This window comes from Brevundimonas sp. FV1ye4L (assembly GCF_058681255.1).
In genome coordinates, this window is sequence record NZ_CM178734.1 from 1,408,185 (window position 1) to 1,463,197 (window position 55,013).

Consider the following 55,013-nt stretch of genomic DNA (forward strand, 5'->3'; position numbering starts at 1 on the left):
CGAAAGCGCCGTCGCCACGGCCCGGGTCGCCCTGCGCGACAGCCGCGACCCGGAAATCCGCCGCATGGCCCAGATGGTCATCGACACTCGAACGCGTGAGATCGCCGAAATGAAGACCTGGGCGCCGACCGCCCCTAAGGCGAACTGAACTTGGCTAAGGGATCCTATCCCGGCGGCGGAAAACGGGCGCGTCCTCCCGGTTCCAAAACTGCGCCGACGGGACGTCTTGCCGAGCGGAAGCCGGGGCGGCCTGCCGCACGGACGCCGTCCAAGCCTTCACAGATCACGAGAGACGAACTGAAGCACTTCAGTTTTCGCGGTCGATCCAAAGAGGCGTTTCTGGATGAGCTCGATCCGTGGCTCCGCGCCTGTTTCAAGAACGGCTTCACCCGGCCCAACGAGATCGCCGGCCTTCTGAACAAATTGGGGAAGATGACCGCCTGCGGCCAACCGTGGACGCCTCACCTTGTCTGGGGTCTTCAACGCTTCCTGTTCGAGCGACGCGAGAAGCGCAGAGCCGCTCAATCGGGTGAAGCGGCGCCGGCGGCCCCGGTTTTGAAGCCCGCAGCCTCAGGCCAGGGCTCGAAAGATTTGAGCGCGGACGACATGGCGCGACTGCTCGGCGCGATCGGCAGGGCGTCGCCTTCTCGTTGACGTCGTACTGGTCCACTATGCTTCATGAACGCATGCACCAGATCGCGCGTTTTAGGGACGACGCGCCCGGCTGACGGGCGATTTGCACAGGGAGCGTCTTATGGACGCGACGACCGCCGACACCATCTTCCGCCCCGCCGTCCCGCCCCGTCGCACCGGCGGCCCCCTGCCCCTGCTGCCCTTCCTGTGGATCAGCTGGCGCGACCCGATCCGCATGTGGTCAGAGCGGCATTTCACCGAGCCGCAGCTGCACGGGAACAGCGCTTTCGGCGAGATTCTGGTGGTCAGCCACCCCGAGGGCGTCCGCCACGTCCTGACCGAGAACGCCGCCAACTACGTCAAGGGCGACCTGCAACGCCGCGTCCTGGGCCCCATGCTCGCCGAAGGCCTGCTGCTGACCGAGGGCGACATATGGCGTCGCGCCCGCCGCATCCTGGCCCCGCTCTTCACCCCCGCCAAGATGGCCACCCTAAACGCCCGCATGGCCGAGGTCTGCCAGGCCCGCGTCGCCGGCTGGTCCCTGTCCGCGCGCGGCCGGGTGCTGGATATCGACAGCGAGATGTCCGGCCTGACCTTCGACATCCTGTCCGCCACCATGTTCTCGGACGAGTTGGGCGGCGAGGCGCGCGGGTTCGAGCGCGCCCTGAACCAGTTCCTGGCCAATGGCGCTCGCATCGATCCGCTGGACGTGCTGGGCGCGCCGGACTGGGCCCCGCGCCTGGGCCGTCTCGCCAGCTTCCGCTCGGCCCGCTTCTTCGAACAGCGCGTCACCACACTGGTCGAAGCCCGCCGCGCCCGCATCGAGTCCGGCGACACCCCGCCCGACGACCTGCTCAGCGCCCTGCTGCTGGCCCGCGACGAGAATGGAGGGCCCGGCCTGTCGGACGAAGAGGTCGCCGCCAACATCCTGACCTTCATCCTGGCGGGGCACGAGACCACCGCCCGCGCCCTCGGCTGGACCCTGCACCTGCTGTCGCGCCAGCCCGAATACCTCGCCCGCCTGCAAGCCGAGGCCGACGCCTTCGACGTCTCCGATCCCAAATGGGCCGACGCCCTGCCCTGGACCCGCGCGGTGCTGGACGAGACCATGCGCCTGTTCCCGCCCGCCCCGACCATGGCGCGCAAGGCCCTGGCCGACGACGAGATCGGCGGCCAGCCGATCAAGGCCGGCGCCACGGTCATCATCTCGCCGTGGATCCTGCAACGCCACAGCCTGCTGTGGGACGACCCCGACGCCTTCAAGCCCGAACGCTTCCTGCCGCAGAACCGCAAGTCCATCGACCGCTACGCCTACATCCCCTTCAGCGCCGGCCCCCGTGTCTGCATCGGCGCCGCCTTCGCCATCCAGGAGGCGATGATCGCCCTGGCCGCCATCCTGCGCGCCGCCGAGGTCGAGGCCCCGACCACGGTCGAGCCCCGTCCCGTCCACCAGATCACCCTGCGCAGCCGCGACCCCATGCGCCTTCGACTGCGCGCACGACGACGCTAGGCGAAGGGCCGACGGGCCACCGTTTACAAATCCGTCGCCGACAGGACACAAACCGCCTATAGGCGGCGAAAGTCTCTTTTCGGAACGTCCCGTGCGCACCGCCGTCCTCCTGCCCCCCGGCTGCCGCTTTTCCGAAGCCCAGCCCAATTCGATGGAGACGGTGGTCCGGACCTTGCGGACCACGGGGGGAAAGAACGAGACGCGGATCTTCTGCTGCGAAGGCGGGGAAGACCACTCAGCGCCCGGCGTCGTCGCCCTGCCCCACAGCGGCCGTCAGCAGGCCCTGTTCGCCGCCCTTGAAGCGTTCAAACCCGACCTGATCGAACACCACCAGCAGGTCAAACAGGCCCTCAGCGTCTCCGCACGCTTCCCCAAGGCCGCCCACCTCCTGTATCGGCACAACGCCCTGAAGCCGGCCCGCCATCTGCTGGACCGCTGGCGCTATGCGGCACGCTACGCCCGGATGGACGGCTTCATCTTCGTCAGTCTCGCCGAGCGGGACGCCTTCGCCCGCACCTTTCCTGCCCTCGCCGACCGCGCCCACGCCCTGCCCAACGCCATCGACGCCGCCGCCTGGTTCGCCTCGCCCGACGACCGCCATCCGGTCATCGCCTTCGCCGGCCGCGCCATGCCGGAAAAGGGGCTGGACGTCCTGTGCGCCGCCCTGCCCGCCGTGCTCGACGCCCATCCCGACTGGCGCGCGGTGCTGATGTTGAACGACTGGGACAAACACGCCGCCTGGGCCGCGCCCCACCTCGCCCCGCTTGAACGCTACGGCGCCCGCGTCGCCGTCCTGCATTCGGCCCGCCTGTCGGAGGTGCGCGACCAGATGAAGACCGCCGCCGTCGCTCTGACCCCCTCGGTCTGGGACGAGCCCTTCGGCCTGACGGCGGTCGAGGCCCATGCGGCCGGCGCGGCCCTGATCTCGTCCGGCCGGGGCGGCCTGCGCGAGGCCAGCGGGCCCCATGCCCTCTATGTCGACGCGGTCACGCCCGAGACCCTCACTGCGGCCATGGAGCGTCTGATCCAGAACCCGGACGAACGCCTCGCCCTGGCGTGCGCGGGACAGCGGCATGTGATGGACGCCCATACGCCCCGACAACGGGCCGCCGAGCTGGAGCAGATCCGAAAAGCCGTCGCCCTGTCGCGACGCCGCTCGGCCGCCTGACGCCCGAAACGACGCCCCCGCCCGGCGACGCGGGTGTAAAATCTGTCACATCGGGGCGATAGAGCCAGACTTCAGTTCGGGGATATTCGATGACCACGCTCGCCCTCTCCCGCCGGTCCATGCTCGCCGCCTTCGGGGGCGGTCTGGCCCTGTCGCCGACCGGCCCCGCCCTGGCCCAGGCCGTCTTCGACGTGAACCCCTTCCGACTGGGCGTGACGGCCGGCGATCCCCTGCCCGACGGCTTCGTCATCTGGACACGCCTGGCCCCTGACCCCGTCGCCTACGGCTCCGGCATGCCCCGTGCGCCCGTCGCCGTAAAATGGGAGGTCGCCGCCGACCGCGGCTTCAACACCGTCGTCCGATCCGGCGAGGTGATCGCCCGGCCAGAACTGGGCCACTCAGTCCACGTCGAGGTCGAGGGGCTGGAGCCCGCCCACCCCTACTTCTACCGCTTCCAGTGCGGGACCGAGCGCAGCGGCGTCGGTCGCGCCAAAACCGCCCCCCTGGCCGGCGCCTCCGTCTCGGCCGTCCGCTTCGGCGTCGCCGGCTGCCAGGCCTATGAGAGCGGCTACTACACCGCCCACCGCAAGATGGCGGAAGAGGATCTGGATTTCATCTTCTGCTACGGCGACTACATCTATGAAGGCCGCGGCAACCCCATCTATCAGTCCGGCGCCGGCCCCCAGGACAACACCCGCGTCCACCTGGGCGGCGAGATCTACAGCCTCGACGACTATCGCCGCCGCTATTCCCAGTACACGATGGATGCGGACCTCCAGGCCTCGCGCGCCTCGGCCGCCTGGTTCTGCACCTATGACGACCACGAGGTCGACAACAACTGGGTCGGCGACATCGATCAGGACGGCGCCCCGCCTGAAGTCTTCCTGCTGCGCCGCGCCGCCGCCATGCAGGCCTTCTACGAGTTCATGCCGATGCGGAAGTCAGCCTTCCCGCGCGGCGTCGCCATGCAGGCCTATCGCCGGGCCCAGTACGGCGACCTGCTGGACATCGCCTTCCTCGACACCCGCCAGTACCGCACGGACCAGCCCTGCGGCGACCGCTACAACGCCACCTGCCCCGGCATAAATGCGACCGAGGCCCAGGTGCTGGGCGACGCCCAGGAAGCCTGGCTGCTGACCAACCTCGACCGCTCGAAGGCCCGGTGGAAGGCCCTGGCCCAGCAGGTCATGATGATGGATCTGAACCGCAACACCTCCGGCGGCCAGGGGATCAACACCGACAGCTGGGCCGGCTACCGCGTGCCCCGCAACCGTCTGCTGCGCCACATCCGCGACCGCCGCATCGACAATGTCGTGGTCCTGACCGGCGACGAGCATCAGAACTACGCCGGCGGCCTGTGGCTGGACGGCAGCCAACCCGAGGGCGCCCCCATCGCGGTCGAGTTCGTCTCGACCTCGATCAGCTCCGGCGGCGACGGCTCGGACCGCGGCTCCGACTATGACCGCTTCCTCTCGGCCAATCCCCAGCTGAAGTTCCGCAACACCCAGCGCGGCTATGTGGTCTGCGAAGCCACGCCGAACCTCTGGACCACCCAGTTCAAGGTGTTGGACAAGGTGTCGGACCGCTCGGGCGTGCTGACGACCCGTCAGACCCTGGTGGTCGAGGCGGGGTCGAACACGCTCACCGCCGCCTGATCCTTGAGGTAAAGCGTCAGACGTTCGCGATCACCTTCGAAAAGACGGTCGACGAACGCCTGTACCTCATAGTCGAGATAGTCTTCCCGGCTGACCTGGGGGACATAGACCAGAACGCCCGACGTCTTGTCGGATCGGATGATCTCCTTGCGCATCAGCCGGTTAAGCAAAGTCTTGATGGTGGCGTCCCCCCACGACTGCTCCTTTCGGACTTCCTCGAGCAAGGCCTTGGGCGACAAGGCTCCCCTCCGCCAAAGCGCGGCCATGACCGCGCTTTCGGCTTCGGTGATCGCAGCGCGCAGCATCAGGCGTTCAGAACGGCGCGATCGATACGAGCATCGACCGCCCAATTGCACGCCACAGCCACCACGCCGACGAGAAGTCCGAGCACCAAGACCAGGGTGGCTTCCGCCAGCCCCGGCGCCAGCACTTCTAACGGAACCGGGCGCCCCACCCCGGCTATGGCGAGAAACCCCCACAGGGCGTTCAGACCGGCCCCCACGAGACCCAACAAAGGACCAGCAAAACGTAGGGCGGACAGATAGGCGGAGCCGCCGCTGATATTTGGCGAAAGCAGTTTGCGCCCTGTGATTACAACTGCAGCGACCATCGATGCGCAAAGCACCAGCATCATCAGCTTGATCGGAATCGCCGCATCGAAAAACACCGTCGCCGCCGTAAAGTCAGAGCCTGCGAAAGCGGGCGAAGACATGCCGATCAGCGGAACGGACGCCGGCAGAACGAGATAGGCACGTGACATGACGTTCTCCAAGATTACGTTTGTAATCTTTCGAAACTACACGCGTAATCCGTTCCGTCAAGCTACAAAACCGGCACCGCCTGGCTCAGCCGCCCGCCGACCCGGATCGGCTCGACCCGCGTCGCCAGCCCCGTCTTGTCGTCGGTCTCCACAAAGACGCCGCACACGGTCGCCGGACCGGACGCGGGCGTATAGCGCCCACCCGACAGCCGGGTGGTGAAGCGGCGCAGCGGCTCTTCCTTCTCGTTGCCGATGACGCTGTCATAGTCGCAGCAGCCGCCGGCGTCGGTCTGATAGGCCGTGCCGCCCGGCAGGATCTGGCAGTCGGCGGTCGGAACGTGGGTATGGGTGCCGACCACCAGCGACGCTCGCCCGTCGCAGAAATGGCCCATGGCCATCTTCTCGCTGGTCGCCTCGCAGTGCATGTCGACGATCACCGCGTCGGCCACAGCCCCCATGGGCGCCGCCGCCAGCTCGCGTTCCACGGCCCCGAACGGATCGTCCATCGGGTCCATATGCACCCGGCCCAGCACATTCATCACCAGGACGGTGCGGCCCGTGTCCGTCTCGAACAGATTGGCCCCGGCGCCCGGCGCATCCATCAGGCGCGGATAGTTGGCCGGCCGGATCAGGCGCGGCTCGCGCACGATATAGGTCAGGGCCTCGCGCTGATCCCACGAGTGATTGCCCAGGGTCAGGCAGTCGCCCCCCGCCATGAACAGCTCGCGCGCCGTATTCTCGGTAATGCCGAACCCGCCGGCGGCGTTCTCCGCATTGATCACCACGAAGTCGAGCTTCAGGTCGCGCTTCAGGCCCGGAAGATGATCGCTGATCCCGTCGCGGCCGGACTTGCCGATAACGTCGCCGAAAAACGCCAGTCTCATTTGACGCCCGGCGCGTTCGGACCCGCAGGCCAGTCTTCGACCCGCAAGCCTTCGACGCGTTCGAACTCGCGCAGATTACCCGTCACCAGGATCAGACCCCGACTACGGGCGTGCCCCGCAATCAGAATGTCGTTTGAACCGATCAATTCGCCGCGCCTTTTCAAATTGGCCTTGATGTCGGCCGCGTGTTCGGCCGCAGCCGCATCGAAATCAAGCACGGTCATCCGCGCCAGTAGTCTTTTGGCCTGTTCTCGCCGCTGCTCGGGCCGCTCAGACACGGCCGCGCCATACAGAAGCTCCATCGCCACAATGGTCGACGCCGCAATGGAATCGGCCGCATCGTTCAGCCGGTCCGCCAGGGGCCCGCTCAGAAACGGCCTGTTTCTCAGAATTCGGACACAGACATTGGTGTCCAGGCTGTAGCGCAGCATCAGAATTCCACGACGGAATCGTCGATCGAATCTTCAGGCTCGCAAATATCTATGCCGGGCTCGGCCAGAAAATCGGTCCAGACCGCGTCCGCAGGCACAAGAAGCAGGCTTCGCCCCTCCTGTATGACGCGCAACTCTTTCACGTCATCGGGAAAGGCCACGGCCTTGGGCAACCGCACCGCCTGCGAGCGGTTGGACATGAAGATCGAAGCCTTCAGCGGCGCTTTCCACGGGGCGTTCATTTCGAAATGATGGGGCGAAGCAAGGTATATGTCAACGACATATCCCTCAGAACGCCCGGTACCCCGCCTCGGTCAGCACCCCGTGCAGCCGCATGTCGTGCGCCTCCAGGCTCATCACCTCCACATGCTGTCCCGCATAGGCGAAGCCGATCCGGATCACATCGGGCCGCGCCGCGAAGGTGCGGTCGTAAAACCCGCCGCCCTGCCCCAGCCGCCCCCCGACCGCGTCGAAAGCCAGCAGCGGCGTGATGATCAGATCCGGCTCCAACACCTCGGCCAGCGGCAGGGGCGCGGGACAGCCTGCGGCGTCCATCTCCAGCGGCTCGCCCGGCGACCAGGCGCGAAAGACCATTGGCGCGTCCCGCTCCAGCACCACCGGTAGGCACAGCCGCCGCCCCGACGCCTCCAGCGCCAGAGCCAGGGCCTCGGTGTCCAGCTCGAATCCCATGGCGCTGTAAAGGGCCACGACCTTCCCGGGCGGCAGGGCCTCGGCATGATCGGCGGCGCGTTGGGCCGCCATCGGATCGGCCTCGGCCAAACCCTTGCGCCGCGCGCGGGCGGCCGACCGAAGTTCGTGCTTGTCAGACATGGTCGCGCTCGGTTGGAGCGCGTCTTACGCGCAAGGCGAAGAAGGGGAAGGGTTGGCGGCGCCGCAAGAACCGTGAAGGGCGTTTAAATCCTCTCGAACCTGGGTAGCCAGGTGGGCTCCATATGCCCAGGCCCTCGAACCCGGACAGGGACAGATCCCTTTGAGTGAATTAAGGTCGCGAGGAAATGTATGCCTTCGACGAGGGCCGCAGCAGGACCCGCCGTCAAACAAGATAGGCGCTGCGCCCCGCCTTCTCAAGCGCCGTGATCAGATCGACCGTGATCAGATAGATTGGGCGATCTTCTCGATCCGCGCCGCCACGGCGTTCAGCGCCTCGGCCACCCCGTCGCTGGTCGGCGGCGCGGCGGCTGTCTGCGGCGCAGGACCCCCGCCCCCGTTCAGGCGCGCCTCGTGCAGTTCGTCCGACAGGATCAGGGCCGACATCAGGAACAGCCGCAGGTCCCCGACATGGCCGACATCCTGGGCCACCTGGCGCACCTGGTTGTCGAACTGTTTGGCCAGGATTCGGACCCGCTCCTCCTGCCCGTCGGCGCAGCCCACCGCATAGGGTCGGCCGTTGACCTCCACCGTCACCGTCGCCATCAGCCGGCCTCGCTTTCGGTCTCTTCGTCGTCCTGATCCAGCACCTCGCGCACCGCCGCCGCCGCCCGCGCCAGGGCCTGCGACGCCTCGCGCCCGGCGGCCTCCAACTCGGCCACGCGCGCCGCATCCGCCCCATTCCCCGCTCTGGGTGCGAACAGGTCGTCGTCGGCGATCGCCGGCGCCGAGGCCGGCCGGGCCTTCAACTCCAGGATCTTGCGTTCAAGTTCGGCCAGGGCCCGGTCGATACGGGCCCGTGCGGCCGTGGTGGCGTCTGCCATCGGTCGCTCCTTATAAATTCCGTATAGAACCCGAGGACGCGCCGGGGTAAAGCGGCGCGCTTCTGAATTTCCGCTTCCGCCGAAAGGTCTTCCCCGTGACCGACGCCAAATCCGCCCCCAAGGCCACGCCCCAGCAGATGGCCAACGCCATCCGCGTCCTCGCCATGGACGGCGTCGAAAAGGCCAAGTCGGGCCACCCCGGCATGCCCATGGGCATGGCCGACGTCGCCACCGTCCTGTTCTCCAAATTCCTGAAGTTCGACGCGAGCCGCCCCGACTGGGCCGACCGCGACCGCTTCATCCTGTCGGCCGGCCACGGCTCGATGCTGATCTACGCGCTTCTGCATCTGACCGGCTACAAGGCCGCGACCAAGGAAGAACTGTCCAACTTCCGCCAGTGGGGCTCCAAGACCGCCGGTCACCCGGAATACGGCCACATGCCCGGCGTCGAGGTCACCACCGGCCCCCTGGGCCAGGGCTTGGCGACTTCGATCGGTTTCGCCATGGCAGAGCGTCACCTCGCCGCCAAATACGGCGACGACCTGGTCGACCACCGCACCTGGGTCGTCGCCGGCGACGGCTGTCTGATGGAGGGCGTGTCCCAGGAAGCCATCGCCCTGGCCGGCCGCTACAAGCTGAACAAGCTCACCGTCCTGTGGGACGACAACGAGATCACCATCGACGGCAAGGTCTCCCTGTCCGACACCACCGACCAGAAGGCCCGCTTCAAGGCCGCCGGCTGGGCGGTCAAGGCCATCGACGGCCATGACATGGACGCGATCAAGTCCGCCCTCAAATGGGCCACCCGCCAGGACAAGCCGACCCTGATCGCCTGCAAGACCAAGATCGGCAAGGGCGCCGCCACCATGGAAGGCAGCCACAAGACCCACGGCGCCGCCCTGGGCGCCGCCGAGATCGCCGCAACCCGCCTGGGTCTGGCCTGGGATCACGAACCCTTCGAAATGCCCCAAACCATCGCCGACGCCTGGGCCAAGGTCGGGCGTCGCGGCGCCAAGGACCGCAAGAAGTGGGAGGCCCGCCTCGCCGCCTCCGGCCAGGCCGCCGACTTCACCCGCGCCATGAAGGGCGACCTGCCCGAGGGCGCCTTCGACGCCCTGAACGCCAAGATCGCCGAACTGATCGAGACCCAGCCGGCCCAGGCCACGCGCCAGTCCTCGGGCGCCGCCCTGGACCAGGTCTTCGCCGCCATCCCCGAACTGGTCGGCGGCTCGGCCGACCTGACCGGCTCGAACAACACCTTCGTCGCCGGCACCCCCATCCTGGACGCGCCGTCCTATGAGGGCCGCTACGTCAACTGGGGCATCCGCGAGTTCGGCATGGCCGCCGCCATGAACGGCCTGGCCCTGCACGGCGGGATCATCCCCTACGCCGGCACCTTCATGGTCTTCTCGGACTACAGCCGCCCGGCCATCCGTCTGGGCGCCCTGATGGGGGTCCGCGCCATCCACGTCCTGACCCACGACTCCATCGGCCTGGGCGAGGACGGCCCGACCCACCAGCCGGTCGAACACCTGGCCGCCCTGCGCGCCATCCCCAACCTGAACGTCTTCCGCCCCGCCGACACGGTCGAGGCCATGGAATGCTGGCAGATCGCCCTGCAATCCAAGACCACCCCCTCGGCCATGGCCCTGTCGCGCCAGAAGACCCCCGCCGTACGCACCATCGCGGGCACGGAAAACCTGTCCGCCAAGGGCGCCTATGAGATCAAGGCCGCTTCGGCTGAAGCCAAGGCCACCCTGTTCGGCACCGGCACGGAACTGGCCCTCGCGCTCAAGGCCGCCGAGACCCTCGAGGCCGAAGGCGTCCCGACCCGCGTCGTCTCCGTCCCCTGTTTCGAACTGTTCGAAAAACAGGACGCCGCCTACCGCGCCTCGGTCATCGGCCGCGGCACGATCCGCGTCGCCGTCGAGGCCGCCATCAAACAGGGCTGGGAAGGCTTCATCGGCGAAGACGGCGCCTTCATCGGCATGACCGGCTTCGGCGCCTCCGCCCCCGCCGAAGTCCTCTACGACAAGTTCGGCATCACCGCCGACGCGGTGGTCGCGGCGGTCAAAGCGCGACTGTAATCTTCGTCATCCTCCGGCAAGCCGCGAAGCGGCGCAGACCGGGGGACCCAGCGGCGCGCGAGAGCGCGAACCTGTCGCGCACGCTGGCCGTTGGTCTTGTTGAACCATTTCGCCTTCGGCGCCGCTGGGTCCCCCGGTCTCGCTGCGCTCGCCGGAGGATGACGAAAGGAACACGTCGATGAATCTCGGCACCCCCCTCTCCGACACCGCCGTCCGCGTCATGCTTCTCGGCTCCGGCGAACTGGGCAAGGAGGTCGCCATCGAGCTGCAACGGCTCGGCGTCGAGGTCATCGCCGTGGACCGCTATCCCAACGCCCCCGCCATGCAGGTCGCGCACCGCAGCCACGTCATCCCGATGACCGACCCCCAGGTGCTGAACGGCGTCATCCTGGCCGAGGCCCCGCACTTCATCGTGCCCGAGATCGAGGCCATCGCCACCGAGGTCCTGGCCGATATCGAGGCCGCCGGCCTGGCCGTGGTCATCCCCACCGCCCGCGCCGTGCAACTGACCATGAACCGCGAGGGCATCCGCCGCCTGGCTGCCGAGGACCTGGGCCTGCCCACCAGCCCCTACGCCTTCGCCGGTTCGGCCGAGGAACTGGCCGCCGGCGCCGAGACCGTCGGCTACCCCAACTTCGTCAAGCCGGTCATGTCCTCGTCGGGCAAGGGCCAATCCTTCGTCGAAAGCCCCGATGAAATCGTCGACGCCTGGACCTATGCGCAAGACAGCGGCCGCGTCGCCGGCGCCCGCGTCATCGTCGAGGGCCGCATCGGCTTCGATTTCGAAATCACCCTGCTGACCGTCCGCTCGCGCGCCGCCGACGGCTCGACCCGCACGGACTTCTGCGCCCCCATCGGCCACCGCCAGGTCAAGGGCGACTATGTCGAGAGCTGGCAGCCCCAGGCCATGACCCCCGCTGCGCTCGCCGCCTCGCAAGACATCGCCGGCAAGGTCACCGAGGCCCTGGGCGGTCTCGGCGTCTTCGGCGTCGAACTGTTCATCAAAGGCGATCAGGTCTGGTTCTCCGAGGTCTCGCCCCGCCCCCACGACACCGGCCTCGTCACCCTGGCCAGCCAGACCCTGAGCGAGTTCGCCCTCCACGCCCGCGCCATCCTCGGCCTGCCCGTCGACGTCACCCAGCGCGAACCCGCCGCCAGCGCCGTCATCTACGGCGGCCTGGAGGCGCAAGGGATCGCCTTCGAAGGCGTCGCCGAAGCCCTCTCCGTCCCCACCGCCGACCTGCGCCTCTTCGGCAAACCCGAAGCCTTCGAGCGCCGCCGCATGGGCGTCGCTGTCGCCCGCGGCGCCGACGTCGATCAGGCCCGCGAACGGGCCCGCGAAGCGGCGGGCCGCGTTAAAGTCGTGCGAGGCTAAACAGACCGCCACAAGCTCACCTCCCCGTTCGCGAAGGCGAACGGGGAGGACAGGCGGGAGCGTCAGCGAACGCCAGGAGGGGGCGACCCGGTGTCTGAAGCTGGTCCGGTCATCACCACCGCCAGCGTCGCCCCCTCCTGGTCGCAAGCGCGACCTGTCCTCCCCCCGCGCCTTCGCGCGCGGAGAGGTGACGCCAGCCTTCCCCCTCTTTCGTCATTCCGGGCGAAGCGCAGCGGAGACCCGGAACCCAGCGGCGCGCGAGAGCGCGAACCTGTCGCGGACTCGCTGTTCCAACATCGTGCGGCTTACAGATTTCGCCTTCGGCGCCGCTGGGTTCCGGGTCTGCGGGCCAAGCGGCCCTTCGCCCGGAATAACGAAAGAGAAGAGGCTGCGCGCACAATGACGCTGCCTCGACCTCAAAGAATACAACGCTCTAACAGAATCTCACCCCCCTCTTCTAACCACCCCTCAAAACGCGCGCATACTCCTGTCGGTCTCGTCGCTAGGAGGGCTCGTAAGGCCTGCGACCTTGCGGCGGCGGGAGCGTAGGGATCAGGGGCGGGGGTGGGATTCCCCCGCGCCGCATGACGGTGCATCGGTGGGCTCATCCCGCGCAGAAACGTCGGCGGAGGACTCGGGGTTAGGAACCCGGTCGCACTCGGGACGATCCTTCGCAGGGATCGCCGACCTGACGCAGGCCATGGGGAAGAGGCATCACAACTGCCGCTTCAATATCCCCGGCCGGCAGAAACACCCTGCGCGCGGAGCGTCTGTCTTCGTCGAAACGGTAAAAACTAATCCATCCCGGGCGAGGCCCGGCGCTCCGTCCTGCCCTCCACACTTCGCAGCGAAAGCGCGTCGGCGCCTCCGCTTGACCTGTAGCCTTCCGCCGCCCGAACCCTTAAATGCCGTCCCCTGACGAAAGATCGCCCCGTGAGCCCCGACGACTTCGACCTCGATCTCCCGCAAGACCTTCAGGACGGCCTGATCGCCGTCGGCGAGGCCGCGCGCGATCTGGATCAGCCGTGGTGGATCTTCGGCGGGGCGGCCATGGCCCTGTACGGCCTGCCCGACCTCCACGTGCCCGACATCGACGTCCTGTGCGCTCCGCGCGACGCCCGCGCCCTGCTGGCGGCCCTGGACGGACAGATCGTGCCCGATCCGGGCGAAGGCCTGTTCCGCTCCACCGTCTTCGGCCGCGCCCCGGACCAGCCGATCCTGGTCGAGGTCATGGCCGGGCTCGAGACCCGCGACGGCGCCGAATGGCGACCGGTCGCCTTTACGTCGCGCCGTCCGGTCTTCATCGACGACGTCGCTCTGTTCGTGCCCGATATCCGGGACCATATCGCCCTTTATCGCCTGTTCGGCCGTCCCAAGGATCTGGCGCGGATCGAACAGCTTGAACGACTGATCGCCTGATGCCCTTCCCCTTCGAGATTTCCGCCAAAGAGGGTCGCGCCCGCACCGGCGTGCTGAAGACCGCGCGCGGCGACATCCGCACCCCGGCCTTCATGCCCGTGGGCACAGCCGCCACGGTCAAGGCCATGACGGTGGACCAGGTCAAGGCGACCGGCGCCGACATCATTCTGGGCAACACCTATCACCTGATGCTGCGCCCCGGCCCCGAGCGGATGGAGCGTCTGGGCGGGCTCCACAACTTCATGGGCTGGGACAAGCCGATCCTGACCGACAGCGGCGGTTTCCAGGTCATGTCCTTGGCCGGAATCTCGAAGGTGAAGGAAGAGGCCGTGACCTTCTCCTCCCATATCGACGGCTCCAAACACGTCCTGACGCCCGAACGCTCGATCGAGATCCAGGCCGACCGGATCGGCGCCGACATCTCGATGCAACTGGACCAATGCGTCTCCTGGCCGGCCGAGCGGGACGCGGCGCAAAAGGCCATGGAGCTGTCGATCCGCTGGGGCGCCCGCTCCAAGGCCCGGTTCGGCGAGCGGGAGACCCAGGCCCTGTTCGGCATCCAGCAGGGTTCGACCTATGAGGACCTGCGTCGCCAGTCGTCGGACCAGCTTCAGGAGATCGGCTTCGACGGCTACGCCATCGGCGGTCTGGCCGTCGGCGAGGGCCACGACGCCATGTGCCGGGTGCTGGACTACGCCCCCGAGATGCTGCCCGCCGACCGGCCCCGCTATCTGATGGGGGTGGGCAAGCCGATCGATCTGGTCGAGGCCGTCTATCGCGGCGTCGACATGTTCGACTGCGTCCTGCCGACCCGCGCCGGTCGCCACGGCCAGGCCTGGACCTGGGACGGTCCGCTGAACCTGAAGAACGCCCGCTTCGCCGAGGACCAGGATCCGCTCGATCCCGCCATCGACGGGCCGTCGTCGCAATATTCCAAGGCCTATCTGCACCACCTGATCCGCGCCGACGAAATCCTCGGCAAGGTCCTGCTCAGCTGGCACAATATCGCCTTCTACCAGGCCCTGACCGCCGCCATGCGCGCCGCCATCTCGGAAGGCCGGTTCGAACAGTTCCGCCGCGACTTCCACGCGCGGCATGTGTCGAACTGACCCCCGGAACCATTTGATGCGTATCGAGAAGTCAGGCTTCCACGCCTACAACACCTATCTGGAAGAGCCGCCCCGCGACGCGGGGAACGAGACGGCCCTGCACCGCCACGTCATCATCATCGGCGGCGACAAATACTCATTCTTCGCCCACTGGTCCGGCAAGTTCGCGCACAAGGGCGAACGGATCTCCTTCACCTGGGACTGGGACCGCACCGGCGAGTTCCGCAACATCGACAAATCCTCCTTCGAGGCCTTCGCCAAGGACGGCGCGGTTCAGATCAGAGGCGATCGCACCGACAAGCGCCGGCCTGCCGGCAGACGTTAGATACTGTCGGTCGTGGATCGAACGGCCAAGCCGCCCCTACCGCTTCGGTCGGAACCAGCTCGGCGCCGCCGGGGGAGCGCAGTTCCTCTGCATGCCGATCCCCTTCAGGAAGGCCCGCCGCATCCGCCCCGACTGGATGGCCGACTGGACATGACGACTATGCTGTTCGGCCCCGCTCAGTTGGCGAATCCAGCTGCGGCCCGGAATGAAGTCGGTGGTCGTGCCGCGGATGGCGTCCAGCGTCGCCTTGGCCGCCGCATCGGCCGCCTGTTCGCTGCGATAGGAGCCGTCCTGGCGCGGCGGTTCGTCCGTGTCGGGCCCCAGGGCCTCGTCCAGCCGCGCCACCTCGGCGCCGATGGTGGTGCACTGGTTCAGATTGCGCAGATCATAGGGATTGGCTTCCGCCTGCAGCAGGACGGTCGGAATCAGCTGGCGCCGCAGATTGAAGTCTTCAAGCGGCGCGGTGACCGCTTCGCCAAATCCAGCGCCCACCTGTTCCGCCCCGCCCATGGCGGACCGGCCGGCGTTGCAGCTGGACAGGACGAGGGCGGCCGCGAGGACCGGCAAGAGGATCGGCTTCATCCGGCCTTTAGAGCACGCAAGCCGCTCCGATCAAAACATCCGGGCCAGGCCTGCGACCATGACGCCCCAGGCGAGCAGGCTGAACACCAGGCCCAGGGCCAAGCCTCCCGCGAAGTCGAATTCGTGATGTTGATCGTGTCTCATACTCGCTCCCTAGGGTCTTTTTTGTTTATCCCCGGAGCTAATCCCAAAATGGGCCGATCTGCAATCAGGCTTCTTACGGATTATCCATCACGAAACCGTCGTCTTCGCCCGCAGTCGGCCCGGCAGGGGTCAATTCACTACATCCCGCGCCATCAGCATGGCCCCGTCCAGCCCGGCGTGCTCGCGCTCGGCGGCGACCAGATAGCCGCCCTCGCCCATCACGACCGCCGCGCCGTAGCCGTTGATCCGGCCTCGCGCCGCCGTCTCAACCTCGGCGATCAGCCCAGGCGTGGACATCACGCCGCCGCCCATGACGATTCGGTCGGGGGACCAGGCGAACACCAGGCCGGCGACCAGCTGCCCCAGATAATCGGCGGTCACGGTGCGGACCTCGTCCGCCTCTTCCAGCCGACGCCCCGCCAGCCGGGCCTGCACCGCCGGTCCCGCGGCCAATCCTTCGGCGCAATCGGGATGGAAGGGGCAGGCGCTGGGCTGGACGTCGCCCTCGGCCCGACGCACGAACATATGCCCGATCTCCGGGTGCAGCGCCCCCTTCAGGGTCCGGCCGTCCACGCACAGCCCGCCGCCGATCCCGGTCCCCACAGTGACATAGGCCACGGCCCGGGCGTCGCGCCCCGCCCCCAGTCGCGCCTCGGCGACGGCGGCGGCGTTGACGTCGGTATCCACGGCGAAGGGCGCCTCGAAACGCTCCGACAGGGTCTTCGCCAGATTGAAACCGGTCCAGCCCGGCTTGGGCGTCGCCAGCATCAGGCCCCGGTCAGGCGAGGCCGGATCGACCACCAGCGGGCCGAAACTGGCCACGCCCAGTCCCGCCACCGTCCTGTCGCCCACCGCTGCGATAAGGGCCTCCACTGCGGCCTCGGGCCGACCTGTGGCGAATCGCCCTTCATCCAGCACGGCGCCGGCCGCGTCCTCGATCCGCCATACGATCTTGGTCCCGCCGGTCTCGACCGCGAAGAAGACAGGCTGGCTCATCTGGGGCCCCAAAAAAGGAGAAAATGGTACGTCCTCTCGGGCTCGAACCGAGGACCCTCTGATTAAAAGTCAGATGCTCTAACCAACTGAGCTAAGGACGCACCGTGCGACGTCCGGGGCTGGCCCGAACCGTCGAAGGGCGCCTTCTGTTGCAATCCGCCCTTCCGGTCAAGACCAGGTCTGCTACTCGATGCACATGAAACCGCTGAACGGACTTCGCATCCTCGAATTCGACGGCCTGGGGCCGGTCACATTCGCGGGCATGATGCTGGCCGACCTGGGGGCCGAGGTCCTGCGCCTGACCCGTTCGGCCTCGGCCGGCGCGTCCCCCTTCGACGAGGTCGGCGGCGCCCTGCTGCACCGGGGCCGGACCGCCGTCCCCGTGGATCTGAAATCCGAATCCGACCGCGCAGCCGTCCTCGCCCTGGCCGACCACGCCGACGCGGTGATCGAGGGCTTCCGACCGGGGGTCATGGAAAGGCTGGGCTACGGCCCCGAGGTGCTCCAGGCGCGCAATCCGGCCCTGGTCTACGGTCGGGTGACGGGCTGGGGCCAGACCGGGCCGCTGGCGAACCAGGTCGGCCACGACCTGAACTACATCGGCCTGACCGGCGTGCTGCACGCCATGGGCGAGCCGGACCGCCCCCCTTCGCCGCCGCTGAACCTGATCGGCGACTATGGCGGCGGGGCCATGATGCTGGTCACCGGCGTCCTGGCGGCCCTGCTTGAGGCAAAGACAACGGGTCGGGGCCGGATCGTCGACGCCGCCATGACCGACGGCACGGCCCTGCTGGGCGGCCTGTTCCAGGCCCTGCACGGCCAAGGCGTCTGGAGCGACCGCCGGGGCGCCAACCTGCTCGACGGCGGCGCGCCCTTCTATCGCTGCTACGCCTGTCGAGACGGCGGCTTCGTCGCTGTCGCAGCGCTGGAGCCGCGCTTCTACGCCGCGCTGTTGCAGGGTCTGGACATCGAACCGTCCGCCGCCCCCCAGTACGACACCGCCGCCTGGCCTGCGCTCCAGGCCCGTTTCGCCGCCCTGTTCGCCACCCGCGACCGCGACGACTGGGCCGCGCATTTCGCGCAGACCGAAGCCTGCGTCACCCCCGTGCTCACCTTCGCCGAGGCGCCGAACCACCCTCACAACCTGGCTCGCGCCACATTCGACCAGGGCCTGCCCGCCCCGGCGCCCCGCTTCGACGGCCCGGCGCCGCAGACCGCTGCAACGCCTCCTCTCGCCTCGCTGAACGACGCCCTGTTCGCCTGGCGCCCGGAGGCGGGATGACCCCCGGCGTTTTCGGCGCTATGGAACGAGACGACGCCCAAGGCGTTGAAACGGCCGACACCCTGGGGACCTGGTTTGATGAGACGCTCGATTTTCGTTCTGGCCGCGACCGCACTCGGCGTGCTGGCGCTTGCGGGCTGCGACGACTTCCAGTCGGGTTCGCAGGACGACTACGCCGATGTTCCGCCGATCGAAGAACAAGCCCCCTCTGCCGAGGACTCGGCCGAACCTGTCGTCGCCCCCGAGGTGACCGATCCCGCCCCTATGCCTACGACGCCTCTCCCGCCGGAAGAGCGGACGTCCGAACAGTCGGTTCAGCCCGAAAGCGAAACCTTGTTCTATTGAGGCGCGCCACGTCGTCGCCACATCGGCACGCCAGGGCCTATACCGGCGCCGACTTGGAGTTCGCGCCCTTGACGAAAGCTAGAGTTTGACGTTCCGGCCCACCCTGTTTCTCGCCGCCCTGGCGACCTGCAGCCTCGCCGCCCAGGCCGCCGCCGCCGACCCGCGCGCCGCCATTCGCGGCGACATGGACGCCGAACTGCGCCGTCTGCTGGAACGGGCGGTGGGCGAGGTGGACGGCGCGCCGGAAAGCCGCTTCGAAGCCCGCCGACGCGCTCAGGGCGCCCTGTCCGCCGCCGAGGCCCTGCTGCGCTCTGAAGCCTATTACCAGCCGGTGCTGGAAGATGTCGTCGAGGGCGAGGACCGACCGTCGGCCATCATCGCCGTCCAACCCGGCCGTCGCTTCCTGCTCACACAGCCGACCATCTCCTGGATCGAGACCGCTCCCGACTCCGACAGCGCCGCCGACGCTCTGGAGGCGATCGGCCTTAAGCCCGGCGATCCCGGCCGAGCGGTGGACGTCATCGCCGGCGAGGGCCGGGCCGTGGCGACCCTGTCCCGCAACGGCTACGCCGACGCCAAGGCCGAAACACGCCGCGTCGTGGTGGACCACGCGGCCTTCACCGTCGCCCCTGAATACCGCATCAACTCCGGCCGGCTGGTGCTGCTGGATGGGGTCGTCCTGCAAAGGGCCGGACGCACCAATTCCGCCTGGGTCGCCGGACTGGCGCCCTGGACGGAAGGCGAGCGTTACGACCCGGAAAAGGTCGCCGAACTGGAGCGCCGTCTGCTGGACACCGGCGTCTATGACGGGGTCGGCGTCGCCCTCAGCCCGATCGATCAGACCAATGCCGACGGCCACCGGCCCGTCATCGTCAATCTGACGGACCGTCCCCGGCGCGTCATCGAGGCCGGCGCCACCTGGTCGACGGCCGAAGGCGCGGGCATCGACTTCATCTGGACCCGACACAATCGCTTCGGGCGTGCCGACACCCTGCGGCTCGAGACCCGTTGGGCCGACATCGACAGCCGCATCGGCGCCGACCTGTCCCTGCCCCACTGGCGCAAGCCGGGCCGGACGCTGAAGCTCAGCGCCGGCGTGGTCCAGGAAGACACCGACGCCTATGAACGCACCGCCCTGGTGCTGGCGGCGGAACTGCAACAGCGGATCGGCCGGACCTCCTACTTCAACTACGGCCTCGGTCTGGACGCCGGTCAGTACAACGAGAACCGCTACGACTACACCTCGGTCCCGCCCAGCGCGGTGACCTTCGACCGCGACCTGGCCATCGTCACGGGCCGGACCAGCGCCTATATCGACAACTCGAACGACCCGCTGAACCCGACCAAGGGATGGCGAATGACGGTCTCGGTCCAGCCCACCGCCGTGGCGGGCGAGGACACCATCCTGTTCCTGCGCAGCGAGAGCCAGGCCACCGCCTATCTGCCGCTTCAGGACCAGGCCCGCACCGTCCTGGCCGGCCGCGTCCGCATCGGCGCCATCATCGGCGGCGACGAACTCAGCGTGCCGTCCGACCGTCTGTTCTATTCGGGCGGCGGCGGCTCGGTGCGCGGTTACTCCTATCAGGGCGTCAATCCGGAACTGCCGGACCAGACCCCCCGCGGCGGCCTCTCACTGTTCGAAACCTCGCTGGAGGTGCGTCACGACATCGGCCAAAGCTTCCAGGCCGTGGCCTTCGTCGACGCGGGCGCCGTCGGCTTCCAGGAAACGCCAAACTTCAGCAATATGCGCTACGGCGCCGGGGTTGGGGTGCGCTACAAGCTGCCGTTCGGTCCGATCCGCGCGGACATCGCCGTGCCTCTGGACAAGCGCGACGGCGACTCGGCCTTCCAGATCTACATCAGCATCGGGCAAGCGTTTTGACCGAAGCCCCGCCCGAGACTCCGACTGAAACCGCAGCCGCCGTGCGCAAGAAGCGCAGCCTGCCGCAGCTGCTGGCCCTGATCGCCGGCAGCGTGATCGGCGGCCTGCTGGTTCTGCTGGCCATCGCCCTAATCGGGGGCCGGATGTACATCGTCTCCGACGCCGGGCGCGAACTGGTGACCGGCTTCGTCCAGGGCCAGAAGATCAGCCGCTATGGCCGGATCAACGTCTATGGGCTGAAGGGCGACCTGTTCGACGACTTCACCCTGGACCGTGTCACGGTGACCGACCGCGACGGGGTCTGGCTGGACGCCCGCAACGTCCGGGTCGACTGGTCTTACTGGCCCCTGATCACCCGCCGGTTCCACGCCACCGAGATCAGCGCCGGCGTGATTCAGGTGATCCGCCGCCCCATCCTCGACGCCCCCAGCGGCGAACCCGGCGGCCCCCAACCCATCGACGTCGATATCGACCGCTTCTCCGCCCGGGTCGAACTGCTGGAAGGCTTCTCCAAGGAATACGGCCGCTGGAACCTCGCGGGCGACGTCAGCCTGCCGCGCCGGGGCGCCAAGAGCGCGACGGTCAACGCCGACAGCCTGAACCGCCCCGGCGACTATCTGCGGCTGACGGCGACCTTCGGCGGCAAGCTGGAAGAAACCCGCGTCAACCTTCGCGCCAACGAGGCCGACGGCGGCCCCTTGGCAGGTGCCATGGGCTATTCGCCCGACGAGCCGTTCTCGGCTGTCGCCCTGCTGAACGCCGATATGGTCCACGCCAAGGTCCAGACCGGCCAGTTCATTCCCCTGACCGTCGACGGCAAATTCGGCGAAAACGGCTCGCGCGTGTCCGGCTATTTCGACTTCAGCGGGTCGGACCTGTTCGCCCCCTTCATCGAACGCGTCGGCCGCACCGCCCGCTTCGGCTTCACCATGACGCCCACCAGGGACGAGGCCTATCAGCGCGTCGGCTGGAAGCTGACGTCCGACAATATCGCCTCCGAGGCGAACGGTCTGATCCGTATGTCCGACCGCAGTTCCCCAGAAGGGATCCAGCTCGAGGTTCAGGCCGCCTCGCTCAGCAAGCTGGTCGGCTCTGACGTCGCCGGCCCCGCCGCCTATTCCGGCCTGTTCAAGGGCGACGCCGAGACCTGGACCCTGCAAGGCCAGGCCACACTATTGAACGCCAACCTGGCCAGCTATCGCGCCACCCGTATCGCCGGACCGCTGAACGTCCAGGTCAAGAACGGCCGCATAGATCTGGACGGCGACATCCGCGCGAACGGCGGGTCGACCGAGGGCCTGATCGGCGGTCTGCTCGGCGCCGCCCCGCGCGTGCAGCTCGAGGCCGCCCGGATGAAGGACGGGGCCATCCTGCTGGAGAAGGTCGATCTGCAAGGCCAAGGCCTGACGCTGAAGGGCTCCGGCTCCCGCAATCTGCTGGGCGGCATGGGCTTCCGGGGCGAGGCCCAGCTTACCGACGCCTCGCGCGTTCTGTCGGACGCCAACGGCGCCTTCGGCGGCCCGATCCGCGCTTCGTCAGCGAAGACGGGAGCGCCCTGGGTGCTGAACTTCGACGGTCGCGGCCGCAATCTGACGCTCGGAATGGACGAACTGGATCGCCTGCTGGGCCGCACGCCCCGCCTGCAACTGGCCGGCAGGCTGAACGGCGGACGGATCGAGGTCGAGCGGGGCGAACTGACCGGCGCCGCCGGCCGCGCCGGCGCCAAGGGCCTGATCCAAACCGACGGTCGGCTGGGATTGGCGCTGAACTGGAACGCGCGCGGACCGTTCGCGGCAGGCCCGGTCGAGATCGGCGGCGACATGAACGGGCAAGGCTCCCTGACCGGAACCCTGTCGCAGCCGCGCGTCGATCTGACCGCCGGCTTTGACAAGGTCACGGCCGGCGGTCTGACCCTAACTGACGCGGACCTGATCCTCAGCTTCCGCCGCGGCGCCGACGCCTCTGATGGTCGGATCACTGTGACCAGCGGGTCGAACTATGGTCCGGCCCGCGCATCGGGGAACTTCTTCCTGGGCGGCGACCGGATCCGGTTGACCGACCTCGACGTCAACGCCGGCGGCGTCACGGCCCAGGGCGCGGTGGCCCTGTCGGACAATATCCCCTCCAGTGCGGACCTGACCTTCACCGCCCGCACCGGCGCCTTCCTCGCCGCAGGCGAAGCCAATGGCCGCATCCGCCTGACCGAGGGCGGCGGATCGGACAGCGCCATACTGGACGTCAGCGGCCGCAACATCCGTCTGGCCGGCCAGAGCTGGAACATCCGCACCATCGACCTGGACGGTCGGGGCACACTAAACAACCTGCCTTTCACCCTGGCTCTGGACGTGGGCGGCGGAAACCCGGCGCAGTTCAACGGCACGGGCGTCTATTCACGGCGCGGCGACGCCCAGACCCTGACCCTGCGCGGCGGCGGTCGGGTGCGGGAAGTGGCCTTCACGACCCGCAGCCCTGCGTCGATCATCCTGGACGGCGCCACGCGGACCGCCCACCTCGACCTCGGCGTCGGCAGCGGCGTGCTGCTGGCCGATCTGCGCCAGGACGCCCGCACCGCAATCATCCAGGCCGACTTGACCAGCGTCGATCTGCAGACCCTGTCGCCGCAACTGCGAGGCCGCGCCACCGGCCGCGTGGCGCTGCGGGGCGCCGGCGACGACCTCTCTGGCGCGGCCAATGTCACCCTTGAGGACGTCCGCAGCATCGACGCCCCGCGCGGTCTGGCCGTCGACGGTCGTCTGGATGCGACCCTGATCAACAACAGCCTGACCATCAAGGCGACGGCTACGGACGAGGATGCGGTCCAGGCTTCCGCCGACCTCGTCCTGCCGGTCGAAGCCTCGGCCGCCCCCTTGCGCCTGGCCATCGCCCGTCAGCGGCCGATGTCCGGCGCCGTCTCGATCAATGGCCAGATCCAGCCGATCTGGGACCTCTTCCTCGGCGGCGAGCGCAGTCTGGCGGGACAGGTGGCGGGTCAGGCCACGATCGCCGGCACCCTGGCGGCTCCGCGCCTGAACGGCCGGTTTGACCTGACCCAGGGCTCCTACCGTGAAAAGAGCGTAGGCTTGGTGCTCGGCGACCTGAACCTGCGCACCAGTTTCGACGACACCGTCGCCCAGATCGAGACCTTCACCGCCAATGACACGGCCGGAGGAACCGTCACGGGCCAGGGCCGGATCGGCCTGCGAGAAGGCTCTGGATCGACGGCGCGGCTGACGCTGAACCGGTTCCGCGTGATCGATAACGACATCGGCGAGGCGCGCGCCTCGGGCCCGATCACCATCGTTCGGGGCCAGGACGGCAATATCCAGCTGTCGGGCGAGATGACCATCGACGAAGCGCGTATCGAGCCTGAGGTTCCGGGTTCGACCGGGATCGTCTCCATGGACGTGGTTGAGATCAATCGCCCCGGCGGCGATCCGGAGGAGACGGTGACTCGCCGAACCGGTCCGCAGATCGGCATGGACATCAGCCTGCGTTCGACCGGCGGCAAGGTGCGGGTCAGCGGGCGCGGCCTGAACGTCGTGCTCGACGTCAACGCCCGGGTGCGCGGCACCATCGCCCAGCCCCAGCTGAGCGGCACGGCCAATGTGGTCCGCGGCGACTACGAGTTTGCGGGCAAGCGGTTCATCTTCGACGACACCGGCCGCGTCACCCTGTCCACCGATCCGAAGCAGATTCGCCTCAACCTGTCGGCGACGCGGGAGGACACCTCCCTCACGGCCTCAATCAATGTGACGGGCACGGCGGACCAGCCGCAGATCGCCCTGACCTCGACCCCCGCCCTGCCCCAGGACGAAATCCTGTCGCAGGTGTTGTTCGGCCGCTCGGCCTCTCAGCTGTCGCCGTTCGAGGCGGCCCAACTGGCGGCGGGCGTCGCGGCCCTGGCGGGCGGCGGCGGGTTCGACGTGATCGGGAACCTGCGCGAACTGGCCGGGCTCGACCGCCTGTCCTTCGGCGGCGAGGCCTCGGCCGTCACCGTCGCTGGCGGCCGCTACATCACTGACAACGTTTATCTGGAGGTCATAGGCGGCGGCGAGGGCGGCGCGGCCGTGAAGGTCGAGTGGCAACCGCGCCGCAACCTGGCCATCAGCTCGCAGTTCGGCGGCCAGGGCGACACCAGCCTGTCGATCCGCTGGCGCCGCGAAAGCCGTGAGGCCGGCCAGCGCGCCGACCGTCGCCCGAACCGAAACTAAAGCCTCAGCAGCCCGACGTGCCGCCCGCGACCTTCACCTTTGGCCCCGCGACGGCTAGAGTCCGACGATGCGGATTCTGACCACGGACCAGGCCGTCCTCGACCACGTCGCCGCGCGACGCGAGGCGATCATCGGCCGCACCATCGACTGGGCCAATATCAACTCCGGCAGCCGCAACGCCGCGGGACTGAACGCCGTGCTGGACGCGCTCGAGGCCGAGGCGAAGACCCTGCCCGCCGTCGTGGAACGCATCCCGACCCAGGGCTCGACCACCGTCGCCGACGACGGCTCGGTGCGGACCGAAGCCCACGCCGACGCCCTGAAGATCACGGCTCGTCCCGAAGCGCCGATCCAGGTCGTCCTGACCGGCCACTACGACACCGTCTTCCCCGCCGAAAGCCGTTTCCAGACCGTGATGACCCGTGCTGACGGCGCCCTGAACGGCCCTGGCGTCGCCGACATGAAGGGCGGGATCAGCGTGCTGCTGGCCGCCCTTGAAGCCTTCGAAACCCACCCCGACCGACACGGCGTCGGCTGGACCGTGCTGCTCAGCCCGGACGAAGAAATCGGCTCGCCCGCCTCCGCCCCCCTGCTGACCGAACTGGGCGCGCGCGCCCATGTCGGCCTGACCTATGAACCGGCCCTGGCGGACGGCACCCTGGCCGGGGCGCGCAAGGGCAGCGGCAACTATCACCTGATCGTCACGGGCCGCGCCGCCCACGCCGGTCGCGCCTTCGACGAAGGCCGCAACGCCGTCGCCGGGGCCGCCATGATCGCCGCCGCCCTTCACGGACTGAACGGCCAGCGCGAAGGCGTCACCGTGAACGTCGCCAAGATCTCGGGCGGCGGCGCCCTGAACGTCGTCGCCGACAACGCCGTGGTTCGGTTCAACGTCCGCGTTCCGGACAAGGCCGCCGCCGACTGGATCGACGCCTCGGTCCGCGCCATCGCCGCCCAGCCGCCGTTCGAGGGTCTGACCCTGGACCTCCACGGCGGCTTCACCCGCGCCCCCAAGCCCATGGACGCCGCCCAGACCGCCCTGTTCGAGGCGGTGAAGGAAGCCGGCGCCCTGCTGGGCCAGCCCATCGCCTGGAAGCCCTCGGGCGGCGTCTGCGAAGGCAACAACCTCCACGCCGCCGGCCTGCCCAATATCGACACCCTGGGCGTCCGGGGCGGCGAGATCCATTCGGACCAGGAGTTCGCCTGGTCCGACAGCTTCGTCGAACGCGCCCAGCTCAGCGCCCTGATCCTGTGCAAGATCGCCTCGGGCGAGATCGACGCGGCCAAACTCAAAGCCCTGCGGATGGAAACCCTCTGAATGCTCGTCGTCCGTCCCGCCGGCCCTGCCGACCTCGACTATCTGCTGGAACTGGCCATCCTGTCCGGCCCCGGCTTCACCAGCCTGCCCGAAGATCCCGACGTCCTGTCCGATCGGCTTGAACTCAGCCAGGCCAGCTTCCGCGGCGAGGTCGCCTGGCAGGAGGCCTGGTACACCCTGATGCTGGAAGACGGCGACACCGGCGACATCGACGGGGTCGGCTCGGTCAAGGCGACGGTGGGCCTGAAACGGCCGTTCTTCTCGTTCCGCGTTGTGAACAACACCGCGTCCTCGCCGTCCATTGGCGTCAAGCTGGATCACCAGACCCTGGTGCTGGTCAATGAATGCACCGGCTGGACCGAGGTCGGCTCGCTGTTCCTCAAGGCAGACCGGCGCAAGGGCGGCGCGGGCCGGCTGCTCAGCCAGTCGCGCTATATGCTGATCGGCGCCCAGCCTGAACTGTTCGCCGAGAATGTGCTGGCCGAACTGCGCGGTGTCTTCACCCCCGACGGTGCCTGCCCCTTCTGGGACCATGTGGCGCACAAGTTCTTCCCGATGGAGTTCGACGACGCCGACCGGATGACCGGTTCGACGGACAAGCAGTTCATCCTCGACCTGGCCCCGCGCCACCCGATCTATACCGAGCTTCTGCCGGAACCGGCGCGCGCCGTGATCGGCAAGGTCCACCCCCAGGGCGTGCCCGCCATGGCCTTGCTGGAGAGCGAGGGCTTCCGCCCCAACGGCCTGGTCGACATCTTCGACGCCGGTCCCACCGTGTCATGCGGGCGGGACAATATCCGCACCGTCCGCGACGCCCGCCGCCTGACGGTCGAGGTCGTCGATACAGTCCAGGCAGAACTTCCGGCTCTGATCTCGACCAATAGCATCGCCGCCTTCCGCGCCGTTCGCGCCAGGGCTGACATCGACGGCGACATCGCCCACCTGACCGCCGAAACCGCCGCCGCGCTGAAGATCAAGGCCGGCGCCATCGTCCGCGTGAAATCATGACCCTGTTCAAATCCACCGACCCCGCCACCGAAGCGACCAACTGGGAAGGCGAGGCCGCCAGTCCCGCCCAGGTCCAGGCCGCCGTTGACGCCGCCCGCGCCGCCTTCCCCGCCTGGGCCGACGCCCCCCGCGCCGAGCGGATCGACGCCGTCAAACGCTATCAGGCCGTTCTGAAGGACCACGCGCCCCAGATCGCCGAAGCCATCGCCCGCGAAACCGGCAAGCCGCTGTGGGAGACCAAGACCGAAGCGGCCGCCATGATCGGCAAGGTGGACATCTCCATCCGCGCCTATGACGAACGCACCGGCGAACGGACCAGCGACACCGCCTTCGGCCGCGCGACCCTGCGCCACCGTCCACACGGCGTTGCGGCGGTGCTGGGCCCGTTCAACTTCCCCGGCCACCTGCCCAACGGCCATATCGTCCCGGCTCTGCTGGCCGGCGACACCGTCGTGTTCAAGCCGTCGGAGGAGACGCCCCTGGTCGGTCAGGTCATGGCCGAGGCCTTTGCCGCCGCCGACCTGCCGACCGGGGTGGTCAATGTGGTCCAGGGCGGGCGCGAGACCGGCGCCGCCCTGCTCGACGCCGGGATCGACGCCCTGATGTTCACCGGCTCAGGCGCGGCCGGCGCTCACTTCCGCCGCAAGTTCGCCGACGATCCGCACGTCGTCCTGGCGCTGGAGCTGGGCGGCAATAATCCTCTGGTCCTCTGGGATGCGGCGGACGCCGAAGCCGTAGCGGGCATAGCGGTGCAGTCCGCCTTCATCACCACCGGCCAGCGGTGTTCCTGCGCCCGTCGCCTGATCGTGCCGGAGGGCGCGCAGGGCGACGCCATCATCGAAGCTATAGCCGCCCTGTCCGACCGCCTGGTCTTCGGCCCGTGGGACAGCGACCCCGAACCCTACGCCGGACCGCTGATCTCGGCCCGCGCGGCGGAGGCGGCGTTGAAGGCGTTGCAGGACCGGATCGACAGGGGGGCCAAGGTCATCCGCGCCTCGGGGCCCATCGCCAACCTGCCCGGCGCCTTCGTCAAGCCCGCCATCATCGACGTGACCGGGATCGACGTCCCCGACGAAGAGATGTTCGCCCCCTTCCTGTCGGTGATCCGCGTCCCCAGCTTCGACGCCGCCATCCAGGCCGCCAACGCCACCCGCTACGGCCTGTCCGCCGGCTTGGTCAGCGACGATCCGAAGAACTGGGACCACTTCATCCGCCGCATCCGCGCCGGCGTGGTCAACTTCAACCGTCCGACCACCGGCGCCGCCGGGGACATGCCCTTCGGCGGCCTAGGCGCCAGCGGAAACCACCGCCCCAGCGCCTATTACGCCGCCGATTACTGCGCTTATCCGGTCGCCAGCTTCGAGGCAGACGCAGTCGCGAACATTGAAGGCGAGATCAAGGGGTTACGGTCGTGATTCCTTCTCCCCTTGCGGGAGAAGGTGGCCCGCGCAGCGGGTCGGATGAGGGGTTTCTCCCTGCCGGCCGCCTGCGTGACCCCTCACCCGCTCGCGCCAGGACGACGGCTTGCGCCGTCGTGCGCGACCTCCCTCTCCCGCAAGGGGAGAGGGCCGAATGACCCCCGCCGTCGAAGCCAATGCCGACGGGCTGATTGGGCCGACCCACTCCTACGCCGGTCTGTCGCCGGGCAATCTGGCCTCCAGTCTGAACAAGGGCGAGGCGTCAAACCCGCGCGCCGCGGTGTTACAGGGGCTCGACAAGATGAAGACCCTGGCGGACCTGGGCCTGCCCCAGTTCGTCCTGCCCCCCCACGAGCGGCCGAACATCCCCTTCCTGCGCACGCTCGGTTTCACCGGCTCGGACGCCCGCGTTCTGGAACGGGCCTGGAAGGACGCGCCGTCCTTCGCTGCCGCCGCCTGTTCCGCCTCGCCCATGTGGGCCGCCAACGCCGCGACCGTGACCCCCAGCGCCGACGCCGCTGACGGGCGGGTGCACTTCACCCCCGCCAACCTGATCACCAACCTGCACCGGTCGCTGGAACACGAGCAGACAAAGCGGGCGCTGGACGCCCTCTTCCCTGATGCCGAGCGGTTCGCGGTTCATGACGCCCTGCCCTCGGTCGCCCATCTGGCCGACGAAGGCGCCGCCAATCATGTTCGCCTGTGCGCCGAGCATGGGGCGCCCGGCGTCAATCTTCTGGTCTGGGGTCGAGAGGCGTTCACGCCCTGGGACGGTCCCTACCCCGCCCGGCAAACCCGCGAAGCCTCTCAGGCCGTAGGCCGTCGCCATGGGGCGAGCGGCGTCGTCCTGGCCCAGCAGTCGAAGGCCGCCATCGCCGGCGGCACCTTCCATAATGACGTGGTCTGCGTCGGGGCGCTGGACACCCTTTTCTTCCACGACCTCGCCTTCGAGGACACGGCCGGTACTCAGGACGCCATCCGCCGGGCGGCCGAAGGCCTTTTCGACCCGATCTTCGTCGAGGTCTCGTCGGCCGACCTGCCCCTGGCCGATGCGATCAGCTCCTATCTGTTCAACTCGATGCTGATCCAGATTCCGGGCGAGGATCGTCTGACCCTGATCTGCCCGACCGAGACCCGCGACAACCCGCGCAGCCATGCGGTGGCGCAATCCCTGGCCGCCTCAAACGGTCCCATCGGCCAGGTCCGTTACGTCGATGTGCGCCAGTCGATGCGCAACGGCGGCGGGCCGGCCTGCCTGAGGCTGCGGGTGGTGCTGAACGAGGCGGAACTGGCCGCGACCAATCCGGCGATGCGCTTGACGGACGCTCTGCACGCCGAGTTGTCGGCCTGGGCCAACCGCTGGTACCGCGACGAACTGCGCCCCGCCGACTTGGCCGATCCGGCTTTGCTGGACGAAAGCCGGGGCGCGCTGGACGCACTGACCGCGATCCTGAACCTGGGCGGCGGCTTCTATCCGTTCCAGCAGGCTTAGGCCGCGAACCGCCCCCCCTTGGCCGCATAGGCCTGAGTGCCGCGCGTGAAGACCTGGTCGCTGGGAAGAACGGTCTCAATCGGCAGATCGGCCTGACCTTTCAGGGCGTCATAGACAGGCCCGAAGTCCTTCAGCGTCTCGTCCTTCAAAGCCTCCAGGCTGTCGATGACGAAATAGACCTGCTGGAAGTCGTCGATCCGGTACAGGGTCCGCATCACCCGCTCCAGGTCGAAGCCGAGACGGTTCGGCGAAGGGTCTTCCAGAGCAAAGACGCTCTCGGTCGCCGACGAGACGATGCCTGCGCCATAGATCCGCAGGCCATCCGCTTCCTTCATCAGGCCGAACTCGACCGTGTACCAGTAGAGCCGCGCCAAGTTCGGCAACATGCCCAAACCGGCCGCCCGCTGTCCGCCCTTGCCATAAGCCTCCATATAGGCGGCGAAGTCGGGGTCGGTCAGCATGGGCACGTGGCCGAAGACGTCGTGGAAGATGTCAGGCTCTTGCAGATAGTCGAGCTGATCCGGCTTGCGGATGAACTGGCCCGAGACGAAGCGGCGGTTTGCCAGGTGATCGAAGAAGACCTCGTCCGGCACCAGACCGGGCACGCAGACCACGGTCCAGCCGGTCAGGGCCTGAAGCTTGGGATTGATGACCTCGAAGTCGGGAATGCCGCCGGCGTTCAGGTCCAACGAGTCGAGCCCGCGCAGGAAAGCGTCGCACGCACGGCCGGGCAGGATCTTCATCTGACGGGCATACAGCGTGTCCCACGTCTGATGTTCAACTTCGGTATAGGCGGCCCAGTTCTGGGGGATGGTCCAGTCGGCGGCCGCGCCTTCGGGCGGCTGTTCGAAGACGTGTTCGAAGTCGGACATGGGACGCTCCTCTTTTGCCCCATCCTAACGCCCGGTCAGCGCCCGTTCAAAGGCCTGGTCAGTGAATGGCTTCGTGCAGGGGGGCGTGATGGCCTTGAGCATCGACGGTGAACCAGCGTTGGGCGTCGTCGGGCAGCAGGACGGATTGGCCGTCCTCCAGCACGCCCTCGGCGGCATAGGCCACGAAGCCGCCGTCCTCGCCCAGGGCGAAGACGCGGTAGAAGGGTTGGTCCGGCGAAACCGCGCCTGTGTCGACCGCCGGGCCTTCGTAGGCGGGATCCACGTCCATCACCACGCCCCGGAAGGCGTCGTCGCGGTGGCGGACGATCTGGCCGATGGCGAAACGGGCTGTAAGAACCTGGGTCATGGGCTTCTGATACGCTCGGCGCGATGACCCCGATCCCTCCAGGCTGTTCATCTTCCTGACAGAATGGCTTGGCGCGGACGATCTTGGCGGGCTAGGTTGATCGGGACGGGCGCCGCTTTGGACCGCCCACATCGGAATGACGGCCCATGCCGGAGACCCACGGCGCGCCCCGGAGGCGCGACGAGCGGTCCCAGCCTTCCCGCGAGCGGGATGCGTCGGGTCGGGATGCGCAACTCTATGGCGCGCTCGATCTGGGGACCAATAATTGCCGGCTGCTGATCGCGCGGCCGTCCCGCGACGGCTTTCGAGTGGTCGACAGCTTCAGCCGCATCGTGCGGCTGGGCGAAGGCCTGTCCCGCACGGGACGGCTGGACCCGCGTGCGATGGACCGGGCCTATGACGCCCTGGCCCTTTGCGCCGACCGGATCGTCAGGAAGGGCGTCGACTCGGTCCGGCTGAGCGCGGTCGCCACCCAGGCTTGCCGCGCGGCCGAGAACGGGGCGGAGTTCATTGATCGGGTGCGTAAAGGCACCGGGCTGCGGCTGCGGATCATCGATCCGGCGGAGGAGGCGCGGCTGGCGGTCGAGGGCTGCCTGAACCTGATCGACCCCCGAGCCGAGGGGGTGGTGATCATCGACGTGGGCGGCGGATCGACCGAACTGTCCTGGCTGAAGCGCGAGGGATCGGACTGGAAGACCACCGACTGGATGTCCGCGGCCCTGGGGGTCGTCACCCTGGCGGAGCGGCATCCGGAGCCGGAAGGGGCGGGCGAAGCCCAACATGAGCAATGGTATGAGGCCATGGTCGCCGATATGGGCGCGGCCCTGGCCGGGGGCGGGATCGAGGATCCGGGCATGCTGGACCTGCTGCGGCGGGACAGGGCGCATCTGATCGGGACCTCGGGCGCGATCACCAGCCTGGCGGGCATCCATCTGAACCTGCCCCGCTACAATCGCGACCGGGTCGATGGCCTGTGGATGACGCGCGGCGACTGCGAGGCGGCGGCGGAGCGGCTGAAGGTCCTGGGGCCGGACGGGCGGGCCAAGGAGGCCTGTATCGGGCCGGACCGGGCCGATCTGGTCCTGGCCGGGGCGGCGATCCTGGAGGCCATCCAGCGGGCCTGGCCGTCGGAGCGGGTGCGGGTCGCTGATCGGGGCCTGCGCGAAGGCCTTCTGTTGCAGCAGATGCGGGAGGACAAGAAGCCGCCCAAACGGCGCAGGCGGCGTAGGGGCCGGGGTCGGGGGCAGCCAGCGACATAACCCATTGTATTTCATCCCCATTTTATGGAGATGAGACAAGGCGGGGTCAGCCCGGCGTCGCCATCCGCACCGGCACGTCGATGTCGCAGACCGAGAAGTCCGCGCCCTTGGCCTGGCGCGCCTGGTCGATCAGAGCGCGGAAGGTCGGCGATGTGGTGTTCAGCATCTGCACCGCCGGGCGTTCAGTGGCGGGCAGGTCGGAGGCCAGGCGGACGCGGGTCATGCGGTCGGGATCGACGACGACGCCGCTGGGCTCGGGGCTGGCCTTCAGGGCGCGAACGACTTCCAGCCCCACCACCACGCGGCCCCAGACGGTGTAGCGCTTGTCCAGGGCGGGATAAGCCTGGCGCATCAGGAAGAACTGGCTGTTGGCGGTGTCATTGCCCTCGTCGCGGGCCATGCCGGCGACGCCGGGGCAATAGAGGCCCCAGCCGTGGACCTTGCGGTCGGCCGTGCCCGCCATAAGGGCGTCGGGCTGGGTCTGGACCGGGACGGAATGATAGAAGCCGATCAGGGCGCCGGCCGGCGCGGCGGCGGGGGTGAAGGCCATGTCCGGGCCACGGCGGAAGGTGAACTCGGCCTTCAGATCGGGATACCAGCTCTGGCCGTCGCCGGTGCCCAGGGGGTCGCCGGTCTGGGCCATGAACCAGTCGATGACCCGGTGCCAGGCCAGATTGTCGTAGAAGCCGCGCGAGGCCAGAAGCTTGATCCGCTCGACATGGGCCGGGGCGATCTCGGGGGCCAGCTCGACTAGGATCCGCCCCTTGGTCGTGTCGATGACCAGCAGATTATCGGGGGCCACGGCGCGCCATTCGGTCGGACCGGGCGGGGGCGGCGGAACGGCCGCCTGCTGAGCCAGGACGGGGCCGGACACCAGAGCGGTCAGCCCCGCCGCGATCAGTGCGTTTCGAACCTTCATAGCCCCTGCCCCCTCATGAAATCCTTTAGCCGCCGACGACCTCGGCCACCGGCTGGACGTCGCAGATGCTGAAGCCGCCGCCGCGTGCGGTGCGGGTGGCGGCGATCCGTTCGGCGAAGGCGGCGCTGGCGGGGTTCAGCACCCGCACGGTGGGACGTTCGCCCTCCGGCAGGGCCGAGGCCATGCGGACCCGCGTCATGACGTCGGGGTTGGCGACCTTGCCGTCGTCGGCGTCGGAGCCCGTGTTCAGCTTGTTGACCACATCCAGGCCCGAAACCACACGACCGAAGGCGGTATAGACGCCGTTCAACTGATCCCGGTCGCCCATCATCAGGAAGAACTGGCTGTTGGCGGTGTCAGGCGCGCCGGCGCGGGCCATGCCCAGGACGCCGGGGCAGAACAGGCCGTGGGCGCCGACCTTGAAGTCGGCGGTGATCATCATCTGGGCGTCGGGCTGGGTCTCGACCGGCAGAACGCCGACCAGACCGCGCACGCCCTGTCCGGCGTTGGGCACGACGACGAAGCCGGCGTCGCGGCCGCGGCGGAAGTTGAACTCGGCCTTCAGGTCCGGCAGTTCGCTGCCGCCCTCGCCCGTGCCCTGGGGGTCGCCGGTCTGGGCCATGAAGTCGGGGATGACGCGGTGGAACTTGAGCCCGTCATAGAAGCCCTGGTTGGCCAGGATGCGGATGCGTTCGGCGTGGGCGGGGGCGGCGACCGGCGTCAGCTCGACCAGGATTCGGCCCTTGGGAGTGTCGATGACCAGCAGATTCTCGGGGGCGACGGTGCGCCAGTCCGCAGCGGGAGCCTGAACCGGGGCTTGGGCCGGGGCCTGGGCCACGGCCGGAGCCTGGGTCGCAGCCGACGCCAGAAGAGCGGCGGCGGCCGCCGCGATCACACCAAGACGCATTGACGCACTCATCCTCTGTTCTTGACCTTGTCCCGCACGCGCGCGGCGATGGCGGGGCTGACGAAACTGTCGATCGCGCCGTCCAGACGGGCGATTTCCTTGACCAGCCGCGAGGCGATGGCCTGATGCCGCGGATCGGCCATCAGGAATACCGTCTCGATGTCCTGATTGAGGCGCTGATTCATAGCCGTCATCTGGAACTCGTATTCGAAGTCGGCGACCGCGCGCAAACCGCGAATGATGACATTGGCGTTCAGCTCTTCCGCGAAATGCATCAGCAGGGTCGAGAAGGGCTGGACCACGATGTCGCCGCCCAGGTTGGCCACCTCGGCCTGCAGCATCTCAACCCGCTCGGCCGTGGTGAACAACGGCCCCTTGTCGTCGTTCTGAGCCACGCCGATGACCACGCGGTCCACCAGCTTCAGCGCCCGCTTGATGATGTCGGTGTGACCGTTGGTCACTGGATCGAAGGTGCCCGGATAGAGTCCGATGCGCATGGCGTGTCTCCCCAGCCTGTCGCCCACTGTTCGGGTGACTTAGCAGGTGCGAAAGGTTCGGCCTAGCAGCCGGTTGGCGCAGTGACGTGTCGTAAAAACAGGGTGACAAAGCGCCAAAAGCGCCAAAAGCGCCAATGCAGGCGGGTGGGACGGCGGGGCGGGTTTTGGCGTCACATCGGTCATTGGGCAACCTTACACCCGCCGTAAACCCAGGCGCGCCGATTGCTGAATCTGCTGACGACGGAATTGATTTTACTGGATCTTTCTTGACGAATTAGGCGTGCCGGCCTGTCAAAGGCAGCGGATCATTGGCGGCCCAGGCGGTTTCGATCGCCGTCATCAGGGTCGGATCGACGGCGAAAACCGTGTGGTCAACGGCCGTGATGGGACAGGCCGGCGTGGCGCTGTTGCACAGGAATGCGCCATCGAAGCCCGCCAGTTCGGACACATGCACCGGGCGGGTCTGCGACGATAGGCCCAGTCCAGCCAAGCCCCGCTCGATCAGGACCTGGGTCACGCCCGCCAGCATCGGCGCCTGGGGCCAGACGATGTGGTTCCCCTGGATGAAGCCGATGTTCCAGGTCACGCCCTCGGACACATGGCCCTGGTCATCGACAAACAGGGCGTCGTCGAAGCCCGCCGTCCGCGCGGCCCGGCGCACGCGTGTCTGACCGAAGGTGGCGACATGCTTCAGGTGGGGCGTCTCGCGGCCATGAGGCACGGCCGTTACCCGCATTTGCGCAGCCAGGGGCGGCGGGGGCGGCGAGACGACGGTCATCACCTTGGGGCGGCCGACGAAGGACGGATTGCGATGGCCGATCTCGGGCGAGAACAGGCTGACGCGCATCCATGCCTTGTCACGTCCCTCAACAGCGAGCGCCAACAGACGCCGGAACTCGGCCTCGCCGGGGCTTTCGCCGAACAGTTCGACGGCGGCCTGGTCGAGGCGGGCGAAATGCAGGTCCAGGCCCCGAACCGCGCCATGCTCGACGCGGAAGGAGGTGTAGGCACCGTAGTTGACCAAGGCCTGATGGGCCAAGTCGTCCGGCGTGGCGGGTTGGCCGTCGATCAGAATATCAGTCATTCAACCGCCTGCGAGACGATGCTCTTCTTGGGCTGCCGCGCAGGTTTTGGACGCCATTTTCCCAAGACCCAGAAGAGGATGGCCGGCAGCGGAAGGGCGAAGAACATCACCCATGAGTCTGTGATGAGCGGTCCCTTGATGAAACCAGCGCCAAGCACAGCGAACTGCAACGCCTGAAACTGGATCGCTCCGGTCGCCCAGTTCAACGAAATCTGTCCAACACCGAACAAGCAGAAGACCATCCAACCCCACCTCCGCCGAAAAGCTGCGAAGCCTACGGTGACGAGGCAGATGAGGGGCGTGACCACCAGCGCGGCAAGGATGAGATAGTGAAGCGGAGACTTGTTCGTGATCGTGAAACGACCGAGCGCGATCTGCGACGCCGAGAAGCTGTTGATATGAACGGCATCGACCTGCCAAGCGCTCCCTTTCCCACGCGCCATCACCGTGTCGAACTGAACGACTTTCTCGGGATAGGTGTATTCGCGCACAATCCTGTAGGCGCTGACCTGAGGCGTAAAGTTCGATTGCCACTGAACGGTCTTGGCGGACACAGGCTTCTGAACCGATCCATAGCCTTTCATCTGCTGCAGCACGTCACCGCTTAGATTGGCTTTCAGGCTATCGGTCGCGATCGAGGCAAGACCGGTCTCGTCACCAGCGGCGACGAACCCGTAAGCTCGGTCGGTCTGGACCTCGCGCGCGGGATCCGCAGGCGGCATTGAGCAGGCCGCCACAAGGAACAGCAACGCAAAAGAAATATACCGTATCATCGAGCCCCCTCCCCCCAACATGCGGGGAGAGGCAAGCAATAGCAATCACTCGCCCGTGTCTGGGCTTTCGCCGAACAGTTCGACGGCGGCCTGGTCAGACGGGCGAGGATGTAAGGTGTGGCGGGAACGCCGTCGATCAGGATGTCCACCGCCAGCTCCCGCTCAATCTTCCTTCTCCCCTTGCGGGAGAAGGTGGCCCGAAGGGCCGGATGAGGGGTCCGCCGGTGGGCCAGTTCGCACCACCGGCCCCTCACCCTTTCGCGCCAGAACGATCGCTTCGCTCTCGTGCGCTCAAGCCCTCTCCCGGCGGGAGAGGGTCTTGGTTTTATGCTTCGGCCGCGCCGCCCTCTTCACTCGCGGCGTCCGCCTCATCCGAACCGCCGCTTTCCGGCAGGCGTTCGACCGAGACGACCTTTTCGTCCTTGCCGGTGCGGAAGATGGTGACGCCCTGGCTGGAGCGGCCGACGATGCGGACTTGATCCATACGAGTGCGGATCATCTGACCGCCCGATGTCACCAGCAGCAGGTCGTCCGTCTCCTCGACCGGGAAGGCCGCCGCCAGGCGTGTGCCGGCGCGACCGCCCAGACCGTGAGCCGTCAGGCCCTGGCCGCCGCGACCGGTGCGGCGGTACTCATAGGCCGAGGATCGCTTGCCGAAGCCGGTCTCGGTGACCGTCAGGATGAACTGTTCGGCGGCGCCCAGTTCGGCGATCCGTTCGACCGTCAGAGCGGCGTCGGCGACCTCGTCTTCGGCTTCAGCCGGAGCCGCGACATCCTCTTCCGCCTCCGCGCCGGCCAGGGCCTTGCGCATGGCGTTGGCGTGTTTGACATAGGCCGAGCGTTCTTCCGGCGTCGCATCGACGCGGCCCAGGATGGCCATGGAGATGACCTCGTCGCCGTCCTGCAGGCGCACGCCCCGGACGCCGGTCGAATCCCGGCCCTTGAAGACGCGCACATCGTCGGCCTTGAAGCGAATCGCGCGGCCCAGGGCCGTGGTCAGCAGCACGTCGTCATCGGCGGTGCACAGGCCGACGCCGACCATGCGGTCGTCGCCTTCCAGCTTCATGGCGATTTTGCCGGCGCGGTTGACCGTGGCGAAGTCCGACAGCTTGTTGCGGCGCACGTCGCCCGAGCTGGTGGCGAACATGATGTCGTAATCGCCCCAGGTCGTCTCGTCCTCGGGCAGGGGCAGGACGTTCATGATGCTGTCGCCCGGCTCAATGGGCAGCAGGTTGACGAAGGCCTTGCCGCGCGACTGCGGGTTGCCCAGCGGCAGGCGCCAGGTCTTCAGCTTGTAGGCCTTGCCGTTGGTGGCGAAGAACAGGACCGGGGTGTGGGTCGAGGCGCTGAACACGCCGGTGATGGCGTCCTCGTCCTTCATCGACATGCCCGAACGGCCCTTGCCGCCGCGATGCTGGGTCCGATAGGCGTTCAGGGCGACGCGCTTGACGTAGCCGCCGTGGGTGACGGTGACGACCATGTCCTCGCGCGGGATCAGGTCTTCGTCCTCCATCTCGCCGTCGCCTTCCCCGATCAGGGTGCGACGCGGGACGGCGAACTTGGCCTTCACGTCGATCAGGTCGTCGCGAATGATGGCCAGGACGTTCTTGCGGTCCGACAGGATGGTCAGGTGGCCCTGGATGGTGTCGGCCAGGCCGTTCGCCTCGCCGAAGATGTCGTCACGGCCCAGGCCGGTCAGGCGCGACAGGGTCAGGGCCAGGATGGCGCGGGCCTGTTCGTCGGTCAGTTGCAGGCTGTCGCCGTTGATGACGACGCTGCGCGGGTCGGCGATCAGTTCGACCAGGGCCATCATGTCGCCGACCGGCCAGGGCTTGGCCTGCAGACGTTCGCGCGCCTCGGTCGGATCGGCCGAGGAACGGATGATGTGGATGACCTCGTCGATATTGGCGACGGCGACGGCCAGACCGACCAGGACGTGGCCGCGGTCGCGGGCCTTGTTCAGCTCGAACTTGACGCGGCGGACCACCACCTCCTCGCGGAAGTCGAGGAAGATCTGCAGCAGGTCGCGCAGGCCCATCTGTTCGGGTCGGCCGTGGTTCAGCGCCAGCATGTTGACGCCGAACGAGCTCTGCATGGCGGTATAGCGCCACAGCTGGTTCAGGATCACGTCGCCGGAGGCGTCGCGCTTCAGCTCGATGACGATCCGCATGCCCTGACGGTCGGATTCGTCGCGGACGTCGGAAATGCCTTCCAGACGCTTCTCGCGCACCATTTCGGCGATCCGCTCGATCAGGGTCTGCTTGTTGACCTGATAGGGCAGTTCGGTGACGACGATGGCCTCGCGATCCTTGCGGATCTCTTCCACCGAGGCGCGACCGCGCACGACGACCGAGCCGCGACCGTCGCGAAGCGCGTTGCGCGGCGCGGTGCGGCCCATGATCTCGCCGCCGGTCGGGAAGTCGGGACCGGGCACGATGTCCAGCAGGGCGTCGTCGGTGACGTTGGGATCGTCCAGCAGGGCCAGGGCCGCATCCACGACCTCCCCCAGATTATGCGGCGGGATGTTGGTCGCCATGCCGACGGCGATGCCGCCGGCGCCATTGACCAGCAGGTTGGGAATCCGGCTCGGCAGGACGACCGGCTCCAGCTCCTTCTCGTCGTAGTTGGGCTGGAAATCGACGGTGTCCTTGTCGATGTCGGCCATCAGGGCGACGGCGGCCGGGGCCATCCGGGCCTCGGTGTAACGCATCGAGGCGGGCATATCGCCGTCGACCGAGCCGAAGTTCCCCTGGCCGTCGACCAGCATCAGACCCATCGAGAAGGGCTGAGCCATCCGCACCAGGGCCATATAGACCGAGGCGTCGCCGTGGGGGTGGAACCGGCCCAGCACGTCGCCGACCACGCGGGCGCATTTCGAATAGCTGCGCTCGGGCGTCATGTTCAGGTCGTGCATCGAATACAGGATGCGACGGTGAACCGGTTTGAGCCCGTCTCGGGCGTCAGGCAGGGCGCGGCTGACGATCACGCTCATGGCGTAGTCGAGGTACGAACGCTTCAGTTCGTCCTCGATCGTGATCGTGGAAATATCGGAGCCGCCGCCTCCCGGAACGATGGGGGTCGCGGCGTTTTCGTAGCTGTCGTCGGTCAATGAAGCGTGGCTTTATGCGGCCGGAATCGGAACGTGATCCGCTGTGACGATTTCTAGCATTCCAGGGCCTCGGTGGCAAAGCGACGTCGCCGTGAAAGCCCGTCTCTGAAAGGACTTTCCACATGCGCGCAAACCACATCGCCGCCGCCCTCCTCCTCGCCTCCCCTTTGGCCCTGATCGGGGCCTGCGCTTCGACCGCCGACGCGGCCCAGATGCAGGCCGAACGCGCCCCCGTCGGCGCCACCGGACAGGCCGTCCTGGTCAATGCCCAGGGCGCCAATATCGGCCGGGTCGATCTGCGTCAGGGGCCGACAGGCCTGGTGATCAAGGTCGAGGCCTCGGGCCTGACGCCCGGCTGGCACGGCATCCATATCCATGCGACCGGCCAATGCGCCGCGCCCTTCACCTCGTCCGGCGCCCATATCAACCACGGCGAGCCCAAGGCGCCGCACGGCCTGCTGAACGCCGCCGGTCCCGATGACGGCGACCTGCCGAACGTCTACGCCGGCGCCGACGGCAAGGTGAACGCCGAACTGTTCACCACCCGCGCGCGGATTTCGTCGGAAGGTCCGGGACAATGGCTGTGGGACGCTGACGGATCGGCGGTCATCATCCACGCCAATCCCGACGACCACGCCAGCCAGCCCATCGGCGGCGCCGGCGACCGGGTGGCCTGCGCGGCGTTGAGCGCGAGCTGACTTCTCTCGCCCTTGCTCCGTCATCCTCGGGCTTGACCCGAGGATCTGACGCCGGTCGGGCTGTGCGTCGCCCCTGACGCAATGCGGCTGAACCTCCTGTCCTCGGGTCAAGCTCGAGGATGACGGGGGTGGGGCGTCAGCGCCCTTTCTGAGCCAACAGCCGCTCGATCATTTCGGTCTGTTCCTGCTGGCGCGCGGTCAGGTGTTCGACCTTGTCCAGCAGGGCCATGATCTCGATCTCGGCCTTCAGGTTGACCTGGTAGTCGTTGCCGGCGTCCAGCCGGTCTTTCGTCGCCTGACGGTTCTGACTCATCATGATGATAGGGGCCTGGGCGGCGGCCACCATGGACAGCATCAGGTTCAGGAAGATGAAGGGATAGGGGTCGAAGGCCTCGCGGCCCAGGATCAGGTTCAGAACCGTCCAGAGCGCCAGGGCCGCCCCGAAGGCGATCAGGAAGGTCCAGGACCCGCCGAAGGTCGCCACACGGTCGGCCAGCCGGTCGCCGAAGCTCTGGCGGTCGTCGAAGGTCTCGTTGATGTCGCGCGACACCGGCCGACGCGCGGCGGCGCTGTCGACCACCTGCCGTTCGTCGGCGTCCAGCTCGGCATGGCCGCGGCCCAGCCAACGGCGAGACAGATGATCGGGGTCGAGGGGGTTGTGCATGGCCGGCTCCGGAAACTGCGGCCCTAGATCAAGCCTTGGCGGCGCCCGCGCGCAAGCCCCGTTCGGCCAGGGCGACCAGGGCCACCCCGCCCATGGTGATGGCCGAGCCGGTCAGGATCTGGGGCGTCAGCACATCCCCCATCAGGCCCCAGCCGATCAGCATCGACACCACCGGCGTCACCAGCAGATAGGGGGTCACCCGCCCCGCCTCACGCCTTTGCACCAGCCAGAACAACAGAGTCGTCGCCAGCACCGACGAGGTGATCCCGGCCCAAAGCAGCGCGGCCCAGACCATGGGGGTGGCGGCCTTCACCGCCTCCCATTGACCGTGTTCGAACACCGCCGAGCCGAAGGCCATGACCGGGAAGGCGCCCAGGGCCAGCAGTCCCTGCATCTTCAGCGGCGGAATCGAGGTGGTGCGACGCGCGACCACCGTGGTCACGCCCCAGGCGGCGCCGGCGGCGATGGCGACCAGGATGGCCTTCCAGTCCTGCAGCGCATGGGCGTCCAGCGTCATCCAGGCCACGCCGACGAAGGCCACCCCCATGCCGATCAGGGCCGCCTTGCTCAGCCGCTCGCCCAGGATCAGGAAGGCGAACAGGGTGGTGAAGGGAATCCACAACTGGTTGGCTACCGTCACGGGGCTGACGTCGGTGGCCATCCAATAGGCGGTGTAGGCCAGACCATATTGGATCGGCCCGCCGAGGATGACGATCAGCGTCAGGCTTTTCCAGTCCGGAAAGGGGGGGCGGACGAAGACGATCAGACAGGCGGTGGCGATCCCGAACCGGATCGCCCCGACCAACAAGGGCGACAGTTGCTCAGTCGCCAGCTTGGCGCCCGCATTGTTCACACCCCACACCACGATGATCGCCAGGATGGCGGCGATCTCAAGCCCGGTCAGGGCGTGAGGCTTGGCAGGCGGCGCGGCAGGAGGGACGACGGTCATGCCCGCCTATCGCACGCCGTGAGCCGCTTCGCCCGTCAAATGGCGTGTCGGCTCATTGCATTGACATGTACATGCCTCAAGCGCAGCATGTACATATGGCCGAAGTCACCTTGACCGCCCTGCGCAAGGACCTGTTCCGACTGGTCGACAGCGTGCTGGAAACCGGCGAGCCGCTGGTGATCCGGCGCGGCGGTCGGCGGCTGACCCTGATCGCCGAGACGCCCGCCAAGCCGACGACGCCTGAGGAACGCTGGGACGCCTATATGGCCCAAGGCGTGCGCGAGGGCGCCGACGACTGCCCCGACGATATCGACACCAACAAGAGCCATTGGACCTGGGATCCGGACACCAAGTTCGACTTCGACGACAAGTGATCCATCTCGATACCCAGGTCGCCCTCTGGCTCTACTATCGGCTGGACCGGCAGATCAGCCGCTCGGCGCAGGCGCAGCTGGCGCGGGCTCGTGACTTGCGTCTGTCGCCCTTGGTGCTGGTGGAGATCGAAATCCTGATCGAGATCGGTCGGGTCAAGCTGAAGACGGCCGATCTTCTGCTGCGGGATCTTGAGGACCGGCTGGACCTGTCGCTATCGAACGCTTCGACCGCCGCCGTCGCTGAGGCGGCCTGCCGCTTCGCCTGGACGCGCGATCCGTTCGACCGGCTGATCGTCGCCAACGCCATGGCCGACGGGGCGAAGCTGGTCACCGCCGACCAGGTGATCCTGCGCCATTTCGACCAAGCGGTCTGGTAGGAAGAAGGGGGGCGAAGCCTGAGCTCGCCCCCTCCATTTCACCTTAGAATGGAATGTCGTCGTTCAGGTCGTAGCTTTCCTTGGGGCCGCTCGGCTTGTTGGCGCCGCCGGTGGAGAAGCCCGAGGAATAGTCGTCGTCGCCGCGACCACCGCCGCCGCCGCCGTAACCGCCGCCTTGCGAGGCGCCGCCTTCAGCGCGGCCGCCCAGCATGGTCAGTTCACCCTTGAAGCGGCTGACCACGATCTCGGTCGAATACTTCTCGACGCCCTGCTGGTCGGTCCATTTGCGGGTCTGGAGCGCGCCCTCGATATAGACGGTCGAGCCCTTCTTCACATAGTTCTCGACCACCTTGACGATATTGTCGTTGAAGATGACGACCCGGTGCCACTCGGTCTTTTCCTTGCGCTCGCCCGAGGACTTGTCGCGCCAGGTTTCCGAAGTGGCGATCGACAGGTTGGCGATCCGGTCCCCGTTCGGCATGGACCGGATTTCGGGATCGCGGCCCAGATTGCCGACCAGAATGACCTTGTTGACGCTGCCCGCCATGGAAACTTCCTTCTCGTAGGGAGCGGCGAGTCCCTCGCCTGCTCCGTAATTCAGCCGGATGTCTTAGAGCCGCCGCCGGTCACCGCCAGCCGCATTCGACATCTGACCCGCCAAACCGGTGGATGGATTAACCGTTTGTTCCACCTTTGTTCGATTTCCGCAAGCCCTTGGCCAGGGCCTGCGCCCTACTTGGTCTCGGCCGGCGGCGCAGCGATCGCGATCGGGCGCCCGGTGTCGTCGCGCTGGATGGCGCCGGGGATGGCCAGACGGCCGTCGCCGGTGCGGGCCATGGCGAAGAAGCGGCTGCCCGTCAGGCTCTTGCCGAACTTCACGCCTTCGCGGTCCACGAAGATGAAGCGGCCCTGATAGGCGCCGGCGACCTCCTGGTTCGAGCCGCCCATGCGCAGGAAGCGCAGGCGCATTTCTTCCAGCTGGCCGGCGCAGAGTTCGATCTGGGCGACGTTCTCGCCCATCTTCTGCAAGCGCGGCGGCTCGCCGTCCGGCGTGGCGACGAAATAGCAGACGCCGGGTTCGAACTCGAACTTCGGCTCGCTGGAGCAGGCGCCCAGAGTGGCGACAGCGGCGGCGGCAAGGGCAAGCACGCGCATCAGTTCAGACCCGGGAATTGGCAGTTGCGGTCCTGCTCCGCCAGGGTGCGGAAACGGGTATTGTCGCTGGACTGTTCCACACGACGCGGCACCAGCCGCAGGGTGGTCTCGCCCCAACGGCCGTACTGGGCGTCGCCGGGACGCACGCAGGTTCCGGCGTAAAGGGCCTGGACGCAGGCGTTCAGGCTCATGCCGCTGGACAGGACGCGCCATTCCGAACCGGCATGGCGCAGACACTGGGAGCCGGCGGACTGCGCTGGGGCCGGGGTGCTGGGCGCGGCGGCGCCCGGAGCGGGGCTCGGCATGGGATCGGCCTCAGCCATCTCGACCGGGGGCAGTTCCGGCGGCGGGGCGAAGGCGGCGGTCGGGGCGGCGGCCAGGGCCCCGGTCTCGTCGATGCCAACATCCAGGGCGTCGGTGGCCAGACCGTTGCGCTGGGCGCAGTCAGCCAGCGTCGCCATGCCGACGAACTGACCATCGACGAAACAGCGCAGCTCGCGCGTCGGCTCCAGCGAGGGGGCGTCTGCCAGATCGACCGTCAGCCCGCCCTTGGCGGCAGGCGGGGCTTCAGGCGTCTTGTCGCCGCCGCCGGTGAAGATCAGGGCCAGCACCACGGCGGCGATGATCACCAGACCGGCGCCGATGGCGATGATGACGCGGTTGTCGTTCGGAAGGGCCATGGGGGGCTTTCGCAACTGAGGCGTCCAATAACCCGGAACCGGCGCCGGGCGTCAACCGCCTAGCCGTCGCTTAGGGCGATGAGGCTCAGATCAGGCCGTCAGGCGGTTGAGCGCGGCCTGGAAGTTGGCCAGTTGCGTCTGCTGATAGGCGGTCGACGACTTGTTGCCGGTCTGGGTGTTGGTGATGGCGGCGGTCGACGGCGCCAGCGACTTGTAGGCCGACCTGACCGAGGTCAGGGCGTTGGCCAGGGCTTCGTTCGCCGCCTTGATTGAATCGGCGTTGCTGAGGTTCAGCGCATTGGTCAGATTGAGCCCATAGGCCTTCTTTTCCTTGTCGCCCGTGTTCCCAATATAGCCGGGCGACAGGCCCAGGGCGGCCAAAGCGTCTTTGCCGACCGCGCCCGAGGAGACCGTGGCGCCCTGTTTGCCATCGGCGGCTACGATCTGGATTCGCTCGGTCGGCGGCGAGACCTTCTTGTCTGTGACCACCGTAGCGGTGAGCTGCCGGTTCGAGGCGCTGGTGATCTTCTTGGCCAGGCTCGCCATGGTTTCGTTCGCGGCGATGGTCACGGTTATGGCCCGTGTGCCGTTGCCGGGGGTTATGCTGAACTGATCGCCCGCGCGGGCGGAGGTGGCGACGGTCAGCAGCTTGGAATCCGACTGCATGATCTCGCCCTGCGGCAGGCCCAGCCTGTCCAGAACGCTGGCGCCGCCGGACACGACCGTCAGGCTGCCCGTCACCGCCTGGTCGCCCTGGGCGCGCCAGGTCTGGCTATATTCGACGGCACCGGTCAGAGGGTCCAACCGCGCCAGATAGGCCTGGGTCGGATCGGTCTTGGCCGCTCCGGCGGGACGGTCGGCGACGCCGGTGACCCAGACCTTGCCGTCCTTGACCTGGACGTCGGACGCCGTGTCCACGCCGGCGCCGCCATAATAGGTCAGCCGCTCGTTGGCGGAGGGTTGGAGGTCGGGATCCAGAACCGCCACGAACACGTCCGTGCCGCCTGCATGGGAATTCGTGGCGCCGCCGACGTCCAGAGCGGCGTTGTCGGTCTGACCCGTCAGGATGACGCGACCGTTATCGACCGTGATCCCGGCGATCCCGCCCTGAGCCGCGCCGAGGTCGCGGGTCGACGACAGGGTCGGCGCGCCCGAGGCGTCCAGTGTGAACTGACGGACCATGATCCGACCGTTCTCCACCCCGGCGGTATAGAGGTTCGAGCCGGAGGTCGTCATGGCCTGGACATTGTCGTCGCCGGCCGTGCCGAACTGCGTCGCGCCCACCATAAGACCGCTGAGCGGCGAGGTCGGGGTCAGCCTATGCTCGCCGAAAGCCTGGAGGTAGCCATCCCATCCGCCCAGCGCGCCCTCGGAGCCCGGCATCATGGAGCGCGACCGACCGGCGACATAGACCGTGCCGTCGGCGCCGAAACTGACCTCGGTCGCCTCATCGGCCGCCTTGGCGCCGCGCCGCTGGGTCCAGACCTCCTTGCCTGAAGAGTCGAAAACGGTGACGAAACTGTCCGCCACATTGGCGTCGTCGCCGCTCTTGCCGGCGTCCAGGGCGCCGGTCACCGAGCCGGCGACCGCGATCCGGCCGTCGTCGGCGATGGCGAGAGAGAATCCGTTGGCGCTGGACGCCGCCCCCAGCAGCTTGGTCTGGGTCAGGTTCCCGGCGGAATCGAACTTCATCAGGGCGACGTCGCGCTGCCCCTTGATCGGCTGGTTGTCCTCGCCTTCGGTCAGGTCGGCGAGCACCCAGACCGAGCCGTCCGCAGCCACGGCGCTGTCCCGCACGGCGGCGACGCCGTCCGGCAAGGCGACCTGACCGGTCCTTCCCTCGACCCAGAAGGTCTCGCCCAAGCCTTGCGTCGCCGTCGGCGCGCTTCCGCCGTCGGCTTGGAACTTCAGGAGCTCCGCACCGGCGCCGGTGGTCTGGGTGACATAGACGGCGTCAGACGTGTCGGCTGCGGAGAACGAGACGGTTTCGCCCGCCCCGCCCCACACCTTCAACGCCCACTGATCCGGGCCCGCAGGCAAGGTGACGGTCTTGTCTCCCGCCTTGACCGTCTTGGCGGCGCCTGGAATTTGCTCGCGCCCGATGCGCGTCTCCACCCCGGCCGCGTCCAGCTGTTCGTTCATGAAGGCGGTGACATTGTCGAATGTGCGGGGGGTCGAGCCCATGTCCGCCAGGTCGATGTCGATGGTCTTTTGCGCGCTCCCTGAGATCGAGACGCCGATGGAGAAGCGCACGTCCCCTTCGAACGCATCGACCGTCTCGGTGAGCGCCCCCTCATGCACCGGCGCGGTGACGAAGGTGCTGGACGTCTTCTCTATCGCTGCGGTCGTCTTGACGGTGTTCTGGGCGACGCCGTCGACCATCCGTAACCCTTCGAACTTCGCCGTAGCCAGATAGGTTGAAAGCTCGGCCAGCCCTGAGGCGAACCGCTTGTTGAGCAGGGCGGATTCCGACGCGCTGACGCCGCGGGTGCCGGCCCGATCCGCCAAGGCGGAAAGCGTGTCGAGGGCCTGATAGGTCGCGAAAAGCTTGCGATAGTCGGCGGAGGCTGAGGTCAGGTCGACGTCCACCGCCGCCTCGTTGACGATCCGACGGCCCGCCAGGGCCGAGCGCACCATTTCGCTGGCGGTCGGGACGTTCTCCGTCGCCGTCCACGGCGCCGTGGGCTGGGTGCGTTTGGTCGGAGTCGTAGACGTGTTTGACGTGGAAGACGTCGTGGAAGACGTCACCCCGTACAGTCCCAACAGATAGCTGTTGTTGATCATCGATCGGCTCCGCTATCCAGATTGCGCCGAGGGCCGATAACGAACTCTTAAGTCGGACCTAGTTCTGGAACAGCGACAGGATGACCTGCGGCGCCTGGTTGGCGATAGACAGGGCCTGGACGCCCAGTTGCTGCTGAACCTGCAGCGCCTGGAGACGGGCGCTTTCCTTGGCCAGGTCGGCGTCCACCAGATTGCCGATGCCGGATTCCAGCGCGTCGGACAGCTTGCTGACGAAGGTCGTATGGCGTTCAATCTGCTTCGCTTGGGCGCCCAGTTCCGCGAGACGCGAACTCGCCGTGGTGATCGCGGTCGTCACCGCCGTCAGGGCCGCAGTGGCGTCCGCCTCGGTCGTCAAATCCTGGCCCGTAAGGCCGAGGCCGGCGACGGTGAGATTTTGGCGGTCCAGGGCGACGGTTTCGGTCGCGTCCGCATTGGCCAGGAAATCAAGCGCGACGGTTGACGTGCCGTCCAGAATATTGGCGCCGTCGAAAGTCGCATTGGCCGAGAACGACCCGATCGAGCCCAACAGGGCCTGGAACTCCTGGTCATACGAGGCGCGGGTCGCAGCCGTGGCGCTGGGGTCAGCCGCCGCCGTGGCCTTGGCCTTCAGATCCAGCAGGAGGTCTGAAATCTGCTCGCCCGCCGCCAGCGACACGTCGGCAATCGAGGTCGCGCGGTTCAGGCTGGTCGTCACGGATTCAAGCGAACCCTTGTCCGCCCGCTGGCCCTGAGCGACCGCCCAAACGGCGGCGTTGTCCTTGGCGCCCTGAACCTTCAGGCCGGTGCTGACCCGGCCCTGCGTCGACGCCAACTGGTCGTTGGTGCGGTTCAGGTTCTGCAGGGCGATCATCGCCGAGGTGTTGGTGTGTACGCTAGTGGTCATGGCTTCAAGCCCCGGACTTCTGTTCCCTACAGGATTAACCATGAGTCGTGAGCGTATGGTTAACGGCGAAGAAACCACGATAGCGCCGTCCGGCAAACCGGCGGCGTTGCAGTCTTCGACCTGAAAAGCCTTCGTCTAGACGGAGGTTTTCAGCAGATTTCCGCCCCGGTAGCCCGGGTTGTCGGCGAGAGTCTGAACGACTTCCCGCGGGAGTTTCAGCACGACCTTGCCCGTGATCGGATCGCTGATCGTGTATACAAAGCGACCGTTCTCGGCGGACTCGATGGTCAGGCGATAGTTGGTCGATTCCGCTGCTTCCTCGGCCTGCAGCGAAGGCTGCGACGGCGCGGGGGCAGGGGCAGGAGTGACGTCGGCAGGATCGGGAGGAAAGAAGTTTACCGAGGACACGCTCGCGACATTGTCAGCCATGGCTCCTCGCGCGGAACATCCGCGCCCTTCTGGATTCAAACGGGAGTGAAGGGCCGGGGCGGCGTAAGCCGCCCCGGCCTATCATCTTAACGGAACAGGCTCAGCAGGATCTGGCTGGACGAGTTCGCGATCGACAGCGCCTGCACGCCGAGCTGTTGCTTGGTCTGCAGGGCGGTCAACTTGGCGCTTTCCTTGGCCAGATCGGCGTCGACCAGGTTGCCGATACCGGCTTCCAGGGCGTCTTCCATCTTGCTGGCGAAGGTGACCTGACGGTCCAGCGACTTCGACTGCGAACCCAGGGTCGCCATGTCGGCCGTGAAGGCCTCGATTGCGGTCTGGACTTGAGCAGCGGTGGCGCCGGCCGGGGTGCCGTCGGCGGGCGAGGCCATGCCGACCGTGAACGTCGACGCCGACGTATCGGTGATCACGGAAGCCGAAGCGGTCCACAGATTTTCGCCGTCGAACTCAGCGCCGGCGAGAGCGCTGTCGATTTCGGTCTGCAGGGCGTCGTAGTCGGCTTGCAGAGCGGTGGTCGTGGCGGAGGAACCGCCGGCTTCGATGGCGACGGCCAGCGACTTCATTTCCGTCAGGGCCGCGACGACGGTCTCGCCGGCCGCCAGGGCGACGTCGACGATGGACTGACCACGTTGCAGCGATTGCTTGACGGCCCCTTGGGCGGCCATTTCAGCGCGCTGGTTGGTGGCGATGGCGAAGATGGCGCCGTTGTCCTTGGCGGACGAAACGGCCTGACCGGTGCTGACGCGGTTTTGCGTCGTGGCCAGGGCCTTGTTGGTGGCGTTCAGGGTCTGCAGGGCGACGTTGGCGCCCATATTCGTGTTAACGCTGTTAGCCATTTTGGCTGTCCTTTTCACTTCGTGATGTCCGGCGTCGTTTTGACAACCGGGAGCTTTTTGCCCGATTGGACTGAAGCAATTGCCGGGCCAGGAACCGTTAACCCGACACCTCTCAAGTCATTGTTTTTTCTACGTTATACTGTTGTTTAGATTAATCTGCCCCGGCAGATTTCGCCTAGCGGGGCAGATTTTGCCGACTGGGTAGGAAAAATCTGCCGGGCAAAAGCTGCCAACCAAGCAAGAAGGCGGCCGGACCAAGGTCCGACCGCCTTTTTGACGTTTGATATTGAGGCGCAGGCCGGAGAGGCGAGACGCCCTGGCTTTTAGGATCGGAACAGGCTGGTCAGGATCTGGCTGGAAGTGTTCGCGATCGACAGCGCTTGAACGCCCAGTTGCTGCTTGGTCTGCAAGGCGGTCAGGCGAGCGCTTTCCTTGGCCAGATCGGCGTCGACCAGGTTGCCGATGCCGGCTTCGACAGCGTCTTGCAGCTTGCTGGTGAAGGTCACCTGGCGATCCAGAGACTTGGACTGGGTGCCCAGGGTCGCCAGATCGGCCGTGAAGGCGTCGATCGCGGTCTGGACAGCCGCTGCGGTCGCAGCCGTGGGGGTGCCGTCGCTGGCGGCGGCGATGCCGATGGAGAAGGTGCCGCCGGAGGTGTCGGTGATGACGCCGGTCACGGCGCCGTCGGTCCACAGGTTGACGCCGTCGAAGTCGGCGCCGGCCAGGGCCTTGTCGATTTCGTCCTGCAGGGCGTCGTAGTCGTTTTGGAGCGCGGTGGTCGTCGCGGAGCTGCCTCCGGCCTCGATGGCGACGGCGAGCGCCTTCATTTCAGTCAGGGCTGCGACGACGGTGTCGCCGGCGGCGAGCGCGACGTCGACGATCGACTGGCCGCGTTGTTGCGATTGCATCACGGAGTTGAGCGCGCCCATCTCGGCGCGCTGGTTCGTCGCGATGGCGAAGATCGCCCCATTATCCTTGGCGCTGGAAACCTTCATTCCCGTGGAGACACGGTTCTGCGTCACGTCCAACATCTTGTTGGACGCGTTAAGGTTTTGCAGCGCGACCATGGCGCCGACGTTCACGTTGATGCTGTTGTTAGCCATTTTGGCTGTCCTCTTCACTTCGTGTGATGTCCAGCGCCATTTTAGCGCCAGGAGCATTTTGCTCGCCCTCTAGAGAGCAAGGGCGGGGCCAGACGGAAATGGGCGAAACGGCATAGCCCCGCACTGATTTTACGGGCTTTTTTCGGACGACCCGCGCCGCACCTCGGCAAGTTTCGACGCCCAGCGGCACAAGTTGCCGAGTCGTTTTTGCCGCTTTGGTCAGGGCGGAGGCCTGTCCCCTCCCCCGGCTTGAGAATCCAACATCGCCCGCTCCGCCAGCAGGACCTCCAGCGCCAGCCTGCGCGCGCCGTCACAGGCGAGGATCTGGGCGCCGCGCAGCACATAGGCGGCGTCCAGATCCGCGGTTGTCGGTTCAGCCGGAAGCGCCGCCAGGGCGCACGGCCGGGTCGCCGCCTCCGGCAGGCTCAGCCGCGCCGGCGCAACCGCCGAGATCCGGGGCGAGCCGGCACAGCTCGCGGTCATGGCCGCGCAGATAATCGGCGCGGCGGCGGTCCAGAGGGGTTTCGGCGTCATCGGCGCTCCTTGCCTGGGCGACGGCGGCGGCGGTCACGCCTGCGGTCGCCGTCTGTTGCTGTTGAAAGTCGTCGAGGCGGCGCAGCACGGTCTGGGCGCCCTCGGCTTCGAGGCGACGCGCGCCGGCTTGAGCCTTGGCAGCCCCCTCGCCTGCCGTGGCCCGCGCCTGGGCCGCCGCCAACCGCCGCTGCTGCAGGCCCAGAGGGTCCCAGCGGAAGCCGAGCCCGCCGAGAAGCGTCGCCGCGAGGCCGATGGCCGCTGCGGCGACCAGGATCCAGCCGAGCGGCGTCAGCGCCTTCAAGATCGACCAGGGCCTCACGGATAGACCCTCCGGTCCAGCTCGAAATGCGGGCCGTCGCGCAGGCTCTTCCAGTCGCCGCCCCAGACGATGGGGGTGTTCAGGTCCCGCGCGGCGGATTTGAAGGCTTCGGCGATCCGGCCATAGAGCGGCCAGTCCCACCGCACCTGGCCGTCCACCAGGGCCGCGACGTCGACGGCGTGTCCGGTCAGATGCCGGGACCTGAGCGTCCGGCTGGCCCCGGCCTTGACCAGGCTGGCCTGCCGCGCCGGCGTCCGCAGGCCCTCGGTGATCATGAAGTCCACCGGACTGCGCGCGAGAGCGGCCTCGACCACGGCGACCAAGGCGGGGTGGACGCCCGTCAGACGGGATCGGGAACGAACGGACAATCGCGCGCTCATGAGCGGCCTCCCGTCAGGCGCAGCCGGGCATTGGCCAGCACGGCGACCAGTTGCTCAGCCGTGGGCGCCACCAGGTAGAGGATCAGGATCAGGGCCAGCAGCCCCATCAATCCGTCCGTGATCTTGGGCAGCATCTCGGGCGGCATCCGCGCCACGGTCCGCATCAGCAGCAGCCACAGTCCGGCGCTGACGGCGAAGGCATAGAGCCTGCGCCACAGCCAGCGGCCTTCGGCCAAAGTATCGTTTCGGGCGCGACCCGGCGCCGGGGTTCGGGTTCCGGTCATTCCTCGTCCTCCTTGTCCTGGATTTGCCGATCGCATCGACCGTCGAAGCCGGTCTGGGCGCGGCGGGCTGTGTCGTTCAGAGTCCTGGGGGCGTCCCAGGCTTCGGGGTCGAGCACCTCGATCGGCTCGGGCAGATAGGGTCGCCGGCTCATCCGACGGCCGTGATGCGAACCACGCCTCCGCCGCCTGCGCCGCCCACGCCCGACTGGGTCAGGCCCGCGCCGCCTCCGCCGCCGCCGGCCCCGTACGAGGCTCCTGCGCCGCCTGCCGCGCCAGCGCCTGCGGACGAGGCGTCGCCCCCTCCCCCGCCGCCGCCGACCAAGGACAGGCCTGGCGCCGACGAACCCTGCCCCGCCGCGCCCGCCGCGCCCCCGTCCGCTCGTCGCACAGCCCAGCCGCCCGCCCCGCCGGGACCGCCCGCCTGAGCCATATTGCCGGCGCTCAGACCGCCGCCGGCCCCGCCGCCGCCGGAGCCCTCAGGGCAGACTGTTTCTCCGCCGCCGGACGCAGCCGCCGTGATCCGACTATCGCCCCCCGGATTGCCGACGCGCTGCCCCAGGCCGCCCGCGCCGCCTGGCCCCGCTGCGGCGGTTCCGTCGGCGCCGCGAGCGCCGCCTCCGGCGCGCAGCAGCACGACGCCTTCCAGGCTTATTGTCGTCTGGCCGCCTGAGCCGCCGGTCGCGGCAGAGCCTCCGCCGCCGACGGCGACAGCCAGGGTCTCGCCCAGATCGGCGACCGCCCAGATGGCCTGGCTCAGACCGCCCGCACCGCCGCCGCCGCCGCCGAAGCGCGCGGTTCCGGCCGGTCCGGCCGTGCCTGCCCCGCCCGCGCCGCCGCCGCCGACACAAACGGCCTCGATCCATCGGGCCCAGGCGGGCGGCGTATAGACGCCGTCGGCGTCGAAGATCGTCGTCTCGCGTCGGGTCGCGCCTCGGTCGAAGGCGACCCGACCGGTGGCGCGGTCCACGCCGAAGGCGCGGCGCCAGGTCGATCCGTCCGGGCTGACCTTCAGGCTGAGGTCGTCGTCCCCGACCAGGCCCAGTTCGGCCCGCCCGCCGTAGCCGCTCTGGAACAGCAGCGACAGGACGTCGCCCACCGCCGTCTTGTTCAAGGTCAGACGCAGATCTCCGTCGCCGCCTTCGGCCTGGGCGCGCGCGGTGAACAGGGCGGTGTTGGTCTTGATCGCCAGCGGATTGGCGGCGTCGGCCGTCGTCCCGACCCCTAGGCGCGACAGGCCCTGAACCTCGTCCAGCCGCCGGCCCAGCGGCGCCCAGCCGCCTTCCTCTCGCACCACTAGGACGGCGGCGTCCAGCACCAGGGCGATCAGTCCGACCGGCGCGGACACCCGGCTCCAGCCGCCCGCCTCGAACCGCATCAGGGCGCCCACGGGCTGGCCGCCCCAGGCCGCCCCCTCGGCCCCTTCCGGCAGGATGTAGAGGTCGCCGTCGAACGGCGCCGTCGGCTGGACGGCCGTGGTCCCGCTGACCACCGCCGTCTGCAACAGGGCGTCCAGCCGCGTCAGCGCCGCGTTCAGGGTCACATGTTTCTGCATCTGCCCCGCCGCAAGATAGGGCAGGCTCAGACGCGCAGTGAAATCGTCGCTCATCAGGATCTCCGTTCTTGTCGGAGATCAGTCTGCGGGCGCCGCCAACTCAGGCGCGCTGTAGGGCCGAATTTTTACTCAAGCCATTGATCGCACGGATGTTCGAATGACAAATTAGGAAACCAGACGACCGCCAGCGCGCGCAATTCAGTCGTGCAGATAGACGATGCGCCGCAGTTTCTTGTCGTTGCGAACCGTCTCCAGGTGCCGGTCATGATCGCCGCTGGCCTTGGCCCCCGCCTCGCTATCCTCGACCCAGTGGGTCGTCTCGATGTCCTTCTGCAGGGCCTTGGCCGCCAGCAACTGTCCGGGAAAGAAGGTATCGACCACGTCGCCGGCCAGAGGCACCGTGCCCGTCGCCGTATCCACGGCCATATAGGCGGCCATCCGCGCCAGGGTCGCCGGCGAGGCCTTGGCCCGGACCGCCTGCATCACCAGCCAGGCGCCGGTTCCCACCGTATAGACCGTACCGACCACCGGCACCCAGGTCAGCAGGCCGTCCATGCCGATGCCGAACGGGCCGATGCCGATCACCCGGTCGGACAGCTTCTTGATCCCCTCGACATTGGACCAAATCTTTTCGATATCTGTGATCGACCGTCTGGCCATGTCGCCCTCTCCCAAGCGTCGCCCTAACGCGGCATAGGCAACAGCGTTCACCAGGAAAGGCAACACACGATGTCCCTGCTCAAGCTGGCGGCCAATGCGGCGGCCTGCCTGGTCCTGATCGGCCTGTCGATCTTCGGCGTGGCGGCGCTCAGCGGCGTCGATCATCGCTGGGTGGACATCCTGGCTCAGTTCACGGGCCCCGTGCTGCTGGCGGCGGCGGGTCTGACCGTGGGCTGTGGGCTTCTGCGGCTCTGGCCGGCGGTGGGCGTGGGCGGGCTGGCGACCCTGATCCTGTTCCTCGCAGTCTGGCCCCAGTGGATGCCGCCGACGGGGCTGCGCCAACCGGACCAGCCGGTCATCCGGGTCTATTCCGCCAACCTCTGGGCGCCCAATACCGACGTCGACGCCATGCGCGCCTCGATCGAGGCGGCCGATGCGGATATCGTCATCCTGGTCGAGGTCGGGGACGCGCCGATCGCCCAAATTGACCGCCTGCTCGCGGGCTATCCCCACCGTCGGGTCAACGGACGACTGTCGCCGGGACCATCCGGGGCGCGGGCCATCATCGCCTCCCGCTATCCGATCACGACGAAACTGCCGGGGCGACCGGACGGGCTCAGCGCCGTCGGCGCCGTCGTGGCCACGCCGCTGGGACCGATCACCGTCTTCGGCATCCACCTGACCCGTCCCTGGCCCTATGAATATCAGTGGGGACAGATCACCCAGGTCATGGCCCTGACCGAACGTCGCAAGGCGGCCGCGCCGGGGACCACCCTCATCGCCGGCGACTTCAACAGCATC

The 55,013-nt window shown here is 67.8% G+C and carries 56 protein-coding genes, 1 tRNA gene and 1 other RNA gene (2 of these 58 cut by a window edge); 22 read left to right on the top strand and 36 right to left on the bottom strand.

The genetic code is table 11. The features are described from left to right. The 4 genes from ACW17X_RS06815 to ACW17X_RS06830 form a co-directional block, all read left to right on the top strand. Positions 1 to 148, top strand: the 3' end of a protein-coding gene (locus ACW17X_RS06815; protein WP_492100214.1) for a DUF305 domain-containing protein. The gene continues 206 nt to the left of window position 1, outside the view; the window shows 148 of its 354 coding nt (coding positions 207-354); the start codon falls outside the window, past its left edge; its stop codon occupies positions 146 to 148. 606 nt (positions 149 to 754) lie between these two features. After that, positions 755 to 2,143 carry a cytochrome P450 gene (locus tag ACW17X_RS06820; RefSeq protein WP_492100215.1) on the top strand — a complete coding sequence of 463 codons (1,389 nt, stop codon included), beginning with the start codon at positions 755 to 757 and terminating at the stop codon, positions 2,141 to 2,143. 91 nt (positions 2,144 to 2,234) lie between these two features. After that, positions 2,235 to 3,311, top strand: coding sequence for a glycosyltransferase family 4 protein (locus ACW17X_RS06825; protein ID WP_492100216.1), 1,077 nt, complete (start codon positions 2,235 to 2,237; stop codon positions 3,309 to 3,311). Positions 3,312 to 3,400: 89 nt separating this feature from the next. Continuing rightward, positions 3,401 to 4,966 (top strand): alkaline phosphatase D family protein, encoded by a 1,566-nt coding sequence (locus ACW17X_RS06830; RefSeq protein ID WP_492100217.1) that lies wholly within the window; start codon positions 3,401 to 3,403, stop codon positions 4,964 to 4,966. Here the strand turns inward: ACW17X_RS06830 and ACW17X_RS06835 are convergent. From ACW17X_RS06835 to ACW17X_RS06875, 9 genes are all read right to left on the bottom strand, one after another. Beyond that, complete coding sequence (locus ACW17X_RS06835) at positions 4,918 to 5,271, bottom strand: BlaI/MecI/CopY family transcriptional regulator (protein ID WP_492100218.1); 354 nt, start codon at positions 5,269 to 5,271, stop codon at positions 4,918 to 4,920. The two genes, ACW17X_RS06830 and ACW17X_RS06835, sit on opposite strands and share 49 nt — an antisense overlap. Next, positions 5,271 to 5,726 carry a MotA/TolQ/ExbB proton channel family protein gene (locus ACW17X_RS06840; RefSeq protein ID WP_492100219.1) on the bottom strand — a complete coding sequence of 152 codons (456 nt, stop codon included), beginning with the start codon at positions 5,724 to 5,726 and terminating at the stop codon, positions 5,271 to 5,273. Before ACW17X_RS06840 ends, ACW17X_RS06835 begins: the two co-directional genes overlap by 1 nt. A gap of 62 nt (positions 5,727 to 5,788) precedes the next feature. Beyond that, positions 5,789 to 6,610, bottom strand: a complete 822-nt coding sequence (locus ACW17X_RS06845; protein WP_492100220.1) for a TIGR00282 family metallophosphoesterase — start codon at positions 6,608 to 6,610, stop codon at positions 5,789 to 5,791. After that, positions 6,607 to 7,041 (bottom strand): PIN domain-containing protein, encoded by a 435-nt coding sequence (locus tag ACW17X_RS06850; RefSeq protein WP_492100221.1) that lies wholly within the window; start codon positions 7,039 to 7,041, stop codon positions 6,607 to 6,609. The genes ACW17X_RS06845 and ACW17X_RS06850 overlap by 4 nt, the downstream gene beginning before the upstream one ends. Continuing rightward, positions 7,041 to 7,283 carry a type II toxin-antitoxin system VapB family antitoxin gene (vapB, locus tag ACW17X_RS06855; protein ID WP_492100222.1) on the bottom strand — a complete coding sequence of 81 codons (243 nt, stop codon included), beginning with the start codon at positions 7,281 to 7,283 and terminating at the stop codon, positions 7,041 to 7,043. The genes ACW17X_RS06850 and vapB overlap by 1 nt, the downstream gene beginning before the upstream one ends. A gap of 46 nt (positions 7,284 to 7,329) precedes the next feature. Then, positions 7,330 to 7,872, bottom strand: coding sequence for a 5-formyltetrahydrofolate cyclo-ligase (locus ACW17X_RS06860; RefSeq protein WP_492100223.1), 543 nt, complete (start codon positions 7,870 to 7,872; stop codon positions 7,330 to 7,332). Positions 7,873 to 7,926: 54 nt separating this feature from the next. After that, positions 7,927 to 8,089: non-coding RNA, 6S RNA (gene ssrS / locus ACW17X_RS06865), on the bottom strand. 65 nt (positions 8,090 to 8,154) lie between these two features. Continuing rightward, positions 8,155 to 8,475, bottom strand: coding sequence for a cell division protein ZapA (locus ACW17X_RS06870; RefSeq protein ID WP_008263136.1), 321 nt, complete (start codon positions 8,473 to 8,475; stop codon positions 8,155 to 8,157). Then, on the bottom strand, positions 8,475 to 8,753 hold the full coding sequence (locus ACW17X_RS06875; protein ID WP_492100224.1) for a hypothetical protein: 279 nt from the start codon (positions 8,751 to 8,753) through the stop codon (positions 8,475 to 8,477). The genes ACW17X_RS06870 and ACW17X_RS06875 overlap by 1 nt, the downstream gene beginning before the upstream one ends. 95 nt (positions 8,754 to 8,848) lie before the next feature. On the opposite strand from ACW17X_RS06875, the gene tkt reads away from it, so the two are divergent. The 5 genes from tkt to ACW17X_RS06900 all read left to right on the top strand — a co-directional run bounded on the left by tkt (position 8,849) and on the right by ACW17X_RS06900 (position 15,068). Next, complete coding sequence (gene tkt, locus ACW17X_RS06880; protein WP_492100225.1) at positions 8,849 to 10,840, top strand: transketolase; 1,992 nt, start codon at positions 8,849 to 8,851, stop codon at positions 10,838 to 10,840. 178 nt (positions 10,841 to 11,018) lie between these two features. Beyond that, entirely contained in the window at positions 11,019 to 12,215 is a 1,197-nt protein-coding gene (purT, locus tag ACW17X_RS06885; protein WP_492100226.1) for a formate-dependent phosphoribosylglycinamide formyltransferase, read from the top strand. 933 nt (positions 12,216 to 13,148) lie between these two features. Next, positions 13,149 to 13,634: a hypothetical protein gene (locus ACW17X_RS06890; protein ID WP_492100227.1), complete on the top strand. Its 486-nt coding sequence runs from the start codon at positions 13,149 to 13,151 to the stop codon at positions 13,632 to 13,634. Continuing rightward, positions 13,631 to 14,743 carry a tRNA guanosine(34) transglycosylase Tgt gene (gene tgt / locus ACW17X_RS06895; protein WP_492100444.1) on the top strand — a complete coding sequence of 371 codons (1,113 nt, stop codon included), beginning with the start codon at positions 13,631 to 13,633 and terminating at the stop codon, positions 14,741 to 14,743. Before ACW17X_RS06890 ends, tgt begins: the two co-directional genes overlap by 4 nt. Positions 14,744 to 14,759: 16 nt before the next feature. Then, positions 14,760 to 15,068 carry a hypothetical protein gene (locus tag ACW17X_RS06900; protein WP_267515844.1) on the top strand — a complete coding sequence of 103 codons (309 nt, stop codon included), beginning with the start codon at positions 14,760 to 14,762 and terminating at the stop codon, positions 15,066 to 15,068. A 36-nt stretch (positions 15,069 to 15,104) separates the two neighbouring features. On the opposite strand, the gene ACW17X_RS06905 is transcribed toward ACW17X_RS06900, so the two are convergent. From ACW17X_RS06905 to ACW17X_RS06915, 3 genes are all read right to left on the bottom strand, one after another. Further along, positions 15,105 to 15,650: a hypothetical protein gene (locus ACW17X_RS06905; protein ID WP_492100228.1), complete on the bottom strand. Its 546-nt coding sequence runs from the start codon at positions 15,648 to 15,650 to the stop codon at positions 15,105 to 15,107. A gap of 273 nt (positions 15,651 to 15,923) precedes the next feature. Next, positions 15,924 to 16,790: an ROK family protein gene (locus ACW17X_RS06910; RefSeq protein ID WP_492100229.1), complete on the bottom strand. Its 867-nt coding sequence runs from the start codon at positions 16,788 to 16,790 to the stop codon at positions 15,924 to 15,926. 24 nt (positions 16,791 to 16,814) lie between these two features. Then, positions 16,815 to 16,891, bottom strand: a tRNA-Lys gene (locus tag ACW17X_RS06915). Positions 16,892 to 16,986: 95 nt separating this feature from the next. Between ACW17X_RS06915 and ACW17X_RS06920 the strand changes: the two genes are divergently transcribed. The 8 genes from ACW17X_RS06920 to astB all read left to right on the top strand — a co-directional run bounded on the left by ACW17X_RS06920 (position 16,987) and on the right by astB (position 29,746). Then, positions 16,987 to 18,072, top strand: coding sequence for a CaiB/BaiF CoA transferase family protein (locus tag ACW17X_RS06920; protein WP_492100230.1), 1,086 nt, complete (start codon positions 16,987 to 16,989; stop codon positions 18,070 to 18,072). A 78-nt stretch (positions 18,073 to 18,150) separates the two neighbouring features. Beyond that, a complete protein-coding gene (locus tag ACW17X_RS06925; protein WP_492100231.1) occupies positions 18,151 to 18,417 on the top strand; it encodes a hypothetical protein in 267 nt (88 codons plus the stop codon). Positions 18,418 to 18,502: 85 nt separating this feature from the next. Beyond that, positions 18,503 to 20,299, top strand: a complete 1,797-nt coding sequence (locus ACW17X_RS06930) for an autotransporter assembly complex protein TamA (RefSeq protein ID WP_492100232.1) — start codon at positions 18,503 to 18,505, stop codon at positions 20,297 to 20,299. Further along, positions 20,296 to 24,510 carry a translocation/assembly module TamB domain-containing protein gene (locus ACW17X_RS06935; protein WP_492100233.1) on the top strand — a complete coding sequence of 1,405 codons (4,215 nt, stop codon included), beginning with the start codon at positions 20,296 to 20,298 and terminating at the stop codon, positions 24,508 to 24,510. The genes ACW17X_RS06930 and ACW17X_RS06935 overlap by 4 nt, the downstream gene beginning before the upstream one ends. Before the next feature lie 67 nt (positions 24,511 to 24,577). After that, complete coding sequence (locus ACW17X_RS06940) at positions 24,578 to 25,828, top strand: hydrolase (RefSeq protein ID WP_492100234.1); 1,251 nt, start codon at positions 24,578 to 24,580, stop codon at positions 25,826 to 25,828. Further along, positions 25,829 to 26,836 (top strand): arginine N-succinyltransferase, encoded by a 1,008-nt coding sequence (locus ACW17X_RS06945; RefSeq protein ID WP_492100235.1) that lies wholly within the window; start codon positions 25,829 to 25,831, stop codon positions 26,834 to 26,836. It begins immediately after the preceding gene. Continuing rightward, the gene (astD, locus tag ACW17X_RS06950; protein WP_492100236.1) at positions 26,833 to 28,251 is read left to right on the top strand and encodes a succinylglutamate-semialdehyde dehydrogenase; all 1,419 of its coding nucleotides are present in this window, start codon (positions 26,833 to 26,835) and stop codon (positions 28,249 to 28,251) included. Before ACW17X_RS06945 ends, astD begins: the two co-directional genes overlap by 4 nt. 157 nt (positions 28,252 to 28,408) lie before the next feature. Continuing rightward, on the top strand, positions 28,409 to 29,746 hold the full coding sequence (gene astB, locus ACW17X_RS06955) for an N-succinylarginine dihydrolase (protein WP_492100237.1): 1,338 nt from the start codon (positions 28,409 to 28,411) through the stop codon (positions 29,744 to 29,746). Here astB and phhA read toward each other — a convergent pair. Both phhA and hspQ read right to left on the bottom strand, forming a co-directional pair. Beyond that, on the bottom strand, positions 29,743 to 30,618 hold the full coding sequence (gene phhA, locus ACW17X_RS06960; protein WP_492100238.1) for a phenylalanine 4-monooxygenase: 876 nt from the start codon (positions 30,616 to 30,618) through the stop codon (positions 29,743 to 29,745). The genes astB and phhA overlap by 4 nt on opposite strands. A 58-nt stretch (positions 30,619 to 30,676) precedes the next feature. Beyond that, complete coding sequence (gene hspQ / locus ACW17X_RS06965; protein ID WP_492100239.1) at positions 30,677 to 30,985, bottom strand: heat shock protein HspQ; 309 nt, start codon at positions 30,983 to 30,985, stop codon at positions 30,677 to 30,679. Between the two features lie 146 nt (positions 30,986 to 31,131). Here hspQ and ACW17X_RS06970 point away from each other — a divergent pair, with 146 nt between their 5' ends. Continuing rightward, entirely contained in the window at positions 31,132 to 32,244 is a 1,113-nt protein-coding gene (locus tag ACW17X_RS06970) for a Ppx/GppA phosphatase family protein (RefSeq protein ID WP_492100240.1), read from the top strand. Positions 32,245 to 32,290: 46 nt separating this feature from the next. Here ACW17X_RS06970 and ACW17X_RS06975 read toward each other — a convergent pair whose 3' ends face one another. The 6 genes from ACW17X_RS06975 to gyrA form a co-directional block, all read right to left on the bottom strand. Continuing rightward, positions 32,291 to 33,163: a peptidylprolyl isomerase gene (locus ACW17X_RS06975; RefSeq protein WP_492100241.1), complete on the bottom strand. Its 873-nt coding sequence runs from the start codon at positions 33,161 to 33,163 to the stop codon at positions 32,291 to 32,293. A gap of 25 nt (positions 33,164 to 33,188) precedes the next feature. Then, positions 33,189 to 34,070, bottom strand: coding sequence for a peptidylprolyl isomerase (locus ACW17X_RS06980; protein ID WP_492100242.1), 882 nt, complete (start codon positions 34,068 to 34,070; stop codon positions 33,189 to 33,191). Between the two features lie 8 nt (positions 34,071 to 34,078). Next, positions 34,079 to 34,567, bottom strand: coding sequence for a pantetheine-phosphate adenylyltransferase (gene coaD / locus ACW17X_RS06985; protein ID WP_008263176.1), 489 nt, complete (start codon positions 34,565 to 34,567; stop codon positions 34,079 to 34,081). 274 nt (positions 34,568 to 34,841) lie between these two features. Next, entirely contained in the window at positions 34,842 to 35,651 is an 810-nt protein-coding gene (locus ACW17X_RS06990; RefSeq protein WP_492100243.1) for an aminotransferase class IV, read from the bottom strand. After that, complete coding sequence (locus ACW17X_RS06995) at positions 35,648 to 36,424, bottom strand: hypothetical protein (protein WP_492100244.1); 777 nt, start codon at positions 36,422 to 36,424, stop codon at positions 35,648 to 35,650. Before ACW17X_RS06995 ends, ACW17X_RS06990 begins: the two co-directional genes overlap by 4 nt. A 325-nt stretch (positions 36,425 to 36,749) precedes the next feature. Next, positions 36,750 to 39,533, bottom strand: coding sequence for a DNA gyrase subunit A (gyrA, locus tag ACW17X_RS07000; protein WP_492100245.1), 2,784 nt, complete (start codon positions 39,531 to 39,533; stop codon positions 36,750 to 36,752). Between the two features lie 122 nt (positions 39,534 to 39,655). Between gyrA and ACW17X_RS07005 the strand changes: the two genes are divergently transcribed. Continuing rightward, entirely contained in the window at positions 39,656 to 40,231 is a 576-nt protein-coding gene (locus tag ACW17X_RS07005) for a superoxide dismutase family protein (protein ID WP_492100246.1), read from the top strand. Between the two features lie 136 nt (positions 40,232 to 40,367). Here ACW17X_RS07005 and ACW17X_RS07010 read toward each other — a convergent pair whose 3' ends face one another. Both ACW17X_RS07010 and ACW17X_RS07015 read right to left on the bottom strand, forming a co-directional pair. Continuing rightward, on the bottom strand, positions 40,368 to 40,895 hold the full coding sequence (locus ACW17X_RS07010) for a DUF1003 domain-containing protein (protein ID WP_492100247.1): 528 nt from the start codon (positions 40,893 to 40,895) through the stop codon (positions 40,368 to 40,370). A gap of 28 nt (positions 40,896 to 40,923) precedes the next feature. Then, on the bottom strand, positions 40,924 to 41,844 hold the full coding sequence (locus tag ACW17X_RS07015) for a DMT family transporter (protein WP_492100248.1): 921 nt from the start codon (positions 41,842 to 41,844) through the stop codon (positions 40,924 to 40,926). Between the two features lie 95 nt (positions 41,845 to 41,939). Here ACW17X_RS07015 and ACW17X_RS07020 point away from each other — a divergent pair, with 95 nt between their 5' ends. Next, positions 41,940 to 42,218 (top strand): hypothetical protein, encoded by a 279-nt coding sequence (locus ACW17X_RS07020; protein ID WP_492100249.1) that lies wholly within the window; start codon positions 41,940 to 41,942, stop codon positions 42,216 to 42,218. Next, a complete protein-coding gene (locus tag ACW17X_RS07025; RefSeq protein WP_492100250.1) occupies positions 42,215 to 42,595 on the top strand; it encodes a type II toxin-antitoxin system VapC family toxin in 381 nt (126 codons plus the stop codon). The genes ACW17X_RS07020 and ACW17X_RS07025 overlap by 4 nt, the downstream gene beginning before the upstream one ends. Before the next feature lie 43 nt (positions 42,596 to 42,638). On the opposite strand, the gene ssb is transcribed toward ACW17X_RS07025, so the two are convergent. The 14 genes from ssb to ACW17X_RS07095 all read right to left on the bottom strand — a co-directional run bounded on the left by ssb (position 42,639) and on the right by ACW17X_RS07095 (position 54,212). Then, a complete protein-coding gene (ssb, locus tag ACW17X_RS07030; protein ID WP_267515801.1) occupies positions 42,639 to 43,142 on the bottom strand; it encodes a single-stranded DNA-binding protein in 504 nt (167 codons plus the stop codon). A 185-nt stretch (positions 43,143 to 43,327) separates the two neighbouring features. Continuing rightward, positions 43,328 to 43,750, bottom strand: coding sequence for a PDC sensor domain-containing protein (locus ACW17X_RS07035; protein WP_492100251.1), 423 nt, complete (start codon positions 43,748 to 43,750; stop codon positions 43,328 to 43,330). Next, a complete protein-coding gene (locus ACW17X_RS07040) occupies positions 43,750 to 44,430 on the bottom strand; it encodes a hypothetical protein (RefSeq protein WP_492100252.1) in 681 nt (226 codons plus the stop codon). The genes ACW17X_RS07035 and ACW17X_RS07040 overlap by 1 nt, the downstream gene beginning before the upstream one ends. A gap of 90 nt (positions 44,431 to 44,520) precedes the next feature. Further along, on the bottom strand, positions 44,521 to 47,214 hold the full coding sequence (locus tag ACW17X_RS07045; protein WP_492100253.1) for an NHL repeat-containing protein: 2,694 nt from the start codon (positions 47,212 to 47,214) through the stop codon (positions 44,521 to 44,523). A gap of 58 nt (positions 47,215 to 47,272) precedes the next feature. After that, on the bottom strand, positions 47,273 to 48,097 hold the full coding sequence (locus ACW17X_RS07050) for a flagellin (RefSeq protein WP_492100254.1): 825 nt from the start codon (positions 48,095 to 48,097) through the stop codon (positions 47,273 to 47,275). Between the two features lie 135 nt (positions 48,098 to 48,232). After that, positions 48,233 to 48,526 carry a hypothetical protein gene (locus ACW17X_RS07055; protein ID WP_492100255.1) on the bottom strand — a complete coding sequence of 98 codons (294 nt, stop codon included), beginning with the start codon at positions 48,524 to 48,526 and terminating at the stop codon, positions 48,233 to 48,235. Positions 48,527 to 48,612: 86 nt separating this feature from the next. After that, positions 48,613 to 49,380 (bottom strand): flagellin, encoded by a 768-nt coding sequence (locus tag ACW17X_RS07060; protein WP_492087642.1) that lies wholly within the window; start codon positions 49,378 to 49,380, stop codon positions 48,613 to 48,615. Between the two features lie 323 nt (positions 49,381 to 49,703). Continuing rightward, complete coding sequence (locus ACW17X_RS07065; protein WP_492087643.1) at positions 49,704 to 50,483, bottom strand: flagellin; 780 nt, start codon at positions 50,481 to 50,483, stop codon at positions 49,704 to 49,706. 373 nt (positions 50,484 to 50,856) lie between these two features. After that, a complete protein-coding gene (locus ACW17X_RS07070) occupies positions 50,857 to 51,336 on the bottom strand; it encodes a hypothetical protein (protein WP_492100256.1) in 480 nt (159 codons plus the stop codon). Continuing rightward, positions 51,333 to 51,716, bottom strand: coding sequence for a M15 family metallopeptidase (locus ACW17X_RS07075; RefSeq protein ID WP_492100257.1), 384 nt, complete (start codon positions 51,714 to 51,716; stop codon positions 51,333 to 51,335). Before ACW17X_RS07075 ends, ACW17X_RS07070 begins: the two co-directional genes overlap by 4 nt. Continuing rightward, positions 51,713 to 52,000: a hypothetical protein gene (locus ACW17X_RS07080; RefSeq protein WP_492100258.1), complete on the bottom strand. Its 288-nt coding sequence runs from the start codon at positions 51,998 to 52,000 to the stop codon at positions 51,713 to 51,715. Before ACW17X_RS07080 ends, ACW17X_RS07075 begins: the two co-directional genes overlap by 4 nt. Next, positions 51,997 to 52,152, bottom strand: a complete 156-nt coding sequence (locus ACW17X_RS07085) for a hypothetical protein (RefSeq protein ID WP_492087647.1) — start codon at positions 52,150 to 52,152, stop codon at positions 51,997 to 51,999. Before ACW17X_RS07085 ends, ACW17X_RS07080 begins: the two co-directional genes overlap by 4 nt. Then, positions 52,149 to 53,606: a DUF2793 domain-containing protein gene (locus ACW17X_RS07090; RefSeq protein ID WP_492100259.1), complete on the bottom strand. Its 1,458-nt coding sequence runs from the start codon at positions 53,604 to 53,606 to the stop codon at positions 52,149 to 52,151. Before ACW17X_RS07090 ends, ACW17X_RS07085 begins: the two co-directional genes overlap by 4 nt. A 144-nt stretch (positions 53,607 to 53,750) precedes the next feature. After that, on the bottom strand, positions 53,751 to 54,212 hold the full coding sequence (locus ACW17X_RS07095; protein WP_492087650.1) for a DUF4112 domain-containing protein: 462 nt from the start codon (positions 54,210 to 54,212) through the stop codon (positions 53,751 to 53,753). Positions 54,213 to 54,281: 69 nt separating this feature from the next. Between ACW17X_RS07095 and ACW17X_RS07100 the strand changes: the two genes are divergently transcribed. Beyond that, positions 54,282 to 55,013, top strand: partial view of an endonuclease/exonuclease/phosphatase family protein gene (locus ACW17X_RS07100; RefSeq protein ID WP_492100260.1) — the 5' portion only. The gene runs 222 nt beyond the window's last position; only the first 732 of its 954 coding nucleotides appear in the window; the start codon lies at positions 54,282 to 54,284; its stop codon lies off the right edge, out of view.

What these genes read in the sequence shown, in the direction of transcription:
- ACW17X_RS06835 (WP_492100218.1), bottom strand. Translation starts at nt 5,271, where the DNA reads ATGCTGCGCGCTGCGATCACCGAAGCCGAAAGCGCGGTCATGGCCGCG.
- ACW17X_RS07015 (WP_492100248.1), bottom strand. Translation starts at nt 41,844, where the DNA reads ATGACCGTCGTCCCTCCTGCCGCGCCGCCTGCCAAGCCTCACGCCCTG.
- phhA (WP_492100238.1), bottom strand. Translation starts at nt 30,618, where the DNA reads ATGTCCGACTTCGAACACGTCTTCGAACAGCCGCCCGAAGGCGCGGCC.
- ACW17X_RS06905 (WP_492100228.1), bottom strand. Translation starts at nt 15,650, where the DNA reads ATGAAGCCGATCCTCTTGCCGGTCCTCGCGGCCGCCCTCGTCCTGTCC.
- ACW17X_RS07040 (WP_492100252.1), bottom strand. Translation starts at nt 44,430, where the DNA reads ATGGCCCTTCCGAACGACAACCGCGTCATCATCGCCATCGGCGCCGGT.
- ACW17X_RS07045 (WP_492100253.1), bottom strand. Translation starts at nt 47,214, where the DNA reads ATGATCAACAACAGCTATCTGTTGGGACTGTACGGGGTGACGTCTTCC.
- ACW17X_RS07010 (WP_492100247.1), bottom strand. Translation starts at nt 40,895, where the DNA reads ATGCACAACCCCCTCGACCCCGATCATCTGTCTCGCCGTTGGCTGGGC.
- ACW17X_RS06940 (WP_492100234.1), top strand. Translation starts at nt 24,578, where the DNA reads ATGCGGATTCTGACCACGGACCAGGCCGTCCTCGACCACGTCGCCGCG.
- ACW17X_RS06860 (WP_492100223.1), bottom strand. Translation starts at nt 7,872, where the DNA reads ATGTCTGACAAGCACGAACTTCGGTCGGCCGCCCGCGCGCGGCGCAAG.
- ACW17X_RS07080 (WP_492100258.1), bottom strand. Translation starts at nt 52,000, where the DNA reads ATGACCGGAACCCGAACCCCGGCGCCGGGTCGCGCCCGAAACGATACT.
- ACW17X_RS07095 (WP_492087650.1), bottom strand. Translation starts at nt 54,212, where the DNA reads ATGGCCAGACGGTCGATCACAGATATCGAAAAGATTTGGTCCAATGTC.
- ACW17X_RS06845 (WP_492100220.1), bottom strand. Translation starts at nt 6,610, where the DNA reads ATGAGACTGGCGTTTTTCGGCGACGTTATCGGCAAGTCCGGCCGCGAC.
- ACW17X_RS07020 (WP_492100249.1), top strand. Translation starts at nt 41,940, where the DNA reads ATGGCCGAAGTCACCTTGACCGCCCTGCGCAAGGACCTGTTCCGACTG.
- ACW17X_RS06900 (WP_267515844.1), top strand. Translation starts at nt 14,760, where the DNA reads ATGCGTATCGAGAAGTCAGGCTTCCACGCCTACAACACCTATCTGGAA.
- ACW17X_RS07035 (WP_492100251.1), bottom strand. Translation starts at nt 43,750, where the DNA reads ATGCGCGTGCTTGCCCTTGCCGCCGCCGCTGTCGCCACTCTGGGCGCC.
- ACW17X_RS06820 (WP_492100215.1), top strand. Translation starts at nt 755, where the DNA reads ATGGACGCGACGACCGCCGACACCATCTTCCGCCCCGCCGTCCCGCCC.
- ACW17X_RS06870 (WP_008263136.1), bottom strand. Translation starts at nt 8,475, where the DNA reads ATGGCGACGGTGACGGTGGAGGTCAACGGCCGACCCTATGCGGTGGGC.
- ACW17X_RS06990 (WP_492100243.1), bottom strand. Translation starts at nt 35,651, where the DNA reads ATGACTGATATTCTGATCGACGGCCAACCCGCCACGCCGGACGACTTG.
- ACW17X_RS07050 (WP_492100254.1), bottom strand. Translation starts at nt 48,097, where the DNA reads ATGACCACTAGCGTACACACCAACACCTCGGCGATGATCGCCCTGCAG.
- ACW17X_RS06995 (WP_492100244.1), bottom strand. Translation starts at nt 36,424, where the DNA reads ATGATACGGTATATTTCTTTTGCGTTGCTGTTCCTTGTGGCGGCCTGC.
- vapB (WP_492100222.1), bottom strand. Translation starts at nt 7,283, where the DNA reads ATGAACGCCCCGTGGAAAGCGCCGCTGAAGGCTTCGATCTTCATGTCC.
- ACW17X_RS07090 (WP_492100259.1), bottom strand. Translation starts at nt 53,606, where the DNA reads ATGAGCGACGATTTCACTGCGCGTCTGAGCCTGCCCTATCTTGCGGCG.
- ACW17X_RS06850 (WP_492100221.1), bottom strand. Translation starts at nt 7,041, where the DNA reads ATGCTGCGCTACAGCCTGGACACCAATGTCTGTGTCCGAATTCTGAGA.
- ACW17X_RS06875 (WP_492100224.1), bottom strand. Translation starts at nt 8,753, where the DNA reads ATGGCAGACGCCACCACGGCCGCACGGGCCCGTATCGACCGGGCCCTG.
- ACW17X_RS07005 (WP_492100246.1), top strand. Translation starts at nt 39,656, where the DNA reads ATGCGCGCAAACCACATCGCCGCCGCCCTCCTCCTCGCCTCCCCTTTG.
- ACW17X_RS06910 (WP_492100229.1), bottom strand. Translation starts at nt 16,790, where the DNA reads ATGAGCCAGCCTGTCTTCTTCGCGGTCGAGACCGGCGGGACCAAGATC.
- hspQ (WP_492100239.1), bottom strand. Translation starts at nt 30,985, where the DNA reads ATGACCCAGGTTCTTACAGCCCGTTTCGCCATCGGCCAGATCGTCCGC.
- ACW17X_RS07085 (WP_492087647.1), bottom strand. Translation starts at nt 52,152, where the DNA reads ATGAGCCGGCGACCCTATCTGCCCGAGCCGATCGAGGTGCTCGACCCC.
- ACW17X_RS07060 (WP_492087642.1), bottom strand. Translation starts at nt 49,380, where the DNA reads ATGGCTAACAGCGTTAACACGAATATGGGCGCCAACGTCGCCCTGCAG.
- astB (WP_492100237.1), top strand. Translation starts at nt 28,409, where the DNA reads ATGACCCCCGCCGTCGAAGCCAATGCCGACGGGCTGATTGGGCCGACC.
- ACW17X_RS06980 (WP_492100242.1), bottom strand. Translation starts at nt 34,070, where the DNA reads ATGCGTCTTGGTGTGATCGCGGCGGCCGCCGCCGCTCTTCTGGCGTCG.
- ACW17X_RS06830 (WP_492100217.1), top strand. Translation starts at nt 3,401, where the DNA reads ATGACCACGCTCGCCCTCTCCCGCCGGTCCATGCTCGCCGCCTTCGGG.
- ACW17X_RS07075 (WP_492100257.1), bottom strand. Translation starts at nt 51,716, where the DNA reads ATGAGCGCGCGATTGTCCGTTCGTTCCCGATCCCGTCTGACGGGCGTC.
- ACW17X_RS06920 (WP_492100230.1), top strand. Translation starts at nt 16,987, where the DNA reads ATGAAACCGCTGAACGGACTTCGCATCCTCGAATTCGACGGCCTGGGG.
- ACW17X_RS06840 (WP_492100219.1), bottom strand. Translation starts at nt 5,726, where the DNA reads ATGTCACGTGCCTATCTCGTTCTGCCGGCGTCCGTTCCGCTGATCGGC.
- purT (WP_492100226.1), top strand. Translation starts at nt 11,019, where the DNA reads ATGAATCTCGGCACCCCCCTCTCCGACACCGCCGTCCGCGTCATGCTT.
- ACW17X_RS06925 (WP_492100231.1), top strand. Translation starts at nt 18,151, where the DNA reads ATGAGACGCTCGATTTTCGTTCTGGCCGCGACCGCACTCGGCGTGCTG.
- ACW17X_RS06970 (WP_492100240.1), top strand. Translation starts at nt 31,132, where the DNA reads ATGCCGGAGACCCACGGCGCGCCCCGGAGGCGCGACGAGCGGTCCCAG.
- coaD (WP_008263176.1), bottom strand. Translation starts at nt 34,567, where the DNA reads ATGCGCATCGGACTCTATCCGGGCACCTTCGATCCAGTGACCAACGGT.
- ssb (WP_267515801.1), bottom strand. Translation starts at nt 43,142, where the DNA reads ATGGCGGGCAGCGTCAACAAGGTCATTCTGGTCGGCAATCTGGGCCGC.
- ACW17X_RS06945 (WP_492100235.1), top strand. Translation starts at nt 25,829, where the DNA reads ATGCTCGTCGTCCGTCCCGCCGGCCCTGCCGACCTCGACTATCTGCTG.
- astD (WP_492100236.1), top strand. Translation starts at nt 26,833, where the DNA reads ATGACCCTGTTCAAATCCACCGACCCCGCCACCGAAGCGACCAACTGG.
- ACW17X_RS07055 (WP_492100255.1), bottom strand. Translation starts at nt 48,526, where the DNA reads ATGGCTGACAATGTCGCGAGCGTGTCCTCGGTAAACTTCTTTCCTCCC.
- ACW17X_RS07065 (WP_492087643.1), bottom strand. Translation starts at nt 50,483, where the DNA reads ATGGCTAACAACAGCATCAACGTGAACGTCGGCGCCATGGTCGCGCTG.
- ACW17X_RS06975 (WP_492100241.1), bottom strand. Translation starts at nt 33,163, where the DNA reads ATGAAGGTTCGAAACGCACTGATCGCGGCGGGGCTGACCGCTCTGGTG.